We start from the raw sequence: 57,671 nt of genomic DNA, 5'->3' as shown, positions 1-57,671 counted from the left end.
CGGATTGCCCATAGAGTCGAACGGCATAGCGCCTTGAGCTCCGGCAAGGAAATGATAGGACAAACGTGCGTCCTTAGCAGAACCGAGCGGAGTTTGATCCGGTTCTTTATAGCTTGTCGTGCCCCTCAAGCATTTATTAATCGCATGCGAAACCAACTCGACATGGCCAAGCTCCTCTGCGGTTATGCTCATCACCAAGTCGTAGAAAGGTTTCAGCTTTTCTTTTGAACGGAAATTAAAAGATTGAAATAGGTAATTGTTTAGCGTAGACATTTCTCCGAACTTTCCGCCTAACAATTCTTGTATGGCGGCCGCAGCGTTTGCATCCGGCTTCTCGACATCCGGGATCTCGATCATAATTTCATCCATGCGTCTGAACATTATTTTCTCAACCTCCTAATTTATGAACTAGTCTTACCCTAGTAGGTTAAACTTAGCTGGACAAGGTTAAACATAAATCGGTTGTTAGCGGCATGCAGCACAAAAACTCTGGCGAAAAATGTAAAATTTCTGCAGTTAAAATGTCGAAGGCGTTCCATTCGGAGGCTTGTTTATGTTATTTTTAAAGGAATAATATTATTTCATATGGAGGAAGGAGCGATTCATATGTCGACGCAATCGAAAGAGTGGATTTTGCATTCGGTTATTTTTAGCTTGAAGCATGGGCAGGGATCGGAGGCGGAACGCCGGTTTTTGGAGGATGGAGAGCGCATTTTGACATCAATCCCAACCGTAACCAACTTTCAGGTCTATAAGCAGGTAAGCGGCAAAAATGAGTACAGCCACGGCTTTGCCATGGAATTTGCGAATCAAGCGGATTATGAGGCGTATAATGAGCATCCGCTTCATGTGCAGTTTGTTAACGAACGTTGGGTGACGGAAGTCGAAAAGTTTCTAGAAATCGATTATAAAAAGTAGAATTACGATTGATGATTTAATAGAAACGACATATAATGAGCGTTATAGAGGGAACATTTTCGAACAATAACGAACGAAATAGGAAGAGGGACTAGCAGATGAAAAAGCTTAAAGTGCTGCAGCAGCTTACGGATGCGGGCGTTGTAGCGGTATTGCGTGCAGACTCGCCAGAAGAAGTAGTGGAAATGTCACGCCGTGCGATTAAGGGCGGAATCAAAGCGATCGAAATTACGATGACGGTGCCTTTTGCGCTACGTGCAATCGAGCAGCTATCGAAGGAATATTCGAGCGACGTATCTCCTGAAGCGGACAACTTCGCCATTATCGGCGTTGGCACCGTGCTTGACCCGGAGACGGCGCGCGCTGCTATTCTAGCAGGGGCCGAATATGTGGTTTCGCCAGCGCTTAACCCGGATACAATCAAGCTTTGCAACAGATATTCGATTCCGATCTTGCCAGGCACGATGACCATTCACGAAATTCAAACCGCGCTTGAGCTCGGCGTAGATATCGTTAAGCTGTTCCCGGGCAATCTGTACTCTCCAAGTGTCATTCCTTCCATAAAAGGCCCGTTGCCGCAGGCTAACGTCATGCCGACCGGCGGCGTATCGCTCGACAATTTGAAGGACTGGATTAAAGCAGGCGCAGTAGCGGTCGGCATTGGTTCCGATCTGACGAAGGATGCTGTCAAAACCGGCGACTTCTCACTCATTGAGAAAAAAGCTGCCGCCTACATCGCAGCGTACCGCGAAGCGAAAGGGCTGTAACCTAAAACCCCTGATAGAGAGGAAACGCCTCTGTCAGGGGTTTTTCTCCATTTGTCTCCCAAGTTATTCAGCGAAACTAACTCTAGGAGGATATCCAGCCCATGATTTCTCGTGAACAAATCCGAATTCGTGATCCGTACATACTCGTGAGTGAACAGGAGCAATGTTATTACCTTTATGGAACGACAGACGATAACGTCTGGTCCGGCCCGGGAACAGGCTTTGATACGTACAAAAGCACGGATCTTGAGCAATGGGACGGGCCTTATCCAGCCTTTCGTCCGGCAGCGGGCTTTTGGGCGGATCATCATTTTTGGGCGCCTGAGGTATATTTTCACAAGGACAGCTATTATATGTTCGCTTCCTTCAAATCGGAGGATAAACGCAGAGCTACGCAAATTTTAAAAGCAGACAGCCCGCTTGGCCCGTTCGAGCCGATCAGCAGCACGCCGGTCACGCCGCCCGAGTGGGAGTGTTTGGACGGTACGCTGCACATTGACGAGAATGGATCGCCATGGATGGTATTTTGCCAGGAATGGGTGCAGGTGAAGGATGGGAAAATGTGCGCGATTCCTCTGACCGAGGATTTGAGCGAAGCAGCAGGAGAGCCCATTGCGCTATTCGCGGCTTCCGAGGCGCCTTGGACGGTTGCTGGCGGCGAGGAGAAGAACGTATACGTAACAGACGGCCCTTTCCTATTCAAAAATAAAGCAGGCGAGCTGCTGATGCTCTGGTCAAGCGGCTCGAGAAATGGCTACGCGATCGGCATTGCACGCTCGGAATCAGGCCTTATTGCAGGGCCATGGAAGCAGGATGAGGAAACGCTGTTCCCAGAGGATGGCGGGCACGGCATGCTGTTTCGTTCGCTTAATGGAAAGCTGATGCTAGCGATGCATACGCCAAACAATCAGCCCGACGAGCGGGCGGTATTCATAGAGGTAGAAGAAATGGACGGCACGATTCGCCGAAAACAATAAAAGCTGCATCGAACGGGGAAATGCGCGGAGGCGTTATTTTACAGCTCAACTAATGTTCGAATTCCTGTCAATTGTTTGGGCATCTTCCGATCGTTTTGAGCCGTATTGCTTGATTCTCGCCTAGATTAGCGTTATAACAGAAACAGGGTCATGAAGTGACAAACCAAATGGTTAAAGGAGTCGTTCAATTAATGGATTATCGGATTGAGAAGGACACGATGGGTGAAATTCAAGTTCCTGCGGACAAGCTTTGGGGAGCGCAAACACAACGCAGCCTGCAAAACTTTAAAATTAGCGGAGAGCGCATGCCGATTGAAGTCGTTTATGCGATGGCTTACATCAAAAAAGCAGCCGCACAAGCCAACGAGAAGCTCGGCGTTTTGGATGCGGCAAAATCGGCTATTATCGGTGAAGCGGTAGACGAAATCGTAGCAGGCAAATGGGATGACCATTTCCCGCTCGTTGTATGGCAAACAGGCAGCGGCACGCAAACAAACATGAACGTAAATGAAGTTATTGCTAACCGTGCGAACGGGCTTTTGGCAGAACGCGGCAGCGATGTGCGCATTCACCCGAACGATGACGTTAACCGCTCGCAAAGCTCGAACGATACTTTCCCTGCCGCTATGCATATCGCAGGCGTTATCGCGCTTGAGAACCGGTTGCTTCCATCACTTGATTTGCTTAATGGCACGCTTCGCGCGAAAGCGGAGAAGTTTAACGATATCGTAAAAATCGGCCGTACCCATCTTCAGGATGCTACGCCAATTACACTTGGCCAAGAAATTAGCGGCTGGTATTCGATGCTGGACAGAACGCGCGCTATGCTCGTGCAAAGCGTAGACACGATGCGCGATTTGGCGCTTGGCGGTACGGCTGTCGGCACAGGTCTTAACGCGCACCCGGATTTTGCGGTTGCGGTTGCGGCGGAAGTAACGGCTCTTACTGGCAAAACATTCGTGACAGCGGAGAACAAATTCCACTCGCTCACAAGCCACGATCAAATCGTATATACGCATGGCGCTGTTAAAGCACTTGCTGCTGATTTGATGAAAATCGCCAACGACGTAAGATGGCTCGCAAGCGGACCGCGCTGCGGCATCGGCGAAATCTCGATCCCTGAGAACGAGCCGGGCAGCTCCATCATGCCGGGTAAAGTAAACCCAACGCAAAGCGAAGCTTTGACGATGGCGGTATGCCAAGTTATCGGCAACGATACCGCGATTTCGATGGCAGCAAGCCAAGGCAACTTCGAGCTGAACGTGTTCAAGCCTGTCATTATTTATAACTTCTTGCAATCGGTAGCTTTGCTGGCTGACGGCATGGTTTCGTTCAATGACAATTGCGCAATCGGCATCGAGCCAAACGAAGCGGTAATCAAGCGCAATCTAGATCAATCGCTGATGCTCGTTACCGCGCTTAACCCGCATATCGGCTATGAGAACGCAGCTGCTATCGCGAAAAACGCGCACAAAAAAGGACTTACGCTTAAGGAATCGGCTATCGCAAGCGGCCTGCTTACTTCCGAGCAGTTCGACGAGTTTGTTCGTCCGGAGAACATGATCGGAAAACGTTAATAATAAAAAAGGGCCGGCGCACGTCATGTGATGACGATGCGCCGGCCCTTTTTCTGTTTTTATTTTAAATAGCTGTCTATGATGGCTCTGATTTGCTGTGCCGTTCGCTCAAGCGACAAATTCTCGATCACATGCTCGCAAGATTTGCGGTAGGTGACCTCCTCGGAATAATGGCGCAGGTAGCTGTCGATTATTTCGTACGGCGTACCTTTGCTCTCAAGCCGCTCGGATACTGTATTCTTGTCGACGTAGAGGAAAATACGAATGGCACGGTCACCGTAAAGCTTGCAAATCGTATCCGAGCCGTCGCGATTTAGAATGAGATAGACGCTATTTCCGGCTTGAAGCGCCATATCTAGATAACGTTTGCCGATTCCGTAGCGGTATTGGTCGATTTTGACTGATTCGGTAAAGAGGCCCTCGGCTTGCATTTGATCGAACTTCTCTTTGCTCACATAGCGATAGTCCAGGTCGGGACGCTCTTTGTCTCGCGGCGGCCGGTCCGTACAGGAGGGAATATGCGCGATGCCGGTTTCTTGCAGCGCTTTATGCGCCGCGGTTTTGCGGCCCGAGCCGCTAGTGCCTGTAAATATAAACAAGTAAGGCTTGCCCATGCGGAATCACTCCTTCCTCATACTACTTATATCGGCAAATGGGTCGTTCATTATGATTGCTTCCGAAAGCATGGGAAAAGGGGCTTGTAAGGCTGCTGCCAAGTGAAGAAATGACCTTTTTGTGGTATGATACGAGAGGCTGCTACCCGCAGCTATACTATTCGAAAAAGTAGGTTTGCCTTATGCATTTATTGTCTGTTGAACATATAACGAAGAGCTATGGCGAGAAGCTTTTGTTCGAAAATGTAACGTTTGGCGTAGAGGATGGCGATAAAGTCGGCATCATCGGCGTGAACGGTACAGGGAAGTCGACCTTTCTTAAAGTAATCGCGGGCCTCGATACGGCGGATTCCGGTACGGTGTCAATCGGCAACCGGGTAACGGTAAGAATGCTGGCACAGGACCCGGTGTTCGCTCCGAACGAAACGGCGCTGGAGCATGTGCTAGGCGGAGATTCGCCGCAGCTAAGAGCTGTTCAGGCGTATGCCGCGGCTATGGAAGCGATCGAGCTGAAACCGAGCGATGAAGCGCTGCAGGAGAAGCTGATCAAGGCGAATCAGCTCATGGATGAGTTTGATGCTTGGCAGCTCGAGAGCGATGCAAAGATGGCGCTGTCGAAGCTAGGCATCAACGATTTTGAAGCGAAGGTAGAGACGCTGTCCGGCGGTCAGCGCAAGCGTGTCGCTATGGCGGCCGCGCTATTGCTCCCGTCGGATGTGCTTATTCTTGACGAGCCTACGAACCATATCGATAATGATTCGGTTGCGTGGCTGGAAGGCATGCTGCAAAAGCGCAGAGGCGCGCTTCTCATGATTACGCATGATCGTTATTTCCTTGACCGTGTCAGCAATCGGGTCATTGAGTTGGACAAAGGCCAAGCTCACTTTTACCAAGCGAACTACAGCCGTTTTCTAGAGCTGAAGCTCGACCGTGAAGAACGCGAAGCGGCAACGGAATCGAAACGCCAGAACTTGCTGCGCAATGAGCTTGCTTGGATTAGACGCGGCGCCAAAGCGAGAACGACGAAGCAGAAGGCGCGTATCGATCGGTTTGAGGCGCTCAAAGCGGATGCGCCGAAGCAAGCCGGCGGCAAGATGGACGTATCCGTTGCTTCGACAAGGCTGGGCCGAAAAATCGTTGAAATCGAAGACGTTACGAAAGGCTTCGGCGATCGCACGCTTATTCGTGATTTTAGCTATATTGCCGTTCCTGAGGATCGTGTTGGCATCGTCGGGCGCAACGGAAGCGGGAAATCTACGCTGATGAAGCTCATTACCGGCCAATTAACGCCGGATGAAGGCACGGTCGAACTTGGCGCAACGGTTAAGCTGGGCTGGTTCTCGCAGGAGCATGAGGAAATGGATCAATCGCTGCGGGTGATTGAATATATTCGCGAGGGTGCAGAGCAGGTCAAAACCGGAGATGGCACAACGATTTCGGCAGCTCAAATGCTGGAGCGGTTCCTCTTCTCGCCAACGATGCAATGGACGCCGATCTCCAAGCTGTCCGGCGGCGAGAAACGCCGCTTGCAGCTGCTGCGCGTATTAATGAACGCGCCGAATGTGCTGTTGCTGGATGAGCCGACGAATGATTTGGATATATCGACATTAACGGTGCTTGAAGATTATTTGGATGATTTTCCGGGAGTCGTGTTTGTTGTCTCCCATGATCGTTATTTTCTAGACCGTACGGTGGATAAGATCATAGCATTCGAGGGTAACGGCGTTATTGCCCATCATACAGGCAACTACTCGGATTATCAGGCGTTTGTCGAAAAGCATGGCAATGTTGCGCCGGCGGATGCGGCTGCTCCTAAACTGGCAGCAGCCGTTGATTCCAGCAGCAAGGCTGCATCTGCGCCTATGCCTGCGAAACCGGCAGGCAAGTCGCTTAAAATGTCCTACAAGGATCAACGGGACTTTGAGCAAATCGACGGCTGGATTGAAGAGGCGGAAACCGCGCTCAGCAACATTGCTGTCCGCATGGAAGAAGCAAGCAGCGATTCCGCGCGATTGCAGGAGCTGATGTTGGAGCAGCAGCAGCTGGAAGAGAAGCTGGAGCAGCTTATGGACCGCTGGGCAGAGCTTAACGAATTGGCAGAGCAGATAGCTGCCCAGAAGTAAAAGCGCAAATATGGATTGCATAACACGAACAGGATAGAGAGGGGCATGATTCATGAGCACAAGTGGAATTCGCAACATTTATTGCATTGGCCGTAATTATAGACTTCACGCATTGGAGCTGGGCAATGAGGTGCCTGACGAGCCGCTCGTATTCACGAAGCCGTCTCACGCTGTTGTTCCGATGGCAGGCAATGTTGTCGAGCTGCCGGGAAATGTAGGCGAGGTGCATTTTGAGCTGGAAATCGTGCTGAGAATCGGGCGCGCTTACGAGACGGGTATCGATACCGAGCTTTGCATCGACGGCATGGCGCTTGGTCTGGACTTAACGCTTCGGGACGTACAATCCAAGCTGAAGGCGAAGGGTCAGCCTTGGCTTGCGGCCAAAGGCTTCAAAAGCTCAGCCCCGCTTGGCGAATGGCTGCCTTATCCGGGAGCAGCAGCGCTTGCGGAGAATGAATTTGTTCTGCTGCGCAACGGCGAAGAGGCACAGCGCGGCAAAGCAAGCGATATGCTGTTTGATGTTTCCGAGCTCATTAAGTATGTAGGCGAGAATTACGGGCTTGGCGTCGGCGATATCCTGTATACAGGAACGCCTGCTGGCGTAGCTGCTTTGCATGAGGGCGACCAGCTGCAAGCGCTATGGGCGGGATCGCCTGTTGGCAGCTGCAGTGTGAAGCTTGTTTAAGTTTTGATATAGTTTAGCGGGCAGTTCTTCCAACCGTTGTTGGAAGAGCTGTTTTTTTGTTATAGGGCTATCTTCATATGAACGAACGCAAACGAGGATGCCCCAGGAGCCGCTTATGCTCCTGAGACACCCTCGTCTTATGCTGTAGCAGCTTATTTACCGTTAAATGCGCTCAGCATCCATACATGCTTCTCAAGCGTAGTATGAATAGCAAGAAGCATATCGGCTGTCGTTTCGTCATCAGCTTTTTGAGCGGCTTCCATGCCTTCCTTCAGCTCGCCGATAACCGTCGTGAAATCCGTAATTAATTGATCAACCATCTGAGTGGCGTCCTCTTTGTTGGAAGCTTCCTCAATGCTTGAAGTTTTCAAATAATCCTTCATCGTTGCGATTGGCGTGCCTTTCACCGCTAGCAGACGCTCTGCAATCTCATCGACGTGAAGCGCAGCTTCCTCATAAAGCTCTTGGAACTTTGCATGCAAAGTGAAAAACTGGGAGCCCTTCACATACCAGTGGTAATTATGAAGCTTGATGTAAAGCACGCTCCAGTTGGCAATTTGGCGGTTCAAATGTTGTTGTACGGTTGTGTTGGTTTTCGTTGTTGTTGTCATTGTAATCATCCTTTCTGATGGTAGTCTGCGCTATTTGCAGTCTGTGAATACGAAAATGGTAATGTTGATTGTGATTGGGTCGACCAAATAACGATTTAGACTAACTCTTTGTTTATAATTATTACAAACTAGAAGAGGTTTGTCAATATTAATAAACCAATTTCTTCGAAATGAAACAGGGTGTTGATTTTTTCTGCAAAACCCGAGTAGAGGAGGGGGAGATAAATAGGCGTAGAAAACATGTCGAAAAACCGCCGTTAGCACGTATATGCGCTAACGGCGAAAGAGAAACCCTAGTGTGTGGCCTGTAAGCATCCATTTGTGCTTATCGAGCAGTCTCGTCGCAGAAACCACGCTTAAAAACGCTCTCAACACTCATATGCTAACTGTTTTCACGGTCTACGCTGCAGTTACTGCAATAGAAACCTCACAACAGACTGCGTTCCAATCGTTCTAGCGCAGCGATTATTCCTATGAGAATCAAGCGGTTACGTTCCTCGACAACCATGATGTCACACGTTTCCGTTACATCCAGTCGAACAATAAGCCTTATCATGCTGCTCTTGCCGCTTTGCTAACGTCACGCGGTACGCCAAATATTTATTACGGTACCGAGCAATATGTCTCCTCAGTGGATAGCAGTGACATTGCAGGCAGGCCGTTTATGCAGAAAGCGGCTGCTTTCGATGAGACGACAACCGCCTTTAAGGTCATTAAGGAGCTATCCGCCCTGCGCAAAACCAATGAAGCAGTCGCTTACGGCACCACTTCCATCCTGTACAGCACGGACAATGTGCTCGGCTATCAGCGCCAGTTCTACGACAAGCAAGTTATCGTCGCTATAAACAGGCAGCCTGACCTTTCCTATACCGTTCCTGCCATTAATACAACGTTGCCGACTGGAACATACAGCGATGTGCTGGGCGGCTTGCTGGGCGGCGCTTCAAATCCAGTAACAAGCGTATCGGGTCAAAATAAAATTTCCAGCTTCACGCTCTCTGGCGGCGAAGTGAATGTGTGGTCCTATAACCCTTCGCTTCGCACCACGGTTCCTAGAATTGGCGATGTTGTATCGACGTCCGGCCGTCCAGGCAACACCGTTAATATTTATGGAACGGGCTTAGGCGGATCGGCAACAGTGAAATTCGGAACGGTTGCCGCAACGGTCGTTTCCAACAATGATACGTTTATCGAGGCCGTTGTACCTGCTGTAGCGGCTGGCGCTAGCGGCATCACGGTTACAAAAGGCACGAATGTCAGCAACAGCTTCACTTACGAGGTGCTGTCAGGCGATCAAGTGCAGGCCATCTTTAAAGTGAATGCCACAACCGCAGTCGGTCAAAATATCCATATCGTCGGAAGCATTCCTGAGCTTGGCAGCTGGGATCCGGCAAAATCGACCGAAGCGATGCTCAATCCCAATTATCCGGTTTGGTTCCTGCCGGTCAGCGTACCGAAGGGGACGACCTTCGAGTTCAAATTCATTAAGAAGGACAGTCTTGGCAATGTAATCTGGGAGAGCGGAACCAATCGATCGTTTACCTCGCCATCCAGCTCTACGGGAACGGCGGACACATCCGTCTTTACTTGGTCATAATGTTTCGCTAAAAAAGCCTATAGCGCAGCAAAAAAAAGCCGACGGTGGATATCTACCGTCGGCTTTTATTGCTTGTTATTTTATTATACTTGAGCAGTCGCGCCAGTCTTATTCTCCGCTTCCGCAAGCATGAAGATCGTCAAGATAAACATCGCATGCGACCATGTTAGCGGGACAACCCAAGCCGTTTCGCCTGTGTTTTTGTCCACCTGCTCAGGGAGCAAGCCCGTCTCTGTACGGTGATCGAGCGCCCACTTCAGCAATTGCTTCGCTTCGCTTAGGCTGCCGGTTTCAATGCGATAATGAGCAAGCCATAGAGTAGTAAGAATCCATGGATTGCCGCCAATATAAATATCATCCTCATAACGCTTGATGCCGCCTACGCCCGGTACGGTCAATGCGGCTTCAACGGCATCGGACGTGCGGCGCATATGGTCATGGTCGGCAGCAACGGCGCCGAATGGAACCGCGATGCCGAGCAAGCTGACATCAATGATAGGATCGTGGTTGAGCGTATATTTTTGGTAGCCTTTTATGCCCTCTGATACAAATCCTGCAGCGCCGGAAGCGATCGCTTGCTCGTACTTGCCAGCTTGAACGGTAAGATTGACGCCGCGGTAGAACCTGCCGCCTTCTTCATTCCAGCATAGCTCCTTGATGGACGCTGAAATCCGCTCTGCCGCAGCCTTCCACTCCGCTGCAAGCTCAGAACGCCCGGCAAGCTCCGCAAAGCTGGCAGCAGCCGTCAAACCGCCGTAAACGGCAGCAGAGGAGTACGTATGTGATGCTTCGCGCTCTTCCCATAGGTCGATGCTCGGTTTAGGCAATCCGCTCTCCGGATCCAAGAAGTTAATGAGGAAGGAGGCGCCTTTCTCCACGGCCGGCCATACCTTCTCGGCAAACGCATGATCCTTCTGCTCCAAATGATGCTGCCACATCCCCCAAATGATCGACGAGCCTTCATCGATTTGAAGACCCCATGATGGAGCTAAGCTGCCATCATGATAATGACGCTGCTGCCAGGAGCCGTCAGGCGATTGCGCGGTAAGCGTCCAAGCGTAGAAGCTGTCGGATAACGAGCCGAGGCCTGCTTTATCAAGCGCGGTCGTAATGAATGCGGCATCTCGGCCCCAACAATAGGAATAACCGCCGCAGCGTACAAAGTTTTCATCAAATTCGGGAGCGGCAATGATGCTTCCGGTTTGCTCGTCAGACATCAGCTTAAACATAAGCAGGGAGCGGTCATACAAGTCGGAAATTTCGGCATCGTCTATCGGACATGGCGCTGCCTCTGCGAGGAAGTTGGTCCAGTAAGCCGTCGTCTCAGCGATCCATTCCGCGCTTGGCTTGCTTTTTGCAGTACGCATTTGTTGCAATACGCTTTCTTCATCGTGACCGGCGGTTAAATAGACGGGAATCGTCACGGATGCGCCGGCTGCCAGCTCGTCGATGCGCCATTTTAAGGCGCCGTCTGGCCTCATGTCGATGTTCTTTCCGTTTAGCTCGCCTTGCTGAACCATATCCCAAGCCAGTCCGGATTGGTAACCAGTGCATACGTTTGCACTTGAAAGCGCAAAATAGTACTTATGGCGAAAATGAACCAATGAATCGTTATCGACATTAAACATCGTCGTATTGTATAGCTGATTCTCGCTCACTAGGAAAGAGGAATGCACGATAAACGAGAAGGAGGCAGGCTGATTGCTGCTGTTCGTGAAGGTATATTCACGAACGATAATATCTTGACCCGGTACGGCAAGATGGAGGCTGTCTACTTGAATAGGCTGCTGCTCCGAGCGGGCGCTGACGCCCAAAATGTTTGTTTTGTCCGCGTATCTAGCTTCATGCTTCCAGCCATCCGCGTCTTCATCAAACCAAGATACGGGTGATTGATCCCATTGAATGCCTGTGCGAATCGCATCGACATGCTGCGGCAGGTCGATGTTCGGCCACCACAGGCGATACATTTTGCCTGTGCGGCCAAGCGATGCGAGAAACTTGGAATTGCCGATAATGGCATCCACTAAAAACGGTTTTTTATTTGACATGCTGTCAACTCCTTTTGGTTACGGTTTGAATCGAAGATTCGCGAACGATCAGCCTATGCGGAATAATCATGCGGTTTTGATGCACGCTCTCCTCTTGAATTAACCGGATTAACATTTGCGAAGCCGTATAGCCAAGCTGGTATGTTCCTATATCGATAGAGCTGATCGGCGGCGTGGCAAGCTCGGATAGGGCAATGTTATTAAAGCTTACGAGGCTGAGATCATCCGGCACTTTGTAGCCAAGTTCAGTCAAGCCGCGCAATACACCGAAGCCGACAACGTCGTCAATAACGACAAGGCCGCTAGGGCGTTCAGGCAGACTCATCATAAATGACATCGCACGATAGCCGCTTTGCTGTAAAAATTCGCCCTCAACGATCCATTCCGATTTGACGGGCAGCCCAGCCTCTTGCATCGCTCTGCGGTACCCTTTCATGCGGTCATGCGCAACGGTTAGAGATGGAGGTCCGCTCACGAAGCCGATTCTCTCATGGCCTTGGAGAATCAAATGCTGAGTCGCATCGTAGGCTGCTTGTTCATTATTATTATCGACAGATAGAATGTTAGGACGGTCTTCCGTGCGCCCAATCAATACAGTAGGGAAGTTATGTTTGTTCAATAGATCAATTAAGGGGTCATTTACCCTGGAGGATAATAGTATTACGCCGTCAACTCTGCGCCCAAACACAAGGCGGGAAATCGTTTCGGTCTCGTCGCTTGGCGAGGTGGCGGCAGTAAGCAGCATATCGTAGCCTGCGCGCGTTGATTGTGTCAGTATGCCGCGCAGCAGCTCGCCAAAGAAGAAATCCTGGAACAGCTCTTCCGCAGGACGTGGCAGCATGATCGCTAACGTCTGGGTTGTCTTTGATACGAGGCTCTTCGCCATCACATTCGGATGATAGCCCATATCCTCCATTATTCGTTTAACCTTCTGGGTAGTTGCCTTACTAATACGAGGGTGGTTGGACACAACCCTGGATACAGTAGAGGGCGATACACCGGCTGCTTTCGCAATATCTTTAATGGTTACCATATATAGTTGAGCCCCCATCGCGCAAATCGTTTGTGCTTGTGCTAATATGCTTCATCCTAATGCAACTGTTGTCTAAAAGTAAATATATATCTTAGGAAAGCGTTATACAAATGATAAAAAACTGAAGCAGAAAGAGAAAACAGGCGAAAATCAAAGCTAACATATTATTTTTCCGGAAAATTGAACTGTGCAAACGTTTTAACAAACCACATGCCCTGTTGTATGATGAAAACACGAATAGAACGCTTACAAGACAATTTTGCGGTCATAAAAAATTGTGAAACGGCTAATAAACCGATTTCGCAGCATTTTCTAGCGATTCTTGTACAAACGTTTGCGCTTGCTGTGTCCGTCGTTTAAAATGGCATAGCGGTTCTAATTATTACGCATATTGTTTGTACGAAATCGGCATTTTATGAAGATGGGCTCAAGGAATTGTTTGGAAGGCGCTAGTTCAAAAAAAGGCATGAAACACATTATGGAGGGGGATCACCTAGCATGAAAAAGTGGTTTGTAATGTCATTAATTGTAGTCTTGTTTATCGTTTCCGCATGCGGCGGATCAAACAAAGGCGGCAATACAGAAAAAGCTGGAAACGCAACTAATGCTCCAGCGAACAATACAGAAAACAACAAAACAGATGAAGGCGCAGCAGCAGAAGATATCGTTCCTGAAGAAGGCGCATCGCTTCTAGTATGGGAAAGTAAAGAAGAGCGTCCTTTCGTTGAAGCCATTGCGAAGGAGTTCACTGCAAAATACGGCATCGAAATTAAATTCGAGGAAATCGGCGCAGGCGATCAAGTTAACAAGCTTGTTACTGACGGTCCTGCAGGTCTTGGCGCAGACGTTGTTTTGTTCCCGCACGATAACCTTGGTAAAGCCGTTACAGCGGGCCTAGTATTGCCAAATGATTTCTACGAAGAGCAATCCAAAAGCGCGAACTCAGAAATCGCCGTAAACGCGGTTACTTACGACGGCGTACTTTACGGATACCCGCGTTCGGTAGAAACTTACGCGCTGTTTTATAACAAGGCTCTAATCAAAGAAGCTCCAAAAACGTTTGACGAGGTTGTAGCGTTCTCCAAAACGTTTAACGACACGAAAAACAACAAATACGGTTTGATGTGGGATGTAGGTAACTTCTACTTCAGCTATCCGTTCATCTCCACTGGCGGTTATGTATACGGCGATAACGGTCAGAACAAAGAAGATATCGGCCTTAACACGGAAGGCGCAATCGCTGGCCTGAAATACTACGGCTCGCTTAAAAACAGCATCTTGCCTTTGAATTCCGGCGATATCAACTACGATATTAAAAAAGGTTTGTTCATTGGCGGAACGCTGGCAATGGATATTAACGGTCCTTGGACAATTGGCGATTACAGAAACGCAGGAATTGATTTCGGCGTAGCTCCATTGCCTAGCATTAACGGCCAACCGGCTTCTTCCTTCTCTGGCATCAAAGCTTGGTATGTTAACTCATTCTCGAAATACCCGAACGCAGCTCGTCTATTCTCCTACTATGCTTCGACTAAAGAAGCACAGTTGAAAAACTTTGAGCTCACAGGTGCGATTCCTGCGAACATCGAAGCGGCAGCAGACGCTACCGTACAAGGAAACGAAGTTGTTAAAGGCTTCCTAGAGCAGTTCAACCAATCGACGCCAATGCCATCTATCCCTGAGATGGGTAACGTATGGAGCCCAATCGGCGCAGCTTTCGCTGACGTATGGAACTCCGGCAAGGATGCAAAAGAAGCGCTCGACAATGCGGTTCAACAAATCAAAGATGCAAACAATGGCGCAGCAACAGCAAAATAATATCATCTAATCGGGTTTACCCGCCGAAGCTGTTCGGCGGGTAAACCGATGTTTATAAGCCGCTTGCGTTAACAGCTGCGGCAGGATGTTTTTTTATATGAAAGGAAGGGAGCCAGGCGGGATGAATCGTCATCGCAGCACCGCGGCTATATTGTCGTTACTCGTAATGGGTCTTGGCCAATTGTATAACCGCCAAATCGTTAAAGGTTTAATTATGCTCGCTGTTGAAGCGGCAGCGCTTATGTATTTTGTTCCGAATTTAGGAAGAGCAATCTGGGGCGTAGTAACGCTCGGCGAGAAAACGCAAGGGCTTGAGAAAGTCGGTAAAATCAGTGTTCGAGTAGAAGGAGATCATTCGATCTTTCTATTAATAAGCGGATTAATTACGTTAATTATATTCATACTTTTTGTCGTTATCTATGTTATGAATATCCGCGATGCATATCGGAACGGAAAGCAAAGAGATGAAGGAGCCACGCCTGCAAGCTTCCGCCAAACGCTGGCACATTTGACGGATCGCAATTTTCCGCATTTGATGCTGACGCTGCCGGCGCTGGGCGTATTGTTTTTAACAATCATGCCGATTATCTTCATGGTCATGCTCGCGTTCACCAACTATGCATCGCCTGATCATATTCCTCCGGCTAAGCTGGTTGACTGGGTAGGCTTTCAAACATTCGCTAACTTGCTGACACTCAAGACATGGAGCCATACCTTCGTAGGCGTATTCACTTGGACGATTGTTTGGGCGGTTATCGCGACGGTAACGACCTATTTCGGCGGCTTGCTCGTAGCGCTTCTTATTGAACAAAAGGGCATTCGTTTCAAAAAGCTTTGGCGTACGCTGTTCATCATTCCGTATGCGATCCCTCAGCTTATTTCCTTGCTCGTGATGAAAAACTTGTTCAACGGACAATTTGGTCCGATCAATCAATACTTAGGCTACTTCGGCATGGGTAAGCTGCCGTGGCTCACTGATCCATTTTGGGCGAAGGTCACCGTTATTATCGTGAATATGTGGATCGGTATTCCGGTATCGATGGTTCTTATTCTCGGCGTATTGACGGCTATCCCTAAAGATTTGTACGAAGCGGCTGATGTAGACGGGGCGACTGGCGTCCAGAAATTCCGTATCATTACGCTTCCGTTTGTTTTGTTTTCTACCGCTCCGATTCTGATCACGCAGTTCGCAGGAAACATGAATAACTTTAACGTTATTTTCTTGCTGACGAACGGTGACCCGGTAAAAGGGGATTATCAATACGCGGGAAGCACGGATTTGCTCGTCACCTGGCTGTATAAGCTCACGCTGAACAATAGCCAATTCAATATGGCGTCTGCGATCGGCATCATTATCTTCATTATCGTGGCGTCGTTCTCTATTTATAACTATCGCCGTTCGCGGTCATTTAAAGAGGAGGATATGATTCAATGAAAATGGGCCGCAAAACCGCAAATATTGTGCGTCTGACGCTTAGCTATGTCATTTTAATCGGTATAGCGATCTGTGCAGTCTATCCTGCTCTTTGGGTGCTGCTATCCTCGCTTCGGCCGGGTACGGCTCTATTTAGCGAAAGTCTCATTCCGGATACGTTCACTTTGGTTCACTATAAAGAGCTGTTCACGAGCCCGAGCTTCCGTTACGGGGTTTGGTATATGAACACTTTGAAAATTGCGACGCTGACGATGATCTTCTCAACGATTCTAGTCACGCTCAGCATGTACGCGTTGTCGCGCTTCCGCTTCCGCGGGCGCAAAATGACGCTGACGGTTATGCTTGTACTCGGCATGTTCCCGGGATTCATGAGCATGATCGCGATCTTCATTTTCTTGCTGCAGCTTAACCTGCTTGATACGCATGCTGCTCTTATTATCGTATATTCAGCGGGCTCAGTGCTCGGAGGTTTCGTTGTCAAAGGGTTCTACGATACGATTCCGCGGAGCCTTGATGAAGCGGCTCGAATCGACGGTGCTTCGCACCTTCAAGTGTTTGTGAAAATCATGCTGCCATTGTCGCGTCCAATGCTGACCTATGTGGCGCTGACTTCATTTGCAGGCTCATGGGTTGACTTTATTTTTGCGAGATTGGTGCTTCGGAGCAAAGACAACTGGACGCTTGCCGTCGGCATGTGGGATCTCGTTAACTCTTACCAGAACAGTAACTTTACGCTGTTCGCAGCGGGAGCTGTATTGATTGCGATTCCGATCACCTTGCTGTTCGTCTTCTTGCAGCGTTTCCTCGTACAAGGGCTGATGTCTGGCGCTTCGAAAGGATAAAGGCATGGGAGTCAAACGGGTTCGTTATGCGGCAGCGATGCTGCTAGGCTTGGTTTTGCTGGCTATGCTCGCGGCTTGCTCCCAAGATGAAGGAAGCAATAGCGGGAAACCGGCCGCTGCGCAAGCGGATGAAGCCGCACAGCAAAGCGGAGAGCCAGTCGCTGCCTCTTATCAAGTAGATGAGCAGCCTGGCGGAGTCTACTATGAAATATTCGTCCGTTCGTTCTATGATACGAATGGTGATGGAGTCGGCGATTTGAATGGCGTAACCGCCAAGCTTGATTATTTGAAGGAGCTTGGCGTGAGCGGCATTTGGCTGATGCCGATTAACGCCTCGCCCAGCTACCATGGCTATGATACAACCGATTACTACGCGATTAATCCAGAGTACGGCACGCTGGAAGATTTGAAGAAGCTATTGGATGAAGCGCACAAGCGCGGCATTAAAGTCATTATGGATCTTGTCGTCAATCATACGGGCAAGGAGCATCCTTGGTTTAAGGAAGCGCTCGCGGATGAGAAAAGCCCTTATCGCAGCTGGTATACCTTTGCGAAGCAGGGCGAGCAGGTAAGGGCGGACGGCGCGGTAGGCGGCGACCCATGGCATAGCTATGGCAGCCTTAACTATTTGGGTGTCTTCTGGGAAGGCATGCCGGATTTGAATTTCGACGAGCCGAAGGTGCGCGAGGAAATGATCAAAATCGGCCAATACTGGCTTGAGCAGGGTCTGGACGGCTTCCGCCTTGATGCTGCCAAGCATATTTATGGCGATTTTGCTTCAACGGCGAGCACGCCTGAGGTTCAGGCGAAAAACAAGGTTTGGTGGCAGGAGTTCCGCAAGGGCATGAGCAAAGTGAAGCCGGATGCTTATTTGATCGGAGAAGTATGGGATTCGTTAACCGTTATCGCGCCTTATTTTGATCAAGCGCTGAACTCGGCCTTCCACTTTGATCTTGCTGGACGTTTGCTTAGTGCGGCGAGCTCGGAGCAGGATGCAGATCTGGCTTTCTCGTTAGGCCGCGCATATGGCGTATATGAGAAGTCTTCTGGCGGAACCTTTGTTGATGCTCCGTTCCTGAGCAACCATGACCAAAACCGTGCCATGACTGTACTGGCGGGCAATGTCAACCATGCGAAGATGGCCGCTGCTATGCTGCTCACGCTTCCGGGCACGCCATATCTTTATTATGGCGAAGAGCTTGGCATGAAGGGCGCTAAGCCGGATGAGTACATTCGCGAGCCGATGTTGTGGTATAGCGCAGCAAGCGGAGGCGAAGGGCAGACGACATGGGAGAAGTCGCGCTTTAATGCGGATGCTCCTTCGGTATCCGTCGAAGCACAATCGGCAGATGATCAGTCGATGCTGCATCATTATCGCGAGCTGATCAAGTGGCGCAACGAGGAGCCGGCTTTGCAGAGCGGAGGAATTGCGGAGTTTAAGCTGGAGCCTGCCAATCAGAAGCTGAGCGTGTACGTCCGCGTCATGGCGAGTGAACGGGTGCTCGTCGTGCATAATTTATCGGGCGAGCAGCAAACGACGGATTTGCAGCCGTCGCAGACGTTTGGCGAGTTCAAGGAGCTAGCTCGTGCGACTAACAGCGGAGCGAAGCTGGACGGAAGCAAGCTGTCGCTGCCGGCGTATAGTACCGTTATTTTGAAATAAAACGATTAGAGGGAATCGCACATCATGTGCGGTTCCCTCTTTTTGTTATATCTAACCGACTATCCTTTGCGCTTGGCGGCTCATTAAAGGGATAACCTTTAGTTGAACTCGCGTATGGACTTCATCCGGCTGTAGGCGAGGAGCCCAATGAAAAGCATCGCTGCGCCGCTAATGGCGATAATGACGGCTGGGCCGTAAATGTCGGAAAAGGTAGAGAATACAGCTAACCCAACTGGAGGAGCGACGCTGGTTAAAGCGCCGATTAGCCCGAACACTCTGCCTTGCATTGCGGGATCAATGGCGACCCGCAGCGCAATAAAGATGATCGTCGTGCTAAAGGAGAAGAGGAAGCCGACGAGCAGAATTAACGGGAGCGCGACGGCAGCCGAGGACAGCAGCGAAATCGCAATAAAGACTGGCCCCATCAGGATCATACTCCCAATGATCCATTTTCCTCTGCTTTTTAAACGTGTATCAAACCTCATGATCAATATAGACCCTATGACGTAACCGAGCGGAATGCAGGCCTCCATTAGTCCGAATACAAAGGGTTTTGCCTGCCATACCTGAACCGCCATTACTTGAATGAGCATAAATGTGGATAAAAAGAAGAACATCACGAGCGGCAGCAAAATAATGACGCCCTTGGCAAATGGATCATGCCAAACATAACGGAAGCCGGCTGTGAGATCCTCCTTAAAGGAGGTTTTTGACTTTGCGTCATCCCGGACGGCTGCATAAGGGAATTTGCCTGCAAGCAAGAGAAGAATGCCTGATAGGAGGAAGGTTGCGGCATCGATGGCAATCGCAAATGCCCCGCCAAAGGCTGCGACGGCAATGCCGCCTAGCGCGAAGCCGGATATTCGAATGATGTTATCGGAAATGCTGATCGCCCCAACGGCCTTCGTAAGCTGCTCTTTGCCAACGATCTCGATAAGGGAGGCTTGGAATGCGGGCGTTCGAAACACCCCTGCAAACGCTACAAGCCCGGTTAATAGGACGACATAAATAAAGGGCACATTCGGAAGAAAAATTAGAACGGCGATGGCGGCGACAAGAACAAAACGGACGATATCCGTCACCCACATTAAGGTGCGGCGGTCGGTGCGGTCGGCAATCGTTCCCGCGAAGGAACCGAATAACATGCTGATGACGAGGTGGGTAATGAGTACAACCGACATGAGCTTGGCGCTGCCTGTAGTTTGCAGCACCCATAAGTTTAATGCGATGCTGTGGAACGTATTGCCTAGCAGCGACAAGCTGTAGCTGGAGAAGACGAGCATAAACGAGCGGTTGCGCCAAATGGATGGGGCAGCGGAATTTTGCTGCTGAGCATGGGATGGATTGGCGTCCGCATTTTTGGCTAGTTCAAGCATAGGTTATTCCTCCTTAATGTGGGTGGAGCTTAACTTAAACGTTTAAGTTATTATAGAAAAAGGCAGAGATTACTCTGCGCTTGGACTTGCTTCGACTTCAATATATTTATGCTCAGGACCAGCCCTTGGATCGTCTAGAAGGGTCATCATCAGTTGAAAAGCTTCATCTGTCTTGCGATTGTCGTACTGGACACGCGTCACTGCTGCCGGCAGGATTTCTGGGCAATCAGCGGTGCAAATAACGGCGAGCTTCGCCGGATTGGCATACTTTGCTGTGATCGCCCCGATGAATTCGTTGAGTATAACTCCGCTTTTATCCGCATGTTGATCAAGAAATCGCTGCAGCTGATCTTCATCCTCCATCATATGAATGAGCTTTGGATCAATGCCGCTGCTGTTAATTATGGACTGGGTAAGCTCGGCATTATTCAAGCTGTCCATAACGATATAGCTGGGATGGAGGAGCGATGAGGCACTTGCTTTGGCAAAAGCGTCGCTATAATCAAAATTCACTTTATAAAAAAGCGGGTCATCAATGATGCTGTCGATGACGATGAGCGGCACGCCTTCGGAGAAGTGGCTGGATATGAGATGGAAATTTTCGCTTTTTACGTCTACGACAAACACGCCGTCTAATTTTCGCTCCGATATTACATCGAGCTTTGGATTCAAGGCCTCAAGCGATGATAAGACGACATGGTAGCCTCGATCCGTTAACAGACGCTCAAGCCGATTAATGAATGAAGCGTAACGAAGCTGCTTCCAAATCCCCTCGTTGTTCGCCCGGTTGATGAGGATGCCGATTAAGCCTGACTTTTGCTTCACCAGTGAGCGCGCGGCTAGGTTTGGAACGTAGTTCAATTGCTTTGCGGCATCCAGCACCCGGCATTTGGTCTCATCGGGGATCGTCTGGTTGGTAACGTTGTTGAGCACATAGCTTACTGTAGCGACGGAAACTTGGGCGGCTTTCGCAATATCCTTAAGCGTAGCTTTTTTGATGGGTATGCAGCTCCTTGCTCGTATGAAAACTAACAACTTAATCGTTTAAGTTATTATGGCATGAATCATACGCGATTGTCTAGCGGCACTTGCAACATAGGGATAAAATGTAAATTGTCACCTAATTTCACGACGGCGAATATTTTAATATGAAATGAGGGACTCGTATGGCGTACAACCGTGATAACCCGGGCAAAGGCGCAAGAAGCGGTAGAACGAGAGACAATATTATTTTTGATAATGGGGATAATCTTCCGGATCTCATCCAGTTTATTGGGCAGTTGCTAGTTACGGCTGGGGATATTATTACAGTTGCGGGGCAGGCTCTAGCACTGGAGCAAGAACAGAAGGCACAAATTCAATCGCAAAAGGACCAGCAGGACAAACAGCGTGAGCAGCAGCAAGTGCAGCTACAGATAGAGCAGATGCAGAAACAAATCGCTCAATTGCAAAAACAAATTAAAAATAAGTCATCTTAATATTCAGGGGCATAAAAAAATATTGGGAGCAGCACGTATAGGTGCTTATAGAGTGAAGTTGGCGTGTGGCAAAAGGGGATCGTACGCTGCCGCACCTTACTGACTCGTTCAGCAAAGCGCAAAGAGGCAGTCCATCGGATGGACCGCCTCTTTGTCTATGCCTTTACTTCGAGCAACTACAGCTAACCATTAAACGTCAGCTTTGGCTTGCTCCAAAATCACAAAGCCATAAGCTGGCAGCGTAAGCTTCAGCTTGCCCGCGGCATTGCTTGCTACGCTAGAGCTTTCAGCGATTTCGATAACGCTTGACAACAAAACGGACCAAGTCGAATCGTTATTGCTCTTCACGACAGCGGCAGCAGCATCGGTCAAGTCGTTCCCTTGAACAGCAGCAACGTCCATTTCCTCAGCAGCCTCAGCTGTGACGGTATTAACTTCAGCTTTCAAAGCTTCAGCTGGCGCTGCATTCTCAGCGGCAGCCACCTCTTTGCTAGCGAAGCCAGTGAAAGCTACAGCGTGAGGAGCTGCATCTTGCCCAGCGGACGCAGCCGAATCAATCGTGAAGCTAACGTCGGCAGCTTTGCCGCGCGCATTCAGCGCAACGAGCAGACGCTGGTCGCCATCACGGCGTTCGTACACCAAGGTGCCGTCTTCTGCGCCGACATGCACGAAGCGGATGTCCGTGCTGCGAAGCGCGCTATAACGGTGGCGAAGGCCAATTGCTGCCTTGTAAAATTGCAGCAACTCGCCATTTTGCTCAGCCTCGTCCCATACCATGCATTTGCGGCAGCCAGGGTCGCCTGCACCGTTTATGCCTACCTCATCCCCGTAATAAATGCATGGGGTTCCAGGGTAAGTCAGCTGGAACAAGGAGGAGAGCTTCATCGCTTCCGTATTGTCCTCGCAGATCGTGAGCAGCCTTGGCGTGTCGTGGCTATCAAGCAAATTAAATGCCGCTTCCGTTACTTGCTGCGGATAGGCAGCAAGCTGCGTGCCGATCGCATGGGCGAAGGAAGTCGCGTCGATTGTTTGATAGGCGAAGAAATCGAGCACCGCGTTCGTGAACGGATAGTTCATGACCGCATCGAATTGATCGCCCTGCAGCCACATCATCGAATCATGCCAAATTTCACCCAAAATGTACGCTTCCGGATTGACGTCTTTTACCGTCTTGCGGAATTCACGCCAAAACTGATGGTCAACCTCATTAGCTACGTCAAGGCGCCAGCCATCGATGCCGATCTCCTCGATCCAGTAACGCGCAACCTCGAATAAGTATTGCTTTACTTCCGGGTGCTCGGTGTTCAGCTTAGGCATGAGCGGTTCAAAGGCGAAGGTCTCGTAAGAAGGGACGCCATCAACGACCTGCAGCGGCCACTCCCGAACATAGAACCAATCCGCATACTTCGACTGCTGGCCGTTCTTTTGCGCATCGACGAATGGCGGGAACGTTTTGCCGGAATGATTGAATACGGCGTCAAGCAGCACGCGAATGCCGCGGGCATGGCAGGCATCAACCAATTCCTTGAGCTTCTCGTTTGTGCCAAAATGCGGATCAACCTTCATATAATCCTGCGTATCGTATTTATGGTTAGTCGTCGCTTCGAATAGCGGCGTGAAGTAGACCGCATTTATGCCAAGCTCGGATATATGATCCAAATGATCGATTACACCTTGCAGATCGCCGCCAAAAAAGTTCTGAGGAGTCGGCTCGCCGCCCCAAGGCAGTACGTTTTTCGGACTCAGCGACGGGTCGCCGTTCGCAAACCGCTCCGGGAAGATTTGATAGAACACAGCATCCTTCACCCAAGCCGGCGGCGCGAACACGTCGATCGGATTAATATAAGGGAAGTCGAAAAATGAATTGGAGTTGTCGGGAAGCGTAAGCTCAACGCCCTTGTCCGAGAAAATAATCGACTCAGCGCCGCTAGTTAAACGGAACGCATAACGCAGCCGGCGGAAGGGCGGAATGACGGCCGTCTCCCAATAATCAAACAAAGCATCGGATGAGAAAATGCGCATCGGGACCGTTGTAAGGGTTTGGTCCCACGCATACTTGTCACCAACAATGGCTTCTACTGTTGCGACATCGTCTTTTTTGGTGCGCAAGCGGAGGTGCAGCGTTTTACCGTCGTAGGCGTAAGCCCAGTTTTGTTTTGGCCTGTGATATACAGCTTCTAATAACATCATAATCGCTCCTTATAAATGGTATAAAAAGAGTGTGGAAAACAGCTTATAAACGCGAAAAAAGGTACAATCTCTGCTCATAAAAGCCGAGGTTGTACCTTTTCCCATAATACGTTCAGGCGCTGCTCACGCGAAGCATATTGCGAACAAATGGTTGCGGTAGCATTGCCTTTCTATTGTATCTCTCAACAATTTTATTATACATAATTTGCACGTATTGTACTAGTCGGTTCGCAAAAAAAAGTTTACGCATGAACCTCTTCATGTGCCTGTGATTCCAAGAAACGCTCGCAATCAAGAGCAGCCATACAGCCGCTTCCCGCAGCGGTAATCGCTTGGCGGTAATTGCGGTCTTGAACGTCGCCGCAGGCGTATACGCCTGGGATGTTCGTCTCTGTGGTGCCCGGCTTCACGATAATGTAGCCTTGATCGTCCGTATCGATTTGGCCGCCAAGGAAGCCGGTATTAGGCGTGTGTCCGATGGTAACAAATACGCCATCCGTCTCAAGAAGCTCTTCCTCGCCCGTTTCATTATTGCGCACCTTCAACCCTTGCAAGCCCATGCCTGTAGCAGCGACTTCAAGCGGCGTGCGGTTTAAGCTCCAAACGATCTTGTCGTTGGCGCGAGCGCGGTCCTGCATAATTTTTGATGCGCGCAAATCGTCGCGACGGTGCACGAGTCTTACTTCGGATGCGAAGCGAGTAAGGAACACCGCTTCCTCCATTGCGGAGTCGCCGCCGCCGACTACGATAATTTTTTTGCCGCGGAAGAAGAAGCCGTCGCATGTAGCGCAAGTGCTGACTCCGCGTCCGATATTTTCTTGCTCGCCTGGAATGCCAAGGTATTTAGCCGAAGCGCCTGTCGAAATAATGATCGATTCCGCCTTCAGCTCGCCAATGCCTTCCACGTCAAGCGTATAAGGACGTTTGCTGAAATCCACGCTTTTTACGGAGCCCGTCTTGAATGTAGCGCCGAAGCGCTGCGCTTGCTTGCGCATATTGGACATCAGCTCACTGCCGAGGATGCCGTCAGGGAAACCCGGGAAATTCTCGACCTCCGTTGTTGTTGTAAGTTGGCCGCCTGGCTGCCAGCCTTCAATAACAAGCGGCTCCATGTTCGCGCGAGCCAAGTAAATAGCAGATGTTAGTCCGGCAGGACCTGTACCGATAATAATCGTTTTATAAGTCATCTATATTCGCCTCCAGTTAAAAATGCTCTGAGATAATAAATACTACTTTAAAATTATTACAATCTAGCATCAAAGTCAATATCGTTCATGTAACGTTCATGTTCGTATTGTATGCTGATTGCGTCGACTACATAAGCAGGTCTGGAGGACACACAAGATGCCGAAAATCGTCGTTGCGGATGATGATCCGAACATTAGAGAGCTGGTTGGCCTATTTTTGAAAAGAGAAGGTTATCAGGTCATTGAAGCGATAGATGGAGTAGATGCACTAGAGAAGCTTGAGGCGGTTCGCGCTGATCTCGCGATTATCGATGTGATGATGCCGCGTATGGATGGCTGGGCGCTTTGCGCGGCTATGCGATCAAGCTATGATATCCCGCTGCTCATGCTGACTGCCAAAGGGGAAACCTCCCAGAAGGTAAGAGGCTTTGAGCTTGGAGCGGATGATTATATGGTTAAGCCGTTTGATCCGCCGGAGCTGGTTGCGAGGGTCAAGGCGCTGCTCAAGAGATACCGGATAACCGCATCCCAGACCGTCGAATTTGGCGATGTCACCATGAACCAAACCGACTTCCATATGTCTGCGAGCGGAGAGAAGTTTACATTGCCGCCCAAAGAGTTCGAGCTGCTGTTCAAGCTGGCAAGCTATCCGGGCAAAACCTTCGCGCGGGATCAGCTTATTGAACAAATATGGGGGATGGATTACGAGGGCGACGAGCGAACGGTGGATGTACATATCAAAAGGCTGCGTGACCGCTTTCCCGAGGAGCAGTACCGCTTTCGTATCGTCACGATCCGCGGCCTTGGGTATCGGCTGGAGGAATGGGCATGATTCATAGCTTATACGTGCGGATAACCGCCACTTTTCTCATTATCGTATTGATCAGCATTGGCGTTGCTTTTCTATTTACGAATCAAATGTTCAAGCGGGATGCAAGGGGGCAGCTACCGCAATTAATGGAGAAGTCGATTGATCGGATCGAGCAGCTGTATGCCGTGTCCAAGCCTACTTCGATAAAGGTTTTTTTGGATGAAATGTCTGCTCTGCAGGGGCAATCGATTATCGCGGTCAGCATTAACAATCGGGTCGTAACAACCGGAGAGCGAAGCGAGCTGATGCTCAGAAGTCTCACATATGAGCAGCTGCTCAGCGCATTCCGGGGCAGCACGGTTCGGCTGAACATATTCAGCGAGGTAGGGGAACCGCCATTGCCGCCGGCTTTTGGCAAGCTGGCGCAGTTCGGCAGCGAGAGGTGGGCGTTATTCGTTCAGCCGGATCGTTTTCCGCAAAATAGCAACTTTATCTGGACGGCAGTAACGCTGCTCGTCACGCTGCTCTTAGTCGGCAGCGTGCTGATCTTGGTAGCGGCGCGTTATTTGGTGATGCCGTTAAAAATGATGACGAACGCCGCAACGCGCATGTCAGAAGGTGATTTTAGCGTCCGCTTGCCTGCAAGGCGCGGCGATGAGCTTGGCGAGCTGGCCGAGGGCATGAACAAAATGGCGCTCAGCTTGTCGCAGCTCGAAATGATGAGGCAGGATTTCGTATCGAACGTATCGCATGAAATCCAGTCGCCGCTCACCTCGATTGGCGGCTTCGCCGAAGCGCTGCGCAGCGAGGAAGTAACGGAAGCGGAGCGGGAGCGTTACATTAGCATCATTAAGCAAGAGAGTATGCGCCTTTCGCGTTTGAGCGAGAATCTGCTCAACTTGGCATCGCTGGATTCGCAGCATCATCCTTTCCATCCCGAGTCGTATCGGCTGGATCGACAGCTGCGCGATGTCGTACTGGCATGCGAGCCGCATTGGATTGCGAAGAGGCAGACGGTTGAGCTGCTAATGGAGGAGACCACCATTACCGCAGATCGCGATCAGCTTAATCAGGTTTGGATGAACCTGCTTTCCAACAGCATGAAATTCACCCCTGAGGATGGCAAAATATCTTGCTTCCTAACGGAACAGGACGGCTTCGCTGTCGTACGCATTACGGATACGGGAATTGGCATCAGCGAGGAGGATCGGGAGCGCGTGTTCGAGCGATTTTATAAAGGCGATGCATCTAGGGACAGAAGCCAAGGGGGCAGCGGTCTCGGACTATCGATTGCCCACAAGATCGCGAGAATTCACGGCGGGAATATTACGCTCGATCCGGGTGCGGACCAGTTTGCCGGAGCAAGCTTCATGATTCGGCTTCCGCTCGCTCCGCCCAGCAGCTCATAACGCGCTAAAGCATGGATAAATAAGGGGATAACCGTTATGATGAAGGGAGTATATTTTGCGTGTAATGTAACGATTTGGGGGAGAAGCTACAATGGAGAAGCGGATACGGAAAGCGATCATACCTGCCGGAGGGCTAGGCACCAGGTTTTTGCCCGCCACGAAGGCGCAGCCGAAGGAAATGCTGCCAATCATCGATAAGCCTGCTATTCAATATATAGTAGAAGAAGCCGTTCAATCCGGGATCGAGAGCATCGTTATTGTCAGCGGTCGCAACAAGCGGGCAATCGAGGATCATTTTGACAAATCGGCTGAGCTTGAAATGGAGCTGGAGGCTCGCCATAACGAGGAAATGCTGGAGATGGTTCGCAAAATATCGCAGCTGGCTGATATTTATTACGTTCGCCAGAAAGAGCCGCTTGGACTTGGTCATGCTGTCTTATGCGCGCGCCGCTTTATTGCGGACGAGCCCTTCGCCGTATTGCTTGGCGATGATATTTTGAAGTCGGATCCCCCTTGCTTGCGCCAAATGATGGATGTGTACGAGCAGCAGCATTCGTCGGTCGTAGCCGTCATGGAAGTGCCTTGGGATCAGACGCATAAGTATGGCATCGTTGATATCGAACGCGGCAAGCAGGTTGCGCGCGTCCGCGATATTATCGAGAAGCCGGCGCAAGGACAGGCTCCCTCGAACTATGCGGTTGTCGGCCGTTATGTCCTCGACCCTGTTATTTTCGATCTGCTGGAGAAAGCAACGCCAGGCAAGGCTGGGGAAATTCAGCTCACGGACAGCTTGCAGCAGCTAAACCGAATAGCCTCGTTATCCGCCTACCGCTTCGATGGCCGCAGGCATGATGTCGGCGATAAGCTGGGCTTCGTGCAGGCTACGATCGATTTTGCATTAGAGCGTGCAGATCTGGGCGCTGAGGTCAGGAAGTATTTGCTGGATAGGCTGAAAGAGACGAACGCTTAACGCTATCATTTGAAGGGCCGCCGCTGGGCGGCTTTTCTTGTTTTATAGAGCTGTCGCTTGCGGCGACAAGATCATGTACGTACAAGTTAAGCTTATGCTATACTACTAGGCATACAACTAACGGAGCTGAGGTGTGAAGTGAAGGAACAGCAAACGCCCAAATATATGCAATTAAAGCAGCAAATTTTATCCTGGATCGTCACGGCGCAGTTTAAGCCGCATGATAAGCTGCCATCGGAGAATGAGATCGGCAAGCAGTTTGAAATGAGCCGGCAAACCGTCCGTCAGGCGCTCGGTGATCTGGAGCAAGAGGGTTGGCTCTACCGCGCCCAAGGAAAAGGAACGTTCGTATCCGACCAGTCGGCGCCGGAGCGGAAAAACGCTTCGCAAGGAATGACGATCGGCATGATTACGACACATATATCGGATTATATTTTCCCGACGATCGTTAGAGGCGTTGAATCCAGCCTGCGCGCGGTAGGCGCAAGATTGCTGCTGGCAAGCACCGATAACGAGAAGGAGAAAGAGAAGGACAGCTTAGAGTCGATGCTTCGCGAGCCGCTGACCGGGCTTATTATCGAGCCGACGAAGAGTGCCGAGGGGAACCCGAACTTCAACTATTTTTTGGCGCTGGATGCGCTCAAAATTCCTTATATTATGCTGAATGAACGCTACAGCGACGTGGATGCGCCTTGCCTTCGGGTCGACGATGAGCTTGGGGGCCACCGCGCGGCGGAGCATCTCATTAAGCTTGGGCATGCGCGGATCGCCGGCTTTTTCAAAACCGATGACTTTCAGGGCGTACACCGGATGCGCGGCTTTCTAAGAGCCCACCGGGAGCAGGGCTTAACCGTTCCGCCGGATTATTTGCTGCGCTACTCTACGGAAGAGAAGCAGGACAAGCCGGCGCAGGCGCTATTCGATTTGCTTCAACGCGAACCGGAGCAGCGCCCGACCGCTATCATTTGTTACAACGACGAGCTTGCGGTAAAAATGCTTGATATCGTGCGGCAGATCGGGCTTTCCGTACCGGAGGATCTATCGATCGTTGGTTTCGATGATGCTAACTTGGCAACTGCTACGGAGGTGAAGCTGACGACAGTCGCCCACCCGAAAACCGAAATGGGCGCTGATGCTGTCGTCATGCTGCTCGGTATGGTGGAGAAGCAGCAGCGGCGCCAAACGCTGGACAAGGTATATGATCCTGAGCTCGTGATCCGTGAATCCACGCAGCCGCCCAAAAGCTAGCCAGCCGTTGATCGCTTCATGCTTGGTTGAAACGCGGCAAAAAAAAACGTGACACACTTGTACGTACAACTTATAATAAAAACAGAGCTATTCGATGGTAATGTCCGTATAAGTGGATAGGGACAAGCACATGAATGCAAGTTTGAAGGGAGCGTACAATTCTCATGTTGGAGGCGCTAAAGCATGCGGTTTGGGAAGCGAATATGGATCTTCCGAAATACGGATTAGTCACATTTACTTGGGGTAACGTCAGCGGCATTGATAGGGAGTCCGGCTATGCGGTCATTAAGCCGAGCGGCGTTCCTTATGAAGAGTTGAAAGCGGAGCAAATGGTTGTTGTGGATTTGGAAGGCAACGTTGTTGAAGGCAGCCTGCGTCCATCCTCCGATACGGCAACGCATGTGTTATTGTATAAAGCATTTCCAACGATCGGCGGAATCGTCCATACGCACTCGCCTTGGGCAACCAGTTGGGCACAGGCGGGACGCGCAATCCCGTCGCTTGGCACGACGCATGGCGACTATTTCTACGGCGAGGTGCCATGTACGCGCGCGATGACGGAAGCAGAAATCAAAGGCGCTTACGAGCTGGAGACGGGCAACGTGATCGTCGAAACGTTCGAGAAAAACAAGATCGACCCGAATCAAGTGCCTTCGGTGCTTGTTAACAGCCATGCGCCATTTTGCTGGGGCAAGGACCCGCATAATGCGGTTCATAATGCAGTCGTGCTTGAGGAAGTGGCAAAAATGGCGCTTCATACGTTCCAGCTTAATCCGAACGTACAGCCAATGGACCAAGACTTGTTAGACCGTCACTATTTGCGGAAGCATGGAGCAAACGCCTACTACGGCCAAAAATAAGGAGGACTCGGATAATGAGCAAAAAATATGCAATTGGCGTGGACTACGGCACACAATCGGGACGCGCCGTTCTTGTTGATCTATCTAACGGTGCTGAAGTGGCGGAGCACGTAACGCCTTATACTCACCACGTTATCGACGAGAAGCTGCCGGTCTCCGGCATAAAGCTTGAGTATGACTGGGCGCTGCAGCATCCGCTTGATTATATTGAAGTGCTGGAATTGTCCGTTCCTGCCGTGATGAAGGAATCCGGTATCGATCCTGCCGACGTGATTGGCCTAGGCATCGATTTTACGGCATGCACCATGCTTCCTATTGATGAAAAAGGCGAGCCGCTCTGCACGCAGGATGCCTACAAGGACAATCCGCATAGCTGGGTGAAGCTGTGGAAGCATCATGCGGCCCAAGACGAGGCTAACCTCATCAATGAGATGGCTGCGCAGCGCGGAGAGAAATGGGTGCCGCGTTATGGCGGCAAGATTTCTTCCGAATGGATGATGGCCAAAGCTTGGCAAATTTTGAACGAAGCGCCTGAGATCTATGAAACGGCAGATAAATTCGTTGAAGCGACGGACTGGGTTATCGGCCAATTGACAGGCAATATCGTGCGCAATAGCTGTACCGCCGGCTACAAGGGCATGTGGCATAAGCAAGAGGGTTATCCAAGCAAGGATTTTTTCAAAGCGCTTGATCCGCGCCTGGAGAACTTGACGGAGACGAAGCTGCGCGGCGAGGTTGTTCCACTGGGCTCGAAAGCCGGCGAATTGCTTCCTGCTCTCGCTGCCCGTATCGGCCTTGCGCCAGGCACGGCAATCGCAGTTGGCAACGTGGACGCGCATGCGGCTGTGCCGGGTGTTGGCGTCGTAACGCCGGGCAAGCTGGTAATGGCGATGGGAACATCGATCTGCCATATGCTGCTTGGCACGGAGGAGAAGGAAGTGGAAGGCATGTGCGGCGTCGTTGAGGACGGCATCATTCCGGGCTACTTCGGTTATGAAGCGGGGCAATCGGCGGTAGGCGATATTTTTGAATGGTTCGTTGAGGAATCGGTTCCTGCCTACGTGCTTCAAGAGGCGGAGCAAGCTGGCGAAAACGTGCATGTTTATCTTACTCGCAAAGCAAGCGAGCTGAACGTTGGCGAATCGGGCCTGCTTGCGCTGGACTGGTGGAACGGCAACCGTTCGGTGCTGGTCGATACAGACTTGACGGGTACGATTGTAGGCTTGACCTTGCTGACGAAGCCTTGGGAAATTTATCGTTCCCTGCTTGAAGCAACGGCGTTTGGCACGCGCAAAATCGTTGACGCTTTCCATAACAACGGCGTCGAAGTAAATGAGCTGTACGCATGCGGCGGATTGCCGCAGAAAAACGCGCTGCTCATGCAAATTTATGCAGACGTTACGAATCGTGAAATCAAGGTGGCGGCATCCAAGCAGACGCCGGCGCTTGGCGCGGCGATGTTCGGAGCGGTAGCGGCCGGCGCGGCGAAAGGCGGCTTCGACAGCATCGTAGATGCGGCTCAGAAGATGGCTCGCGTCCGCGAGGAATCCTTCAAGCCGATCCCGGCGAATGTAGCGGTCTATGAGAAGCTGTATGCGGAATACAATCTGCTCCATGATTACTACGGCCGCGGCTCAAACGACGTGATGAAACGCCTTAAAGCGATTAAAGAAGAGCAAGCCTAAGCCGTATACCGGACTTATTCCAAACCAATCGATTAGCATACTAAACCCAAACGACTCTTGCAGCTATAAAAAGCGGCGGAGTCGTTTTTTTCTGTCTGCTTTGTGGAATGCAGAACATTCGACAAGGTTTGTTTGAGAACGCCGCGCATTCTGTCGAACTTGTACAGAAATTGTACAGTTATGACTAGTAATATAGTAGTAGACCTAAAGTATGACAAAGAGGAAGGGGTTAGGTGTTTTGGACTTACCCGAAAAAAGAAGCACGGAAGGGAGATTGCACATTTTGGAGTCAAGAAGTGTAAGAATGAAAAGCCGTAAGCGGAACCGCTTATGGGGAAAAAAGATGATCGCCTTATTTATGGCGGTAACCTTGTTGCTGGCACAGCTTCTTCCGGTTCCTTATGCTGTGAATGCCGCAGGAACGGATACAACAGGAGCCACTTACTTCACCGGCACGGACAACTGGAAGGGCGGCGCAGCCGACAGTACGGCTGACAATGATATGGACAAGCTTGTCGGCAACGAAGGTGCTGAGAGCGCCAATGTCTATCCGATCGAATTTAAGATTAACGATGTTAAGGCAAAGCCTACAAAAAGCGCCTATATGCTTATTCGGGCTTATGATGTAGACGAGTATGATGAAGCGAACAAGAACGGTACAGGCGAATGGGACCGCGTCTATTTTTCATCCAAGCCTGAGGATATCGCATTGGCTGCGCCGACAACACCTTGGCGGGCATCAGGGTTCGGCACTGCTACATACAAGAAGGAGTTTCCGCAAGCGTTTTACTTGGGAGCCCTATCAGGAAAAAACAACTCATGGAATACGACCGTAATTGAAATAAAAGAAGATCAGTGGAGCCGAATCGCGGCTAATCAAGATCATTTCGTAGGCATTTCCGTTCATCATTATTTTGATCATCCGAACAACAAGAGCGACTGGGTAACCAACGTCGATTGGGGCCAGCTTGTCATTGATGGCGGCATAAGGCAAACCGGTGAAATTACGGGTGCAACGGTAGCAGTCGGAACTAATAAGGTAACGATTGATACGGGCTTTCTGCCAAAAGCGGGCGGAGACTTCTATATGGAAGTCAACGTCATTCAGAAAACGCAAATCGGCACGGAAATCGTCGATCAAAACGTGGATCTGAAGGAGAAAAGCTTCTTAAACGCCAAACAAGGTGAGCCGAGCACATGGGGCAATATTGATCTTGCCGTTCCAGGCGCCGATCCAAATAAGGAGTATACAGTGAACATCATGCTGTTCGACAAGCAGGCAGACAAAGATCAGCCGGGCACCGCACAGCATATTTATTCCTTATCCACCTTTGATCCTGCAGTAAAGGATATTGCGAAAACGGGCCTTCAATATGAGCCAACGACATTCGCATTGACGGATTTTAGCAGCAAGTACTATCGCGTAACCGGACAAGCGCAGCCGGCTAAGCTTGAAAAGGTGAAGATTGTCTCGCTGCCGAGCGGAGGCACGCTTAAGCTTCAGAATGTGAATGTGGGACTCGGCGATGAGATTGCTAAGGCGGATCTTGCTAACCTGAGCTTTGTTCCGGCAGTTGGGGGCTTCACGGGAACAACGTCATTTGAATGGAACGGCTATGATGGCAACAAGTATGCTGCCATTGATGCTAAAGCAACCATTACGGCAAATGTCGCTCCTGTAGTGGCTAATATCGCCAAAAAGATTAACCAAGGCGAGACATTGGCTTTTGGAGCAATCGATTTCACGAGCCAGTATACAGATGCAACTACGCCAAGCGAGAGCTTGAGCAAGGTGAAAATCAGTTCTTTGCCTGATCCGGCGCTAGGCAAGCTGTGGTTCAAAAATGGCAGTAATCCAGCCGTTGCGGTAACAGCCGGCAACGAAATTAGCGCAGCTGATTTGGGCAAGCTGAGCTTTGTTCCGGCAAGCGGTGCCGCAGGCGCAGCTTCGTTCCAGTGGAACGGCTCGGACGGCAAGCAATATGCGAAGGATACGAAGACGGTAACGATCACCATTAATGCTGCGCCGATTGTAAGCGATATCTCTTTCGCGGCTATAGCGGGCACAACGGTATCTTTGAAAGCAACGGACTTCGCTAACCCTAATGCATATGTCGATGAGGAAAATGACGCGCTAACGAAGGTGCGCATTACGCTGCCAGCGAACTTTAGGACTAGCGGCAAGCTTCTCTATACGTTAGCGGGAAATGAGACTCAGGTTACATCCGGAACAGAAATTGCGATAACGGATTTGAACAGCCTGCGCTTCGTCCCAGCTATGAATCTGGCAGAAGAAAGCACGGTTGTATTTGATTGGGAAGGGTATGACGGCAATCAGTACTCTTTAGCGTCAGCTAAAGCCAGCATTACCTATACAAATGATCCTGTTGTCAGCAATATTGCAAAAACAGGACTTCAATACGATCCAACCGGCTTTACGGCAGATGAGTTCAAAAGCCATTACTCGAAGGCTAACGGCGCTTCCGATGCGAATGGCCTTAAGGCAGTAAAGATTGTTACGCTGCCTGCAGCAGAGCAAGGTGAACTATTGTTAAACGGCGAAGCCGTTGCAGCCGGTGACGAAATCGCCATCGGAGACATTGCTAAACTATCCTTCGCTCCTGTATCAAGCGGCTTCACGGGTACAGCTGCTTTTGATTGGAATGGCGAAAATGGCCAGAAATACGCGGTGCTTGCAGCCACAGTAACCATTACGGCTAATGCCGCGCCGACGGTTGATCCAATTGAAAAATCGATTTTGAAAGGTGAAACGGTACCGTTTAAGCAAGCAGACTTTACAGCTGCATACAGCGACCAGGATCACGAGAGCTTGGATAAAGTGAAGCTTGTATCGCTTCCTGAGCCAGCCAAAGGCCAGTTAATGCTGCAGCTTGGAGATGGACCGGCAATCCCGATAACGACTCCGGACTTTGAGATCAAAGCGGGAGAGCTGAATGGATTAACCTTCGTGCCTGCTTCTAACGCTACAGGCTCGGTAACCTTCGACTGGAGCGGCTCGGATGGCAAGCAATACACGAAGGACAACAAACAGATTACAATTAAGATCAATACGCCGCCAGTTGTTGGCGATATGATCAAGGCTGGCCTATCGGGCAGAGTCATTGATTTTAACGCGATTGATTTTACAGATTCGCCTCGGTTTACAGATGCGGATGGTGATCTATTAAGTGCCGTTATTATTACCCTTCCTGCACAATTTGGAGAGAGCGGAACGCTTTGGTATACCTCTTCAGTAGGGGAATCCGTATATTTGGAGCAGGGCAGCTCGGCTCCGATTGCAAAAAGCTTGCTGGCAAGCTTGAAATTCCAGCCTTCAGCTCATTTGGCGGAAGGCAGCACGGTTGAATTCGTTTGGAGCGCAAGCGACGGTAAGCAATATGCCGAAGCACCGGCTAAGGTGTCGATTGCTTACAACGGCAAGCCTGTTGCCGAGCCTATCACGGCAAACGTGGAAGAAGGCACAACGGAAATCATCATTACGTTTAAAGGGACGGACATGGAGACGGTAACGACGCTCGTGTACGGCTTGGAGAGCAATCCAGGCAAAGGCTCGCTTAGACCCGCAGATGATGATGTATCAGGCGACACATGGATCTATACGCCAAATGACGATTTTATTTCGGGACAAGACAGCTTCACGTACAGCGTAACAGATTATGACAACCAGACTTCTGCACCGGCAACCGTAACGATTAATATCCATCGGGCGCTGGACGGCTGGGCAGGCGACAAGGCTCAAGGCGATCCTAACGTTTTAAAAATCATTCCCGGCGAGCAGCTCACGCTGCGTGCAGTTAGCTCTTGGCTCGCGGAGAAGGTATATGCGAATGTGAACGGTATTTCTGTACCTCTTATATTAGTCAATCAGGACAGCTTTGCGCTCGACGGCTATAAGAAGTGGGAGAAAACAACGTATTTGCTGCCTGCGGTAACCGCAGCGAACAAATATGATGTTGCTTTTACGGCATTTGACGTAGAGGGTGCCCCATTAGCTTCTGAGACAAGATTGCTTGATAACGGCTTTGAAGTGCTGAAAGCAGATCTAAATCTTACGGCAAGCCCGGAGAAAATTTTGGGCGATGGCAAATCAACAACCGAGCTTACGGCCGTGCTGACAAATGCTGACGGATCACCAATAGAAGGCGTAACCGTTATTTTCACGGCTCCTGTTCATAAAGGTGAATTCGTAGGCGGCAATACTGCGGTAACGGATGAGCAAGGAATAGCGAAAGCAACGTATAAATCGGCGAAAATTACAGGTGTCGACGAGCAAATCGTTCCTGTTCGGGCGAACGTGTACGATAAGGCACGTGGCTTGAAGTCGCAGGACGAAGTGAGCATTACGTTCCAGCCTGCCGCAGTGAAGGGCTTCATTACGAAAGGCAGCTCGAACACGCCTGTGGCGGGAGCCAGCGTTCGCGTGACGCTTGATCTTGATGGGGACGGCATTATTACGGCCGGAGTGGATTTTGATCAAACGGTCGTTACCGATGCAAGCGGAGCTTACTACGTCGTTGTGCCGAAGGGTGACGTCATTTACGATTTGGATGTGACGCAATCGGTATATGTAGGCGGAGTTGCTACGCCTGTTACGTACAAACAAACGGCTCAGGTTGGCGAAGTTACAGGCTCGGGGAAAGAAAATTTCGACTCTGAGAAAACGGTAACCGGCATCGTGCTGCTTAAGCAGCCAGACGGCAAATCCTCCATGTTCGGCGGCGAGCTGCTTGCCAAGACGACGATTTATTTGAAGCAGGCGGACGGCAGCTATGTTTCGGAAGGCGGAGCTCCGAAAGCTTTTGCGCTGAATGGACAGGGTGTATTTAATGCGGATGGCCTCGCTATCGGCGAATACGAGCTTGAAATTAGATATGAGGTGGAGCCGGGCAAGGCGATTGCATTTAGCCGGACTGCGGTAAGCGTAACGGCTTCCGGCGAGATGAATATTTCCGAAGCGTTGGTTGATCCATACGGTACGATTACAGATTCAGTAACGAAGGCTGTTATTGAAGGGGCAACCGTCGTGCTGCATTATGCAGACACTGCTCGCAATAAAGGGAAAGGCATTACGCCGGGAGCAACTGTGACCTTGCCAGCACTCGTTGGGTTTGCACCGAATGACAATGCAAGTCCTGAGCAGCTAAGCGATGCTTTTGGATTCTACGCGTATATGGTCTATCCAGAAACCGATTATTATCTTGTTGTATCGAAGAACGGATACCAAAGCTACGTAAGCCCCGTTCTCTCTGTAGAATGGGAAATTGTCAGACATGATTTGGAGCTGATTCCGGTTCCGGCAGGTGTGCCAGCCGCACCGGCTGCTGATCCGACGCTAACCCTTTCCGTGGATAAAAACAAGGTAAAGGAAGGCGCAAAATCGACGGTTTCCGTTGATTACAAAAATGCTTCCGGCGGCGCGATTGCAACGGGCGAGATTAAAGTTACGGTTCCGGCAGGAGCTGTTATTGTAGACGCAGCTGGCGGAACGGTTAACGGAAACTTGGTCGTATGGAAGGTTGCCAATGTGCTTGCAGGACAAACGGGAGGCTTTAAGCTGATTATCGAATGGCCGCTTATGAAAGCAGCGGATACGGCATTTGATATTCCAGGCGAGCTTCTGGCTAACGGCGCAACGGTAAAATCATCTGTGAAAATCAATGTATACTCCGAGCGTTTTGGCGACCTTGCGCATTATCGTTATATTTTGGGATATCCCGACAAGGAGTTCAAGCCGGAAGGCTCGTTGACTCGCGCAGAGCTTGCAGCTATTGTCGCAAGGCTTACAGAAAACGAGGATGTAAACTATCCATTGGCTTATAATGATATTCGCAAAGGCCACTGGGCAACGAACTACATTGAGATCGCAACAAAAAACAACTATTTCAGCGGCTACGAAGACGGTTCCTTCCGTCCGGATGCGCCTGTTACGAGAGGAGAGCTTGCATCCGTAATGGCAAGGTTCCTGAAGCTTGAAGTGAGCGCACCTGCGACAACACACTTTAAGGACACAACAGGACACTGGGCGGCAGATACTATCGAAGCGTTGTACAACGGCAAATTCCTTACCGGTTACCCGGATGGCAGCTTCAAGCCGACAAAAAATATCGTTCGTGTCGAGGCTGTTACGATGATTAACCGCATGCTTTACAGAGGTCCGTTGCAGGGCCTTGCTCAACAATTCCCTGACATGCCGCAAAGCCACTGGGGCTTTGGCGACGTGCAGGAAGCAACCATTTCCCATAACGCCAAGCGTAATGAAGATGGAAGCGAGACTTGGACCTCAAATTTTAGTGACGATGTCAAATAAACAATCTTAATAAAGGCAGCTTCTCTGGTCTCTGACCACGGGAAGCTGTCTTTATTTGCCTAACTAAATTTTCCACTAAATTAAATGGAGATTACCTACTAATTCATATAGAATAGATAGATGTAAATAGAGAGAATCATGGGCTGGGAGTTGAACGGAAGTGTATTGCTATCATTGCGGAAAAAAGCGGACTGACGATGCGGTCTATTGCAGTCAGTGCGGAAGACTGCTCGCTATGGACGGGGAAACGACTACGGCTGCTATTGATAACCAAACTGTCGTCTTATCGGAGACAGCCGTTGCTATAGAGACTAATTATGAGAGAGAATTAGCTTTGCAACCGAGCGTGCCTAGCATTGTGCGGAGAAGGAGCGCAAAACGCTCAGTGAGGACGTGGTTGATGCCGATTATCCTTGCGCTTATTACGGCGGGTTCGGTATTTAGCTACTATATCTATCAATCGGGGATCAATGATAAAGTACTCAAACTGCAAACCGAGGCCAAAGCGCAGGCGCTTGCAGGAAAATATGCGGAAGCGGCAGCGCTTCTTAAGGAAGCAAGCATGGCTCGTCCGGGCTTTGCAGCAGTGCAGAAGGATGCCGAGGTTGTAGATCATGTCATCCAGCTGTCTCAATCAGCAGCAGCCGCTGGCAAGCAGCTCGAGGAGCAGAGCCTTACGGAAGCAGAGGAGACGCTCGATCAGCTTAAAAATGAGCTGAGAGGCCATACGGAGCCGATCTATGCCAAGGTGAAGGATCAGCTTCGCGGTTACAGGGCGCAGCTCGAGCTGATGAAGCTGACGGATGAGCTGTCGGATTTGAATACGGTAGATGAGCTTGAAGCTAAGCTTAAGGTTGCGAATCACTTAGAAGGCGACGAAGCATCGGCGCTGCGGGAACAGATTTTGGCGAAAATCGTAGCGATTAGCTTAAAGGATGCGGAAGCTCTTCTGAAAACCAAAAATTACTCGGAAGCGTTAGAGATAACGTCCAAAGGACTTGAGATCGCAAGCGGCAATGGGCAGTTGGCAGCGCTTGAGAAGAAAATTAATAAAGCTCAAACCGATTACGAGAAAACCGAGCAGCAGCGTCTGGAGCATGTCATGCAGCAAGCGGCGGCAGAGGATTTGAAAAACCAAACGGCAGCCGTCGAGGTTGTGAAAATCGATTCGAAGCTCGATGAGGCTGGCAATCTAACGATAACAGGGGAGCTGAAAAATGCCGCAACGCGACCTATTTATTCGATTTCTGTGCAGTTCATCGTGCATGATGCCGCTGGCAAAGAAGTAGGCAAAGGCACGGCTGTAGCATCGCCGGATTATGTGGATCCGGGCGGGAAATTGAGCTTTACGAGCACCTTGGATGGTGTACATGTTGAAAATACGACCGTAGTCGTTGATCATGCGACTTGGTATTTGGATTAAAAGGGGGGCGATGAGATGAGTAAACGAGCATGGATCAGCGCCATCGCGTCAACCCTGATTTTATGCGGCGGCATGGCTGCGGTTTGGGGCATTCATTCCAAAGTGCCTAGTCAGCTTACAGGCAAGCCGCTGCTTGCAGTTGCGGGAGAGAAAAAGGCAAAGACGCTTAAGGACATTATTTTCGAGACGCAGAAGCTCGTCGTGATGATCGAGACGGAGGACGGCGATCAAGGCTCCGGTTTTCTTTATAATTTGGAGGGTGATCTGATCACGAATGCCCATGTCGTGGCTGGCTCCCATAAGGTGAAAATTAAAACCGCGGATGCCCGCGAGCTGGATGGCGAGGTTATCGGCATTAGTACGGAGACCGATATTGCCGTCGTACGCGTAACCGATTTGGCCGGGACGGAGCCGCTGCAGGTCGTGCGCGATGAGAAAGCGGAGGTTGGCGATGAGGTGCTCGCTGTAGGCAGTCCGCTAGGTTTTCAAAATACGGTTACGACCGGCATTATAAGCGGCCTTGGCAGAAGCTTTGAGATCGAGCCGTATTTGTACTCGGATTTATACCAAATCTCTGCGCCGATTGCGCCAGGCAACAGCGGAGGGCCTCTCGTTGACCAGAAGACGGGGGCGGTGCTTGGCATTAACTCGGCGGGTTATGAGCAGGGATCGATCGGCTTCAGCATTCCGATATCGAATGTAATCGAGATTGCGGAGGGCTGGTCCAAGGAGCCGATGACGGAGCTTCCTGAGGTAGAGCAGCCCGAGGAGCAGGATGATTTGAAGGATAGTGCTTCGATAGATGAGTTTGCTGGCTATCTCGTCACGCATTTCTATGACAGCTTGAACAATGCGGATTACGTGTATGCGTACTCGTTGCTTGGCGGCAACTGGAAAGAAGGCACCAGCTACGAGAAGTTCAGGGAAGGTTATCTCGGGACACTAAACGTCGTAATCGATAATATGCACGTGAATAACAGCAGAAACGATAAGGCGACGGTCATCGCGATCATTTCGGTTGACGAGCGGGTTAACGGCAAAAATGTGCTTAGCAAATATCAGGTGACGTACGAGGTAGGCTACGAAAACGATCAACTGAAGCTTCTGAGCGGCAAAGGGAAAGCGATCAAATAAGGGGCTATAGAGAAAGAGCTAGAAAAAACCGTCCGGGGGAGACTGTTTTCTCTAGCTCTTTGCTTGTTGGAAAATTTGTTTTAGATCTCTTCTGACGGGATGGATTCATCGCTCTGGTCGGGCCATTCAGCTTCGTTATCTTCCTCGCGCAGCAGCCCGTTGTAAACGAGCTCCAAAGCGATAGAATCATTGCGCTGAACAGGGAAGCTAAGCAGCGTCGCAGGAATAATGCGGCCATTCAATAGCAGGCGGTAGCTAATATTGCCGCTGATCGGAATGCCGCTAACCGATACGATCTGCCCGTTAAAATTAAAACGGACGACGCCGGTTTCAGCTAGCGCTTGGTAAATTGACAAGCCCGGACGGAATGGCACCCGGTAAGCCTGCGTAACGTTCGGGAACGCTCTTCCTCCGTTGATGACGACCGTTACCGACGCGTGCGGCCCGGGATTGAACGGGAACGGCACCGGAAATGGAATCGGGAACGGGAAAGGTCCCGGCGGGAAAGGCCCCGGCCCCGGCGGGAAAGGCCCCGGCCCTGGCGGGAAAGGCCCCGGCCCCGGCGGGAAAGGCCCCGGCCCTGGCGGGAAAGGCCCCGGCCCCGGCGGGAAATGCCCCGGCCCTGGCGGGAAAGGCCCCGGCCCCGGCGGGAAGCCGCCCGGAGCACCCGGTCCGAAGCCGCCTTGCGAAGGCGTCGGCATAATCATGCGCGTTCCGCCGCAGCCGCAGCCGCGGCTGCCGGCTCGAGCTGATTGTCGCGGAGCTGCGAGAGGTTGTTGCCCGTTAGCATAAGTATAGTTCATGCAAGCACTCAGTCTCCTTCACGTAACAGTATAGGCATTTATCCTTCTGTATCGTATGCGGCAAACGCCTATGCGGTGTTCGGGAGTTTTGACCGTTAGTGATGCTGAAAAACGCCATTCTATCTGATCAGAACAATAAGCAAAAGAAAACAAGCCTATAGAATCGCTTCTATGGCTCGCTAGACGCAATGGGTGTCACCCGAGTATCATGTTTTCGCCAACGCCAACGCCAATCACACTAATTTACTGGTCCTCGCATAGGCTAAGGGAGCCTAATATAGTCTTATATGAAGCAACTACCCTTGCGAGCTTACCCACCATTGCTGCTAAACAGAATTAACAGGAAAAGCTCCATCTAATTTCCCGCCGTGAACGGCAGTTTCATCATTTAACTGGAAAATGTCCTGTTAATCGGCGCGCTTTCCACTCCAATCGGGCGAAAAGTTAAAAATTAACGGGAGATTTTCCTGCTAAAGCTAATTTTCGGCTGATATCGCTTCAATTAGCGGGAGTTTTTCCCGTTAATCTTGCAACTGCCGCAGCATCTGCCGCTCGAAGCAGCATCAACCGCCCAAAGGCAGAGTGTGCTGCTCATTAGCATTCATTGCGAGGTCTACTGCTACTTTTACCGGACACAAAAAAACGAGCCGCTAGAATCACTTCTAGGGCTCGTTTCGCATGAGGCAGCGCCTCACTGGAAAAACAATATTATTTTACAGCTGCATCGTAACGTTTGCTAACTTCATCCCAGTTAACTACGTTCCAGAACGCCGCGATGTAGTCAGGACGTTTGTTTTGGTAGTTCAGGTAGTAAGCGTGCTCCCAAACATCAAGACCAAGGATTGGCGTTTCGCCTTCCATGATCGGGCTGTCTTGGTTCGGCAAGCTGTATACTTTCAATTTGCCGTTAGCTACTGCCAGGAATGCCCAGCCGCTGCCGAAACGAGTTGTAGCTGCTTTAGCGAAGTCTGCTTTGAACGTATCAAAGCCGCCAAGCTCGCTTTCGATTGCTGCTGCAAGAGCGCCAGTTGGGGCTCCGCCAGCGTTTGGTCCGATTGTTTCCCAGAACAAGCTGTGGTTAGCATGTCCGCCGCCGTTGTTGCGAACAGCCGTGCGGATTGCTTCAGGAACGCTAGCAAGATCGGAGATCAAATCTTCGATTGATTTGCTTTGCAATTCTGGAGCGGACTCCAAAGCAGCGTTAAGGTTAGTCACGTATGCGTTATGGTGACGGCCGTGGTGAATTTCCATTGTAGTCGCATCGATATGCGGCTCAAGTGCGTTGTGCGCGTACGGCAAAGCAGGTAGTTGATGTGCCATTTTTTACAGCCTCCTAATTATATGTAGTTATCCAAGTCCATTATCCCTTATCCGATTGAATAAATCAACATTATTGTTTCAAAAGTCGGAAGAGGGAGGGGCGGCAAACATACCTGCAATAGGGTAACACGGAGCCGAGCAAATTATTCGAAATAGTCGCATAGAACCGTATCAGTTTACAAAAAAAACGATTAAATTGATGAAAGCGCTTAATATTAAGCGTTTTCAGGAGATAATCGATGATTTGTTTAATTTTTTTAAGGAATATTAAAGATACAAGCAGGATTTCGTTAAAATTTGTCGTAATATATTCTAAATGCAGTACTATGACATGGTATAGAAGGTGTAATTTAAATGAATGTTCGTTCCTTCCAGTTGTCCGATTACCGATCAATTACAGCACTACTCGAAGATGTTCTATCAGAAGAGTGCTACGAACAAACGATGGAGGCTTTTGCCCGCCAGTTGTCATGGGATAGTGATTTAGTTCTAGTCGCTGTCGAAAATTCCGAAATTGTGGGCATGATTATCGGTACGATTGATAATAACAAAGGTTATTATTATCGAATTGCCGTCTCTCCTCTCCACCAAAGGAAAGGAATCGGTAGAACGCTTATCCAGGCATTGCGCCAGCGTTTCGAACAGCGCCATGTCACAAAGATACTAATAACCGCGGACGAGCATAATGAACCGGTTCTGCCGCTGTATGAGTCAATGGGCTACGTAGCCAACGATTTTATCAGATCTTTTCAGAAACTGAGCATTGTTGCGGGTTAACGCGAACTTTACTGCATGTTAGATTGTACGCAGGGCATATCTGCATCGCCATTGCTTTTGGCGGTGAGATATGCTTTTCTTATTACTATACACTTAAACAAGGAGAACGGGATGGAACCATATCGGCACTGTGTCATCAAAAGCTTCAAGCATAACGGTCACATTCACCGTACATGGCAGCAGAATTGGCTCGTTCCGGATGAGCTGCGCGCTGATGAGCATAAGGCGGAGTCTATGTTCGTACTCATAAACCGCCAAACGCCGATTCAAGAGTCTGATGGCAAAGTGTGGATCAGCCGCGTTCCTGCAGTCTCCTTTTTTATACCTGGGCAATGGTATAACATCGTCGCTTTGCTCGAGGAGGGGGGCGTCCGCTATTATTGCAACATCGCCTCGCCGCCTTATTTGCAAGGGGATGTGCTCACTTATATCGACTATGATTTGGATGTTATCCGTACGGTAGACGGCGGAAGGTTCGTTGTCGACCAAGATGAATACGAGATGCATAAAGCGGCTTACCACTATCCGAAAATGGTCGACGATAAGGTGCAGGAGGGGCTTGAAGCTCTTCTGCGACGCATCGACCTCGGACAGCCCCCTTTTCAAGACCAACGCGTGACTCTTTATTATGAGGAATGGCGCAGACGAATGGATGAGGTGGAGCAATGAGCCGGATCAATCAGGATCATGAGGCGCGGGAGAACGATGCCGATATCGCTGCTAGCAATGGTTCTTCATGGCTGGCAGAGCTGCTGGATTGGACGAAAACATTAGTTTTTGCTTTTGCAGTCGTGATGCTTCTGCATTTTTTTGTATTCAATCTCTCCAAAGTCGAGGGGCATTCGATGGAACCGACATTAACGGCCCATGAGTGGCTCTTTGTTAATAAAATCGTTTTTTTGGTCGGCAAGCCGAAGGTCGGGGACGTCGTTATTTTGAAGGAGCCGAATACAGGCGCAAAAGAAGAGAAGTATCTCGTGAAAAGGGTAGTAGGCGTTCCCGGTGACCGTATCGAGGTTCACAATGAGCGTTTATATCGCAACGGCGAGCTGGTGGACGAGCCTTACACGGATTCTTTAATCGAAGATATGAGCTATGGGCCAGAAGTTATCGGCGAAGGGCATTATTTTGTCATGGGAGATAATCGCCATGCTAGAGCTAGCCTAGACAGCAGGACGTTTCATGCTGTGCCGGAAGAGCTGATTCGGGGCAGAGCCGATTATATTTTATGGCCATATAAAGAAATAAGAGGATTATAGCAGGTATATGCTTACGAAGTAGGTTTGCATCCGCAAACCTTTAAGGAGGGATCGACAATGAAGGACGTTACCATCTACACAGACGGAGCATGCTCCGGCAACCCGGGTCCGGGCGGCTGGGGAGCGGTGCTGTTTTTTGGCGTTCATCAGAAGGAGATTTCGGGCGGCGAGAAACATTCGACGAATAACCGCATGGAAATTCAGGCGGTGATCGAGGGTTTGAAGCTGCTGAAGGAGCCCTGTCAGGTGAAGGTGTATAGCGATTCGGCGTATGTCGTGAATTGCTTCCAGAAGGGCTGGATCAAAGGCTGGCTGCGCAACGGATGGAAGAACAGCAAGAAGGAGCCTGTTGAGAACCAAGAGCTTTGGAAAGCGCTTTGGGAGCTTATGCAGAGGCATAAAGTAGAATACGTAAAGGTAAAAGGCCATAGCGACAACGAATGGAATAATCGCTGTGACGAGCTCGCTCGCGCAGCGATTAAACGGTTGTAGCTCATGAATGATAGATGGGCAAAGTTGAAGGAAGAAATGGTGGAGGCTGCTCCAAGCCTAGGCATCGACAAAATAGGAATCGCGTCCGCTGATCCTTTCGTTTCATTAAAACAAATTTTGATTCGGCATCGCGAGCTGGGAAGAGAATCCGGCTTTGAGGAGCCTGATATTGAGAAGCGAACGAATCCCGCGCTGCTTTTTGACAATCCGCAGTCTATTATAGCGATTGCAATCGCCTATCCCTCCAAGCTGAAGAATCCTCCCAAGTCGGAGCCGGGAGCAAGGCGGGGCATTATGGCTCGCTCGGCATGGGGAGACGACTATCATAAAGTGCTGCGGGACCGGCTCGCGAAGCTGGAGGCTTGGCTGAGGGAGCGGGTGCCGGACCTTCGCGCAGAGAGCATGGTTGATACGGGAGCCTTGTCCGATCGCGCGGTCGCAGAGCGTGCGGGCATTGGCTTTAGTGCAAAAAACTGCGCAATTATATCACCTGAGCTTGGCTCATGGATTTATCTGGGCGAGATGATTACGAATATACCGTTCGCGCCGGATGAGCCGATTACGGAAAACTGCGGCTCCTGCACAAAATGCATTGACGCATGCCCGACGGACGCTCTAGTTGGACCAGGCCAATTAAATTCCAGCAGGTGCATCTCCTTCGTGACGCAAACAAAGGGTATGGTATCCGACGAATTCATGCGCAAAATCGGAAATCGGCTGTATGGCTGCGATACTTGCCAAACCGTCTGTCCGATAAACCGGGGCAAAAACTGGACGCACCAGCCGGAGTTGCAGCCCGACAACGAGCTTGCAAAGCCGCTGCTAATTCCTTTGCTTACAATAGGAAACAAAGAATTTCAAGCCAGATACGGAAGCACGTCTTCGGCATGGCGCGGCAAGAAGCCGATCCAGCGCAATGCGGTGATCGCGCTGGGCAACTTTAAAGATGCAAGCGCGGTGCCCGATTTGATTCGCGTGCTGGAGCAAGATCCGCGCCCCGTGCTGCGCGGTACGGCCGCTTGGTCGCTCGCCCGAATTGGCGGTGAGCAGGCGGAGGCGGCTTTGCTCGCAGCTTCAGGCAAAGAAAGCGATGAGGAAGCGCAGCAAGCGATAGCGAATGCGCTTGATCAAATCAACAAAGAGGCCGAGAAGAAGACGGAAGCAGGTGTCGCGAATGACTGAGCGGCTATACGCAGCCGAGTTGGATTCACCTATCGGGGTGATGACATTGACGGCAACGGACAAAGGCATTTGCCATTTGGATTTTTCCTCCTATGAGGCTGCCTTGGATAGGCTTCAACCGTGGGCGGTACGCCACTTAGGGCCGCATGCCGCTGACATTACGCTGGTGGATGCATCGTCGCATCCGCTGCTGATGGAAGCGGAGAAGCAGCTGAAGCTTTATTTTGCCGGGCAATTGCAGCAGTTTGATCTGCCTATTGAGATGTATGGTACGCCTTTTCAGCAGAAGGTATGGGCAGCCTTGCAGCAAATCCCTTATGGCGAGACGTGCACATACAAAGACATTGCAGTGATGCTGGGACAGCCGGGCGCGATGCGTGCCGTTGGCGGCGCGAATAATCGCAATCCGGTATCGATCATTGTGCCTTGCCATCGCGTGATTGGGGCAAGCGGGCAACTGGTCGGTTATGGCGGAGGGCTGCCGATTAAGATAGCGCTGCTTGATCTTGAGACCAGAGCCTAATACAAGCCGATTAGCTGTTTCAAAATGGTTGCAATTAGCGTTATGTTGTTCATTGCGAACACAAGGTGAACATGCTATCATGGGAACATTATACACAGCAGGAGATTTAGAAAGGGTCGGGTGGAACGTATGTCTTGGGTTAATATTGTAGTGCCGATTGTAACTTTAATTGCAGGAGCTGTAGGGGGCTTTTTTGTAGGCGTATTCTATCTGCGGAAGCAGCTTGAGAAGATGCAAAACGATCCGGAAATGATTCAGAAGATGGCTAAGCAAATGGGCTACAACTTGAATAAGCAGCAAATGCAAAAAGCACAGCACATGATGAAAAATCAAAAAATGCCTCGCAGATAAATAGAAGCGTGCGAGGACCGGAAGGAGTGTACAGAAATGGCGGGAAGGAAAGATTACGTCAATTCGAATGTGACGAGCAACCGGGAGCAGATTGAACATCATATAAGAGAAATTTTGAAGCTGGTTGGCGAAAATGTGGAGCGTGAAGGCTTGCTGGAAACGCCCGCTCGCGTAACTCGGATGTATGAGGAAATTTTTGCTGGTTATGAGGTTGATCCGCGCGAGGTGCTTGGCGTCACATTTGATGAGCAGCACGAGGAGCTCGTCATCGTAAAGGACATCGTGTATTACAGTCAGTGCGAGCATCATATGGCGCCGTTTTTCGGAAAGGCACATATCGGTTACATCCCTAGCGGCAAAATCGCAGGGCTTAGCAAGCTAGCTCGCCTTGTCGAGGCGGTAACTCGCCGCTTGCAGGTGCAAGAGCGCATCACGTCGCAAATTGCGGATATTCTCGCTGAGGAGCTGCAGCCAAATGGCGTGATGGTCGTCGTGGAAGGCGAGCATCTGTGCATGTGCGCGCGCGGCGTGAAGAAGCCGGGCAGCAAGACGGTAACATCCGCAGTAAGAGGCGAATTCCGCAGCAATGCGGCGCTTCGCTCGGAGTTCCTTACTTTGCTCAAGCAATAAATAGCGCAATAGAAAGCCCGTTAGGAATCTCTCCTGACGGGCTTTTTTTGATTTGCGCTTGTCAGAACGGCACCCAAACGAGCTTCCTCGCCTCTTCGAACCTTTCATTCACGTAAGACCAATGAACGACGTTCCACCAGTCCTGCACGTAGTCGGGTCGTTTATTTTGATGCTTCAAATAGTACGCATGCTCCCATACGTCTAAAGGGAGCAATGGGATGACATCCCATTGTGATTGGTTTTGATGCTTCTCTGCCGCCAAAATTTCTAGCCGCCTGCTGCGCGGGCTCCATACTAGAACAGCCCAGCCGCTGCCCTCGACCTTCGCAGCCGCTTCGCTGAACTGCTTCTTAAAGGCTGCAAAGCTGCCGAAATCATTTCGCAGCTGATTGCTGAGCGAGCCCATCGCCTCACCTTCGCCGTACGGTGACATGACGTACCAGAAGAGGGTGTGCAAATAATGGCCGGCACCATGAAAGGCGAGCTCGCGCTCCCAATGCTTTACGAGATCGAAATTACCGGTATTGCGCGCTGTCTGCAGCTGAAGCTCCGCGTTATTCAAGCCATCCACATAGGACTGGTGGTGGATGCGGTGATGGAGCTGCATCGTGTGCTCATCGATATAAGGCTCAAGCGCATCATAGGCATAAGGCAAGGGTGGCAGCGTATGGCCGCCAATCGGCACAACCTGCAGGAGCGGAGCGCGCTGCCGGCTGTTGCCGGGGCTATTCACAGCTTGCCGGTAGGCGCTCATTAAGCCGATGTAATAGTTTGATTCTCGGATCGAATGGGAAATGACTGTTTTGCTTAAAGTTGTCGATACAGCGGCTATGCGCTCAGTCAGTTGAGCGAGCTGATCGACATAGGTTCGTGATTGCTCAAGCGCAGCGTCAACAAGCGCATCAACGGTCTGTTCGATATGTGAGGGTAAGCGTGTCGGGTAGGGCACCCAATCATCCAGCCATTGATTCGTATAATGCGCAGTTTGCGAGAAGATGGGATCCCAGGACTCGAGAAGCTCTACATACTGGCTCTCCAGCTCAGGAGTTGCCTGTAAAATAACGGCGGCATGCTCTTTCTCCTGCAGCTTCCAATGCCGAACTAATTCCATCACGCGAACGGGCATGAGCGTTCCATAAACAAAAAGCACGACCATCGCCTCCTTTGTCGCAACAAGTGCATCTATGTTAGATGTATTCGTTGCGAAACGGGCTTATGTCGTGCTTGTTTGTTTTATCCTTTTTCTGCTTGCAGCTGCTGATCGACTTGGCTTAAAAATAGGGCTGCTCTCTGAATATATTCGCTCGGATGCACTTGAAACAGCAGCTCATGCTTGCCATCTTGCACGATCCATGAGCGGGAGAGAACGTTGCCTTGGGTTTCGGCAATAGCTTCAGCGGTGGTGAATGGCGCCTTGACGTCATTCGTGCCATGAATGATGAAAAGCGGTATATCATAGACATTCGAGATAACCTCGCTTGCCGGAATAGAACCGAAGCTTGTTCCCGTCCAAAGGGGAATCATCGACTCGATAAGCGGCAGGGAGAAGCGCGGCAGCGAGACAAATTGATTCAGGTTATCAAATAACGCCTCTGGGCTTGGGATAAATAAGCTGTCGAGTATCATCGCATCGATGTCATCGGTCTGGAGCGCAGCTTGCAGGGCGGTTCCCGCACCCATGGAGAAGCCCCAGACGACGATATCCTCAGCGCCGCGGGATTTGACGTAATCTACGGCTGCAAGCAGCTGCTGCGACTCCTCGAGGCCGCCGGTGGCCGGTGCCTTGTACTCCTTCGAGGCGTAGCCGTAATCAAACAACAATATATTATAGTTCAAACCGTGCAGCAGCTTCGAGAGCTCATACATCGGTACCCAGGATTCTTCACGATTAGCGCCATAGCCATGGCTGAAAACGACTGTGCGCGCCGAGGGCGCAGCTTCACTCGCATCAGCTTCCGCCGGAATAAACCAGCCGCTGACCGTCGTATCTCCGCTTTTGCTAGGGAATACGACATCCTCATAGTTTAGGCCGATAGCCGCTTGCGGATTGGAGGATAGCGGTGCGACAAAAGGATAAGCTAGCATCCAAGCGACATAGCCATGAAAGATAATAACGGCAAGCAGGATCATAGCCGTGAGTGAAGCGATGGAGGCGACGAGCAGGTGCTTGCCGCGGCTTCTTGTTTTGCGAAGCTGGAACAGGTTGTCGGAATCTCCCAAAGGGAAGGGCTGAAGGTTCTGCGGAAATCCGCCTTCTAGTGGCAATGGTGTCATGATGGTCGTGCTCATGTCGTCGTCCTCCCTCTGCTAGCTGCTCTCTTGGATCTTTTGGCTCAGCGCTGAAAGCGCTTTTCTTTTCTAGTACTTTAATCGTAGTCCGGTCCTAGGAGCCTGTCAATTGATGTCGAGGTAATGTTAATCATTTGTAATATTGCTGTAATGTAAAGATCTTTTCTTTACGATGATGGAAGCGATGAGTTATACTGAATTTGAATCGGTTTCATTGGATGAAACTTTTGAGGAAGAGGTGCGGCTGCATGGAAGATGGAAAATCGACGGTTCGAGCAGTGGATCGAGCGCTTGATATATTGCTATGCTTTACTACGAAGACGGACTGGGCGATGACGGAAATTGCCGAACATGTCGGCCTGCACAAAAGCACGGTTCACCGGATGCTCGCTACACTCGAGGAGAAGGGCTTTATCGAGCGTGACCGCTCGACTGACCGTTATCATTTAGGTTTAAAAATGTGGGAGCTGTCCGCCAATTTGTCGCGTTCAGACGATCAAGCCACCATATGGCTGCCAGAGATGGAGCGGCTGCGCGACCAGCTGGGTGAAACAGTTAGCATATATGTAAGAGACGGCTCCGAGAGGATTCGCATGCAAGCGGTGCAGAGCAATCAGCCCGTGCGCAGAGTGGCGCCGGTAGGCGCAAGGCTGCCGCTGTATGCCGGTGCGTCCAGCAAGGTGCTCATTGCCTATTCCGACCCGCTTGTTCAGGAAAGCATCTTTGGAGACCCGGCATGGCTTTACTCCATCGATCTGGACCATTACAAGCAGCAGCTCGAAGAGGTTTGCTTGCAGGGCTATGCAACTAGCTTCGAGGAGCGCGAGACGGGGGCTGCAGCCTTGTCCGCACCCATATTTAACCGGACAGGGAAGCTGACAGCCGCGTTGTCCGTATCCGGTCCTGCAAGCAGGCTGACGATGGAGACGATGAGGGAATATGCGCCGGTTATGATGGAATCCGCCAAACGGATGGGGACTATGATTTTATAGCCAATAATAAACGGCAGATCCGAAGCATAAAGGCATACTTCGGGTCTGCTGTTTTTTGTTCCTTAAACGTAAAAAAGAGCATTGCCGTCAGGACGGCAATGCTCTTCTCTTTTTGTACTTTTTCAGCAATTAAGCTGTTGTGTTCATGTTTGCGATCATTTGGCGAAGCACCGTTTGAAGGATACCGCCGTTGCGGTAGTAATCGACGTCAACCATCGAATCTAGGCGCACGATTGCAGGGAAGTCGAATGTTGTGCCGTCTTCGCGTGTTGCCGTAACGGTAACTTGCGCACCAGGCGTAACGTCATTGGACAAGCCAACGATGTCGAATGTCTCGCGACCCGTAATGTTAAGCGTCTTCCAGCCTTGGCCTTCTGGGAATTGGAGTGGCAATACGCCCATACCAACCAGATTGGAGCGGTGGATACGCTCGAAGCTTTCCGCGATAACAGCTTTAACGCCAAGCAGGTAAGTGCCTTTTGCCGCCCAGTCACGGGAGCTTCCTGTACCGTACTCTTTACCAGCAAGAACGACAAGGTTTTTACCGGTTTTTTGATATTTCATCGAAGCATCGTAGATCGACATCACTTCATCCGTAGGCAGGTAAGTCGTAACGCCGCCTTCCGTTCCTGGAGCCACTTGGTTACGAATACGAATGTTCGCGAACGTACCGCGCATCATAACTTCGTGGTTACCACGGCGTGAACCGTAGGAGTTGAAGTCTTCGCGTTTAACGCCATTTTCGATCAAGTATTGGCCGCCTGGGCTGTTAACCGTAATGTTACCAGCAGGTGAGATGTGGTCAGTCGTTACGGAATCGCCCATAAGCGCAAGCACGCTTGCGGAATGAATATCTTCGATATCCGTTAGGTCAGGACCAAGGTTTTCGAAGAACGGCGGGTTTTGGATGTACGTCGATTTTGCATCCCACTCGTAGCTTTCGCCTTTAGGAACCGAGATCGCGTTCCAACGCTCATTTTGCGTAAATACGTTCTCGTATTTGTCGCGGAACATTTGCGGGTTAAGCGCAGCAGTCATCGCATCATTGATTTCTTGGGACGTAGGCCAGATATCTTTCAAATATACAGGCTTGTTGTCTTCCGTAAATCCGATTGGATCTGTAGTCAAATCGATGTTAGTTGTTCCAGCAAGCGCGTAAGCGATAACTAGCGGCGGTGAAGCCAGGTAGTTCGCTTTAACTTGCGCGTGAACGCGGCCTTCAAAGTTACGGTTACCGGAAAGAACGGCGGATACCGTCATATCGTTGTCTGCGATCGCTTTGCTTACTTCGTCTGGAAGCGGACCGGAGTTACCGATACATGTCGCGCAGCCATAACCTGCAACGTGGAAGCCTAGCGCTTCAAGCGGCTCAAGCAGGTTTGCTTTTGTCAAATATTCCGTTACGACAAGCGAACCTGGCGTCAAGGAGCTTTTTACGTAAGCAGGCTTCTTAAGTCCAAGTGCTACTGCTTTTTTAGCAACGAGGCCGGCACCGACCATAACGCTTGGGTTAGAAGTGTTCGTGCAGCTTGTAATTGCGGCAATTACGACTGCGCCAGTGCCCATTTTGCTCACTTGGCCGTCATTATGCTTAACCGTTACAACCTGATCGATTTTATCGTCAGTCAATCCGTATCCGCCTTTGTCGATCGGCGTGCGGATGATGCTGTTGAACGATTCTTTCATTGCAGTAAGTTCTACGCGGTCTTGTGGACGCTTCGGACCTGCAAGTGAAGGAACGATTGTGGAAAGATCAAGCTCAACGATGTCAGAGAATACAGGATCTGGCGTCTCGTCAGTACGGAACATGTCTTGTGCTTTATAGTACGAGCCAACAAGCTCGATAAGATCTTCCGAACGGCCTGTTTGGCGCATGTAGCTAAGCGTCTCTGTATCGACAGGGAAGAAGCCGATTGTTGCGCCGTATTCAGGTGCCATGTTGGCAACCGTTGCACGGTCAGCAAGGCTGATGTTAGACAAACCAGGGCCGAAGAACTCGACGAATTTACCAACAACGCCTTTTTTACGCAAAATTTGAGTAACGGTAAGCGCAAGGTCAGTTGCTGTTGAGCCTTCTGCCAGCTTGCCAGTCAATTTGAAGCCGATAACTTCAGGCATTACGAAGTATAGCGGTTGACCAAGCATACCAGCCTCAGCCTCGATACCGCCAACGCCCCAGCCGACAACGCCAAGACCATTGATCATTGTAGTGTGGGAATCCGTACCTACAAGAGAGTCTGGGTATACAACAGTTTCGCCGTCGATTGTTTTTGTAGCTGCAACGGATGCCAAGTACTCAAGGTTAACTTGGTGAACGATACCTGTGCCCGGTGGAACCGCGCGGAAGTTATCGAACGCCGTTTGTGCCCAGCGAAGGAAACGGTAACGCTCTTCATTACGCTCAAACTCAACTTTCGTGTTGTACTCAAGCGCTTCAGGCGTACCGAATGCGTCAACCATTACCGAGTGGTCGATTACGAGATCGACCGGTACGAGCGGGTTGATTTTTTTCGGGTCTCCGCCAGCTTTTTTCACGGTATCGCGCATTGCCGCGAGGTCAACGACAACCGGTACGCCGGTGAAATCCTGCAATACGATACGAGCAGGGATGAAAGGAATTTCTTTATCTTCGCGTCCGTCAGCCCATGTAGCAAGCTGCTTTACATGTTCTGGCGTAATGGCGCGGCCGTCAAATTGACGAACAGCAGCCTCAAGCAATACTTTGATGGAAAAAGGCAGTTTCGAAATGTCGCCTAGTCCTTGCTCTTCAAGTCCGCCCAGACGGTAGTAAGCGTATGTTTTGCCACCTGCGTCCAGCGTTGTGCGAACCGAATAATGATTTTGTGTAGACATCGTCATTCTCCTCTTTGAATGTAGTTCGTGTTTCATTCTGTGAAACACAATTTCAAAATCGCTATATCTATAGTATATCGTTAAAATAGTCCTTCCGTAAAGTCCAATTATGTCCTTATGGGCCTGTAAATTGTGTGGAATCCATGAAGATGAATGTTACATGAAACGGAAGCTGGCTTCATATAATGAAGCAGTTAATCAGCGTTAGGCTAAAGCAGCTAGTTCTGCCAGAGGCTGGCTGCAGCCGTTTACGCATTGCATGCACGACAAGGTTAAGGAGGGATTGCTATGTCGCGTACGGGTAACGGGGGACAGGGTCCTCAAGGTCAAAAGCGCAGCTCAGCGCCGTCCAAGCCAGCAGCGCCACAGCGTAAGCCGCAGCAAAAAGTTGCGACACATGCTCTGCAAAAGCAGCCATCGCCTTTCGGCTTGCAAGCGGAACGGCAAGCCGATGGCGCCGATCAAGCGCTGCAAAGCCTAGAGAAAGCGATGCAAGAGGCAAAACCAATCAAGCAGCAAACGTCTAAGCTGAATTCGCTTTTGCGTTCATCGGATTACGATCCATACTCGCAGCAAGGGAAGCTGCAAGGCTGGAAATCTGCCGTTCATCGCTATGTGAGCTTATACAATCAGGCAGAAGCGAATCAGCATGCCACCGTGCTGACCGATTATGTGACCGATGCCGATCACTGCGACCGGCTAAGATGTAGGCTCGAGCGTCTGCGTGAGCGTGATCTGCTTAGAGGCGCATTGCCGGCAGGCAGCGAGACTAAAGCAGAGATTATCCGTTTTAATGAATCATCCAGCGAAGTTTCAGTGCTCATTCGGCTTCACATCAAAAGAAGGATGGAGCAGTCTGGACGATTTTACATGGAGGAAAGATCCGAATTCGAACGTCTATGGCTAGGATCCTCGGGCAATGCCTGGGAAGTCCTGCGCGTAGAACCGATCATAGCGGAGCGCAGGCCGCGTTTTGGCACTGCTTCAGACAACTGGATGACCGTCGATGAGCATTCGGAGCTATTTGGCGATCTATCGTCACCGTCAACACCATACTTAAATTATGACCTATTACAGCAATTCAAACACCGACCAGCCGGCATTCGTTACAGGAGAGATTTGGTTGCTGCATATGCGGACCGTTGGTGGAATGAAGGCAACCCGTCGTATGAGCTTTTTGAGGTAAATTGTACACATTACGTGTCGCAGTGCATCTTTGCAGGCAATGCTCCGATGAACTATACTGGTAAGAGGGAAACGGGCTGGTGGTATAAAGGACGTAACAAAGGCAGCGAATGGTGGAGCTATAGCTGGGCGGTATCGAATGCTATAACGAATTATTTGACTGCTTCGAGGTCTTCTGGCCTGCGCGCGGAGGTTGTACAATCGGCCGATGAGCTGCAGCTTGGCGATGTCATCACGTATGACTGGAATGGCGATCATCGTTTTCAGCACAGCACAATCGTAACGGCCTTTGACTCGTTCGGCATGCCGCTAGTGAATGCCAACACGGTTTCCAGCAGGCATCGTTATTGGGATTATCGTGATTCCTATGCATGGACGGAACAAACGAAATATCGTTTTTTTCATATTGCAGACCTATTATAAATAATTGTACCGGAGGATATGCCATGGGGAGCAAGGTTCGAGTAGGTTTAGTTTACGGGGGGAAATCGGGAGAGCATGAGGTCTCTTTGCAAACGGCTTACGCAGTAATGGGTGAATTTGACTATAACAAATACGAAATCAAACCTTTTTATATTACAAAACAAGGCGAATGGAAAACGGGCGACTCGCTCCATGCCCGCCCAAGCAGCGTAGAGGAGCTCCGTTTTGGCGGGAGCGAGGCGAAGCAATCAGGCTTTGCGCTCGCCCCTTTGTTTGCGGGCTTAAAAAAAGAAGCGTCTGCAGAGAACGAGACGCGTATTGACGTTATTTTCCCGCTGCTGCATGGTACGTTCGGGGAAGACGGCACGATTCAAGGCTTGTTCGAAATGGCGAACATCCCTTACGTTGGAGCGGGCGTTCTCGCTTCTGCCGTTGGGATGGACAAGATTCTGATGAAAAAAGTATTCGCCCAAGAAGGCTTGCCGCAATGCGTATTCCGCTACTTCAACCGGACACAATGGGAAAGGGATGCTTCCTTCTTCATTATGGAATGCGAGGTTTCGCTCGGCTATCCTTGCTTCATTAAACCAGCCAATCTGGGATCAAGCGTCGGCGTATCGAAAGCGAAAAACCGCGAAGAATTAGTTGCCGCCGTTAACTATGCCTTCCGCTTCGACCGTAAAGTAATCGTGGAAGAGTTCGTGGATGCCCGCGAAATCGAAGTAAGCGTACTGGGCAACGACGATGCGAGAGCTTCAGTGCCAGGTGAAATTGCGCCATCCAATGAGTTCTACGACTACAAAGCCAAATATATTGACGGTAAGTCGACTATGCAAATTCCGGCTATCCTGTCGCCAGAAATTACGGAGTCCATTCGAGAAATGGCTGTTCGCGCCTTCCAGTCGATCGACGGCTCAGGTTTATCGCGCGTAGACTTTTTCCTTCGGAAAAACGATAACCAGATTTTCATTAACGAAGTCAACACCTTGCCAGGCTTCACCCCATTCAGCATGTACCCGCTCATGTGGAAGGAAACCGGCATTCCATATAAAGAGTTGTTAGACACATTAATTTCGCTAGCCCTTGCTCGCCACGCCGAGAAGCAACGCATCGATTTTACAGGCGACGCTACTTAGCAGGATAAAGGACTTATAACCATTCATAAATAGTGCGAGGAAAAAATCTTTTATTTATTGTTTTGGGATGATGGAACGTTGCTATGTGGCGGGTTAGCCCATAAAACGTAACGCTGAGCCAAAATAGATACATAAAGGAGTTTTTTCTTTCTTGTCCTTTGGACAAGCTGTTTGTAGACCTATTCGTCGCTGTTTATTTCGAGCTCGCTCAAGTCGGCGGATGGACCAGCAGCAATTAACGGGAAAAGCTCCAGCTAATTTCTTTAAAAAGAGGCTGAAATCCAATTTAACCGGAATTTCTCCAGCTAAATATGTAGTTTCTCATCTCTATGAGGCACTTTTCGCCAAATTAGATGGAGGAATTCCCGCTAATCCATGGTACGATCCTATATTTGAGAATTTAACGGGAGTATTTCCCGCTAAATGGATATTCGATTGATTATCTGCTGTTTAAAGGTGCGATGGTGGAAGCGTGTCTCATACGATAGAAAGTATGGAAAGTGCAGCAACGAATGGTGTTAAAGGTGTTTAATGCTCTTAAAAGTAATATAGAAGCACAAACGTAAAGCGTGTCCCGTAGGGACGAAAGCGATCCACCGCCAATGGAAGCTGCCGAGCGCCGCACAAGCTCTAACGTTAGTCCAGTTGC

General features: G+C 50.3%; 47 protein-coding genes and 1 pseudogene (1 of these 48 running past the window's edge). 34 read left to right on the top strand and 14 right to left on the bottom strand.

Translation table 11 applies throughout. The features are described from left to right. On the bottom strand, positions 1–381 hold the 5' portion of the coding sequence (locus ADU23_RS05155; protein WP_053372764.1) for a manganese catalase family protein. The gene continues 522 nt to the left of window position 1, outside the view; only the first 381 of its 903 coding nucleotides appear in the window; the start codon lies at positions 379–381; the stop codon falls past the left edge of the window. 225 nt (positions 382–606) lie between these two features. Between ADU23_RS05155 and ADU23_RS05150 the strand changes: the two genes are divergently transcribed. From ADU23_RS05150 to fumC, 4 genes are all read left to right on the top strand, one after another. Further along, positions 607–918, top strand: a complete 312-nt coding sequence (locus ADU23_RS05150) for a Dabb family protein (RefSeq protein ID WP_053372763.1) — start codon at positions 607–609, stop codon at positions 916–918. Between the two features lie 98 nt (positions 919–1,016). Continuing rightward, positions 1,017–1,685 (top strand): bifunctional 2-keto-4-hydroxyglutarate aldolase/2-keto-3-deoxy-6-phosphogluconate aldolase, encoded by a 669-nt coding sequence (locus ADU23_RS05145; protein ID WP_053372762.1) that lies wholly within the window; start codon positions 1,017–1,019, stop codon positions 1,683–1,685. A 101-nt stretch (positions 1,686–1,786) separates the two neighbouring features. Then, entirely contained in the window at positions 1,787–2,662 is an 876-nt protein-coding gene (locus tag ADU23_RS05140; protein WP_053372761.1) for a glycoside hydrolase family 43 protein, read from the top strand. Between the two features lie 191 nt (positions 2,663–2,853). Then, positions 2,854–4,239: a class II fumarate hydratase gene (gene fumC, locus ADU23_RS05135; RefSeq protein ID WP_053372760.1), complete on the top strand. Its 1,386-nt coding sequence runs from the start codon at positions 2,854–2,856 to the stop codon at positions 4,237–4,239. Positions 4,240–4,298: 59 nt separating this feature from the next. On the opposite strand, the gene ADU23_RS05130 is transcribed toward fumC, so the two are convergent. Then, positions 4,299–4,853 (bottom strand): guanylate kinase, encoded by a 555-nt coding sequence (locus tag ADU23_RS05130; protein WP_053372759.1) that lies wholly within the window; start codon positions 4,851–4,853, stop codon positions 4,299–4,301. A gap of 182 nt (positions 4,854–5,035) precedes the next feature. On the opposite strand from ADU23_RS05130, the gene ADU23_RS05125 reads away from it, so the two are divergent. Next, the gene (locus ADU23_RS05125; protein ID WP_053372758.1) at positions 5,036–6,976 is read left to right on the top strand and encodes an ABC-F family ATP-binding cassette domain-containing protein; all 1,941 of its coding nucleotides are present in this window, start codon (positions 5,036–5,038) and stop codon (positions 6,974–6,976) included. Positions 6,977–7,028: 52 nt separating this feature from the next. After that, positions 7,029–7,661 (top strand): fumarylacetoacetate hydrolase family protein, encoded by a 633-nt coding sequence (locus ADU23_RS05120; protein WP_053372757.1) that lies wholly within the window; start codon positions 7,029–7,031, stop codon positions 7,659–7,661. Positions 7,662–7,813: 152 nt separating this feature from the next. Here ADU23_RS05120 and ADU23_RS05115 read toward each other — a convergent pair whose 3' ends face one another. Then, positions 7,814–8,272 (bottom strand): Dps family protein, encoded by a 459-nt coding sequence (locus tag ADU23_RS05115; RefSeq protein WP_053372756.1) that lies wholly within the window; start codon positions 8,270–8,272, stop codon positions 7,814–7,816. 493 nt (positions 8,273–8,765) lie between these two features. On the opposite strand from ADU23_RS05115, the pseudogene ADU23_RS33925 reads away from it, so the two are divergent. Continuing rightward, positions 8,766–8,891 (top strand): annotated as a pseudogene (locus tag ADU23_RS33925) (alpha-amylase family glycosyl hydrolase); the annotation flags it as partial. Between the two features lie 45 nt (positions 8,892–8,936). After that, complete coding sequence (locus ADU23_RS05110) at positions 8,937–9,869, top strand: carbohydrate-binding module family 20 domain-containing protein (protein ID WP_231637316.1); 933 nt, start codon at positions 8,937–8,939, stop codon at positions 9,867–9,869. An 83-nt stretch (positions 9,870–9,952) separates the two neighbouring features. On the opposite strand, the gene ADU23_RS05105 is transcribed toward ADU23_RS05110, so the two are convergent. Beyond that, entirely contained in the window at positions 9,953–11,917 is a 1,965-nt protein-coding gene (locus ADU23_RS05105) for a glycoside hydrolase family 15 protein (protein ID WP_053372755.1), read from the bottom strand. Positions 11,918–11,921: 4 nt separating this feature from the next. Then, on the bottom strand, positions 11,922–12,950 hold the full coding sequence (locus ADU23_RS05100) for a LacI family DNA-binding transcriptional regulator (protein WP_053372754.1): 1,029 nt from the start codon (positions 12,948–12,950) through the stop codon (positions 11,922–11,924). Between the two features lie 498 nt (positions 12,951–13,448). Between ADU23_RS05100 and ADU23_RS05095 the strand changes: the two genes are divergently transcribed. The 4 genes from ADU23_RS05095 (at position 13,449) to ADU23_RS05080 (ending at position 18,708) form a co-directional block, all read left to right on the top strand. Beyond that, the gene (locus ADU23_RS05095) at positions 13,449–14,768 is read left to right on the top strand and encodes a sugar ABC transporter substrate-binding protein (protein ID WP_053372753.1); all 1,320 of its coding nucleotides are present in this window, start codon (positions 13,449–13,451) and stop codon (positions 14,766–14,768) included. A 121-nt stretch (positions 14,769–14,889) separates the two neighbouring features. Next, positions 14,890–16,203, top strand: a complete 1,314-nt coding sequence (locus ADU23_RS05090) for a carbohydrate ABC transporter permease (RefSeq protein WP_053377474.1) — start codon at positions 14,890–14,892, stop codon at positions 16,201–16,203. A gap of 2 nt (positions 16,204–16,205) precedes the next feature. Continuing rightward, positions 16,206–17,045, top strand: a complete 840-nt coding sequence (locus ADU23_RS05085; RefSeq protein WP_053377473.1) for a sugar ABC transporter permease — start codon at positions 16,206–16,208, stop codon at positions 17,043–17,045. A gap of 4 nt (positions 17,046–17,049) precedes the next feature. After that, positions 17,050–18,708, top strand: coding sequence for an alpha-amylase family glycosyl hydrolase (locus ADU23_RS05080; RefSeq protein ID WP_053372752.1), 1,659 nt, complete (start codon positions 17,050–17,052; stop codon positions 18,706–18,708). A 98-nt stretch (positions 18,709–18,806) separates the two neighbouring features. On the opposite strand, the gene ADU23_RS05075 is transcribed toward ADU23_RS05080, so the two are convergent. Continuing rightward, positions 18,807–20,084 (bottom strand): MFS transporter, encoded by a 1,278-nt coding sequence (locus ADU23_RS05075; protein WP_053372751.1) that lies wholly within the window; start codon positions 20,082–20,084, stop codon positions 18,807–18,809. A gap of 69 nt (positions 20,085–20,153) precedes the next feature. Next, on the bottom strand, positions 20,154–21,119 hold the full coding sequence (locus ADU23_RS05070; RefSeq protein WP_197286039.1) for a LacI family DNA-binding transcriptional regulator: 966 nt from the start codon (positions 21,117–21,119) through the stop codon (positions 20,154–20,156). 131 nt (positions 21,120–21,250) lie between these two features. Here ADU23_RS05070 and ADU23_RS05065 point away from each other — a divergent pair, with 131 nt between their 5' ends. Continuing rightward, the gene (locus ADU23_RS05065; protein WP_053372749.1) at positions 21,251–21,562 is read left to right on the top strand and encodes a hypothetical protein; all 312 of its coding nucleotides are present in this window, start codon (positions 21,251–21,253) and stop codon (positions 21,560–21,562) included. Positions 21,563–21,751: 189 nt separating this feature from the next. Here the strand turns inward: ADU23_RS05065 and ADU23_RS05060 are convergent, their stop codons facing one another. Then, a complete protein-coding gene (locus ADU23_RS05060; protein WP_082311005.1) occupies positions 21,752–23,749 on the bottom strand; it encodes a glycoside hydrolase family 13 protein in 1,998 nt (665 codons plus the stop codon). Positions 23,750–23,994: 245 nt separating this feature from the next. Then, on the bottom strand, positions 23,995–24,939 hold the full coding sequence (gene trxB / locus ADU23_RS05055) for a thioredoxin-disulfide reductase (RefSeq protein ID WP_053372748.1): 945 nt from the start codon (positions 24,937–24,939) through the stop codon (positions 23,995–23,997). Between the two features lie 157 nt (positions 24,940–25,096). On the opposite strand from trxB, the gene ADU23_RS05050 reads away from it, so the two are divergent. The 9 genes from ADU23_RS05050 to ADU23_RS05010 all read left to right on the top strand — a co-directional run bounded on the left by ADU23_RS05050 (position 25,097) and on the right by ADU23_RS05010 (position 40,807). After that, a complete protein-coding gene (locus tag ADU23_RS05050) occupies positions 25,097–25,771 on the top strand; it encodes a response regulator transcription factor (protein WP_053372747.1) in 675 nt (224 codons plus the stop codon). Continuing rightward, positions 25,768–27,159, top strand: a complete 1,392-nt coding sequence (locus ADU23_RS05045) for a sensor histidine kinase (RefSeq protein WP_053372746.1) — start codon at positions 25,768–25,770, stop codon at positions 27,157–27,159. The genes ADU23_RS05050 and ADU23_RS05045 overlap by 4 nt, the downstream gene beginning before the upstream one ends. Before the next feature lie 91 nt (positions 27,160–27,250). Next, entirely contained in the window at positions 27,251–28,129 is an 879-nt protein-coding gene (gene galU / locus ADU23_RS05040) for a UTP--glucose-1-phosphate uridylyltransferase GalU (protein WP_053372745.1), read from the top strand. A 138-nt stretch (positions 28,130–28,267) separates the two neighbouring features. After that, on the top strand, positions 28,268–29,377 hold the full coding sequence (locus ADU23_RS05035) for a GntR family transcriptional regulator (RefSeq protein ID WP_053372744.1): 1,110 nt from the start codon (positions 28,268–28,270) through the stop codon (positions 29,375–29,377). Positions 29,378–29,541: 164 nt separating this feature from the next. Beyond that, complete coding sequence (araD, locus tag ADU23_RS05030) at positions 29,542–30,237, top strand: L-ribulose-5-phosphate 4-epimerase (RefSeq protein ID WP_053372743.1); 696 nt, start codon at positions 29,542–29,544, stop codon at positions 30,235–30,237. A gap of 14 nt (positions 30,238–30,251) precedes the next feature. Beyond that, a complete protein-coding gene (locus tag ADU23_RS05025) occupies positions 30,252–31,922 on the top strand; it encodes a ribulokinase (protein WP_053372742.1) in 1,671 nt (556 codons plus the stop codon). Between the two features lie 304 nt (positions 31,923–32,226). After that, positions 32,227–38,250, top strand: coding sequence for an S-layer homology domain-containing protein (locus ADU23_RS05020; RefSeq protein WP_053372741.1), 6,024 nt, complete (start codon positions 32,227–32,229; stop codon positions 38,248–38,250). A gap of 160 nt (positions 38,251–38,410) precedes the next feature. Then, complete coding sequence (locus ADU23_RS05015) at positions 38,411–39,673, top strand: FxLYD domain-containing protein (RefSeq protein ID WP_157265618.1); 1,263 nt, start codon at positions 38,411–38,413, stop codon at positions 39,671–39,673. Between the two features lie 15 nt (positions 39,674–39,688). Beyond that, the gene (locus tag ADU23_RS05010) at positions 39,689–40,807 is read left to right on the top strand and encodes a S1C family serine protease (RefSeq protein WP_053372739.1); all 1,119 of its coding nucleotides are present in this window, start codon (positions 39,689–39,691) and stop codon (positions 40,805–40,807) included. An 80-nt stretch (positions 40,808–40,887) separates the two neighbouring features. Here ADU23_RS05010 and ADU23_RS32665 read toward each other — a convergent pair whose 3' ends face one another. Next, positions 40,888–41,610, bottom strand: coding sequence for a hypothetical protein (locus tag ADU23_RS32665; protein WP_157265615.1), 723 nt, complete (start codon positions 41,608–41,610; stop codon positions 40,888–40,890). A 708-nt stretch (positions 41,611–42,318) separates the two neighbouring features. Further along, on the bottom strand, positions 42,319–42,930 hold the full coding sequence (locus ADU23_RS05000) for a superoxide dismutase (RefSeq protein ID WP_053372738.1): 612 nt from the start codon (positions 42,928–42,930) through the stop codon (positions 42,319–42,321). A 354-nt stretch (positions 42,931–43,284) separates the two neighbouring features. Here ADU23_RS05000 and ADU23_RS04995 point away from each other — a divergent pair, with 354 nt between their 5' ends. From ADU23_RS04995 to folE, 8 genes are all read left to right on the top strand, one after another. Beyond that, on the top strand, positions 43,285–43,707 hold the full coding sequence (locus ADU23_RS04995) for a GNAT family N-acetyltransferase (RefSeq protein ID WP_053372737.1): 423 nt from the start codon (positions 43,285–43,287) through the stop codon (positions 43,705–43,707). Positions 43,708–43,818: 111 nt separating this feature from the next. Continuing rightward, positions 43,819–44,376, top strand: a complete 558-nt coding sequence (locus ADU23_RS04990) for a DUF402 domain-containing protein (RefSeq protein WP_053372736.1) — start codon at positions 43,819–43,821, stop codon at positions 44,374–44,376. Continuing rightward, positions 44,373–44,966: a signal peptidase I gene (lepB, locus tag ADU23_RS04985; RefSeq protein ID WP_063845943.1), complete on the top strand. Its 594-nt coding sequence runs from the start codon at positions 44,373–44,375 to the stop codon at positions 44,964–44,966. The genes ADU23_RS04990 and lepB overlap by 4 nt, the downstream gene beginning before the upstream one ends. Positions 44,967–45,023: 57 nt before the next feature. Further along, entirely contained in the window at positions 45,024–45,458 is a 435-nt protein-coding gene (gene rnhA, locus ADU23_RS04980; RefSeq protein ID WP_053372735.1) for a ribonuclease HI, read from the top strand. A gap of 3 nt (positions 45,459–45,461) precedes the next feature. After that, positions 45,462–46,640 carry a tRNA epoxyqueuosine(34) reductase QueG gene (gene queG / locus ADU23_RS04975; RefSeq protein ID WP_053372734.1) on the top strand — a complete coding sequence of 393 codons (1,179 nt, stop codon included), beginning with the start codon at positions 45,462–45,464 and terminating at the stop codon, positions 46,638–46,640. Continuing rightward, entirely contained in the window at positions 46,633–47,163 is a 531-nt protein-coding gene (locus ADU23_RS04970) for a methylated-DNA--[protein]-cysteine S-methyltransferase (protein ID WP_053372733.1), read from the top strand. The genes queG and ADU23_RS04970 overlap by 8 nt, the downstream gene beginning before the upstream one ends. Before the next feature lie 129 nt (positions 47,164–47,292). Continuing rightward, positions 47,293–47,514: a YneF family protein gene (locus tag ADU23_RS04965; RefSeq protein WP_053372732.1), complete on the top strand. Its 222-nt coding sequence runs from the start codon at positions 47,293–47,295 to the stop codon at positions 47,512–47,514. Between the two features lie 36 nt (positions 47,515–47,550). Next, positions 47,551–48,144 carry a GTP cyclohydrolase I FolE gene (folE, locus tag ADU23_RS04960; RefSeq protein WP_053372731.1) on the top strand — a complete coding sequence of 198 codons (594 nt, stop codon included), beginning with the start codon at positions 47,551–47,553 and terminating at the stop codon, positions 48,142–48,144. A gap of 61 nt (positions 48,145–48,205) precedes the next feature. Here the strand turns inward: folE and ADU23_RS04955 are convergent, their stop codons facing one another. Both ADU23_RS04955 and ADU23_RS04950 read right to left on the bottom strand, forming a co-directional pair. Further along, complete coding sequence (locus ADU23_RS04955) at positions 48,206–49,300, bottom strand: Fe-Mn family superoxide dismutase (RefSeq protein WP_331459222.1); 1,095 nt, start codon at positions 49,298–49,300, stop codon at positions 48,206–48,208. A 77-nt stretch (positions 49,301–49,377) separates the two neighbouring features. After that, entirely contained in the window at positions 49,378–50,433 is a 1,056-nt protein-coding gene (locus tag ADU23_RS04950; protein ID WP_053372730.1) for an alpha/beta hydrolase, read from the bottom strand. 248 nt (positions 50,434–50,681) lie between these two features. Here ADU23_RS04950 and ADU23_RS04945 point away from each other — a divergent pair, with 248 nt between their 5' ends. Then, entirely contained in the window at positions 50,682–51,425 is a 744-nt protein-coding gene (locus ADU23_RS04945; protein ID WP_053372729.1) for an IclR family transcriptional regulator, read from the top strand. A 129-nt stretch (positions 51,426–51,554) separates the two neighbouring features. On the opposite strand, the gene acnA is transcribed toward ADU23_RS04945, so the two are convergent. Further along, positions 51,555–54,278 carry an aconitate hydratase AcnA gene (gene acnA, locus ADU23_RS04940; protein WP_053372728.1) on the bottom strand — a complete coding sequence of 908 codons (2,724 nt, stop codon included), beginning with the start codon at positions 54,276–54,278 and terminating at the stop codon, positions 51,555–51,557. 288 nt (positions 54,279–54,566) lie between these two features. On the opposite strand from acnA, the gene ADU23_RS04935 reads away from it, so the two are divergent. The 3 genes from ADU23_RS04935 to ADU23_RS32660 all read left to right on the top strand — a co-directional run bounded on the left by ADU23_RS04935 (position 54,567) and on the right by ADU23_RS32660 (position 57,461). After that, complete coding sequence (locus ADU23_RS04935) at positions 54,567–55,886, top strand: amidase domain-containing protein (protein WP_331459221.1); 1,320 nt, start codon at positions 54,567–54,569, stop codon at positions 55,884–55,886. A gap of 23 nt (positions 55,887–55,909) precedes the next feature. Next, the gene (locus ADU23_RS04930) at positions 55,910–57,022 is read left to right on the top strand and encodes a D-alanine--D-alanine ligase (protein WP_053372727.1); all 1,113 of its coding nucleotides are present in this window, start codon (positions 55,910–55,912) and stop codon (positions 57,020–57,022) included. 151 nt (positions 57,023–57,173) lie between these two features. Next, positions 57,174–57,461, top strand: a complete 288-nt coding sequence (locus ADU23_RS32660) for a hypothetical protein (RefSeq protein ID WP_157265612.1) — start codon at positions 57,174–57,176, stop codon at positions 57,459–57,461. The last annotated feature ends 210 nt before the right edge of the window (positions 57,462–57,671 follow it).

This window comes from Paenibacillus sp. FJAT-27812, from assembly GCF_001273905.1.
Taxonomy (GTDB): Bacteria; Bacillota; Bacilli; order Paenibacillales; family Paenibacillaceae; genus Pristimantibacillus.
Note: the sequence above shows the minus strand (reverse complement) of the source record. Positions and strands in the feature narration are given on the sequence as shown.

Excerpts from the sequence above, each read along its gene's own strand:
- rnhA (WP_053372735.1), top strand. The coding sequence starts at position 45,024 with ATGAAGGACGTTACCATCTACACAGACGGAGCATGCTCCGGCAACCCG.
- ADU23_RS32665 (WP_157265615.1), bottom strand. The coding sequence starts at position 41,610 with ATGAACTATACTTATGCTAACGGGCAACAACCTCTCGCAGCTCCGCGA.
- ADU23_RS04955 (WP_331459222.1), bottom strand. The coding sequence starts at position 49,300 with ATGGTCGTGCTTTTTGTTTATGGAACGCTCATGCCCGTTCGCGTGATG.
- ADU23_RS05110 (WP_231637316.1), top strand. The coding sequence starts at position 8,937 with ATGCAGAAAGCGGCTGCTTTCGATGAGACGACAACCGCCTTTAAGGTC.
- ADU23_RS05090 (WP_053377474.1), top strand. The coding sequence starts at position 14,890 with ATGAATCGTCATCGCAGCACCGCGGCTATATTGTCGTTACTCGTAATG.
- ADU23_RS05080 (WP_053372752.1), top strand. The coding sequence starts at position 17,050 with ATGGGAGTCAAACGGGTTCGTTATGCGGCAGCGATGCTGCTAGGCTTG.
- ADU23_RS04945 (WP_053372729.1), top strand. The coding sequence starts at position 50,682 with ATGGAAGATGGAAAATCGACGGTTCGAGCAGTGGATCGAGCGCTTGAT.
- ADU23_RS05150 (WP_053372763.1), top strand. The coding sequence starts at position 607 with ATGTCGACGCAATCGAAAGAGTGGATTTTGCATTCGGTTATTTTTAGC.
- ADU23_RS04995 (WP_053372737.1), top strand. The coding sequence starts at position 43,285 with ATGAATGTTCGTTCCTTCCAGTTGTCCGATTACCGATCAATTACAGCA.
- ADU23_RS05085 (WP_053377473.1), top strand. The coding sequence starts at position 16,206 with ATGGGCCGCAAAACCGCAAATATTGTGCGTCTGACGCTTAGCTATGTC.
- ADU23_RS05105 (WP_053372755.1), bottom strand. The coding sequence starts at position 11,917 with ATGTCAAATAAAAAACCGTTTTTAGTGGATGCCATTATCGGCAATTCC.
- ADU23_RS05025 (WP_053372742.1), top strand. The coding sequence starts at position 30,252 with ATGAGCAAAAAATATGCAATTGGCGTGGACTACGGCACACAATCGGGA.
- ADU23_RS05130 (WP_053372759.1), bottom strand. The coding sequence starts at position 4,853 with ATGGGCAAGCCTTACTTGTTTATATTTACAGGCACTAGCGGCTCGGGC.
- ADU23_RS04950 (WP_053372730.1), bottom strand. The coding sequence starts at position 50,433 with ATGAGCACGACCATCATGACACCATTGCCACTAGAAGGCGGATTTCCG.
- ADU23_RS05125 (WP_053372758.1), top strand. The coding sequence starts at position 5,036 with ATGCATTTATTGTCTGTTGAACATATAACGAAGAGCTATGGCGAGAAG.
- ADU23_RS05050 (WP_053372747.1), top strand. The coding sequence starts at position 25,097 with ATGCCGAAAATCGTCGTTGCGGATGATGATCCGAACATTAGAGAGCTG.
- ADU23_RS05000 (WP_053372738.1), bottom strand. The coding sequence starts at position 42,930 with ATGGCACATCAACTACCTGCTTTGCCGTACGCGCACAACGCACTTGAG.
- trxB (WP_053372748.1), bottom strand. The coding sequence starts at position 24,939 with ATGACTTATAAAACGATTATTATCGGTACAGGTCCTGCCGGACTAACA.
- ADU23_RS05100 (WP_053372754.1), bottom strand. The coding sequence starts at position 12,950 with ATGGTAACCATTAAAGATATTGCGAAAGCAGCCGGTGTATCGCCCTCT.
- ADU23_RS04935 (WP_331459221.1), top strand. The coding sequence starts at position 54,567 with ATGTCGCGTACGGGTAACGGGGGACAGGGTCCTCAAGGTCAAAAGCGC.
- ADU23_RS05020 (WP_053372741.1), top strand. The coding sequence starts at position 32,227 with ATGAAAAGCCGTAAGCGGAACCGCTTATGGGGAAAAAAGATGATCGCC.
- ADU23_RS04965 (WP_053372732.1), top strand. The coding sequence starts at position 47,293 with ATGTCTTGGGTTAATATTGTAGTGCCGATTGTAACTTTAATTGCAGGA.
- queG (WP_053372734.1), top strand. The coding sequence starts at position 45,462 with ATGAATGATAGATGGGCAAAGTTGAAGGAAGAAATGGTGGAGGCTGCT.
- araD (WP_053372743.1), top strand. The coding sequence starts at position 29,542 with ATGTTGGAGGCGCTAAAGCATGCGGTTTGGGAAGCGAATATGGATCTT.
- ADU23_RS05010 (WP_053372739.1), top strand. The coding sequence starts at position 39,689 with ATGAGTAAACGAGCATGGATCAGCGCCATCGCGTCAACCCTGATTTTA.
- ADU23_RS05045 (WP_053372746.1), top strand. The coding sequence starts at position 25,768 with ATGATTCATAGCTTATACGTGCGGATAACCGCCACTTTTCTCATTATC.
- fumC (WP_053372760.1), top strand. The coding sequence starts at position 2,854 with ATGGATTATCGGATTGAGAAGGACACGATGGGTGAAATTCAAGTTCCT.
- ADU23_RS05065 (WP_053372749.1), top strand. The coding sequence starts at position 21,251 with ATGGCGTACAACCGTGATAACCCGGGCAAAGGCGCAAGAAGCGGTAGA.
- ADU23_RS04970 (WP_053372733.1), top strand. The coding sequence starts at position 46,633 with ATGACTGAGCGGCTATACGCAGCCGAGTTGGATTCACCTATCGGGGTG.
- ADU23_RS04930 (WP_053372727.1), top strand. The coding sequence starts at position 55,910 with ATGGGGAGCAAGGTTCGAGTAGGTTTAGTTTACGGGGGGAAATCGGGA.
- ADU23_RS05060 (WP_082311005.1), bottom strand. The coding sequence starts at position 23,749 with ATGTTATTAGAAGCTGTATATCACAGGCCAAAACAAAACTGGGCTTAC.
- ADU23_RS05115 (WP_053372756.1), bottom strand. The coding sequence starts at position 8,272 with ATGACAACAACAACGAAAACCAACACAACCGTACAACAACATTTGAAC.
- ADU23_RS05075 (WP_053372751.1), bottom strand. The coding sequence starts at position 20,084 with ATGCTTGAACTAGCCAAAAATGCGGACGCCAATCCATCCCATGCTCAG.
- ADU23_RS05120 (WP_053372757.1), top strand. The coding sequence starts at position 7,029 with ATGAGCACAAGTGGAATTCGCAACATTTATTGCATTGGCCGTAATTAT.
- folE (WP_053372731.1), top strand. The coding sequence starts at position 47,551 with ATGGCGGGAAGGAAAGATTACGTCAATTCGAATGTGACGAGCAACCGG.
- ADU23_RS05140 (WP_053372761.1), top strand. The coding sequence starts at position 1,787 with ATGATTTCTCGTGAACAAATCCGAATTCGTGATCCGTACATACTCGTG.
- ADU23_RS04990 (WP_053372736.1), top strand. The coding sequence starts at position 43,819 with ATGGAACCATATCGGCACTGTGTCATCAAAAGCTTCAAGCATAACGGT.
- ADU23_RS05145 (WP_053372762.1), top strand. The coding sequence starts at position 1,017 with ATGAAAAAGCTTAAAGTGCTGCAGCAGCTTACGGATGCGGGCGTTGTA.
- acnA (WP_053372728.1), bottom strand. The coding sequence starts at position 54,278 with ATGTCTACACAAAATCATTATTCGGTTCGCACAACGCTGGACGCAGGT.
- ADU23_RS05095 (WP_053372753.1), top strand. The coding sequence starts at position 13,449 with ATGAAAAAGTGGTTTGTAATGTCATTAATTGTAGTCTTGTTTATCGTT.
- lepB (WP_063845943.1), top strand. The coding sequence starts at position 44,373 with ATGAGCCGGATCAATCAGGATCATGAGGCGCGGGAGAACGATGCCGAT.
- galU (WP_053372745.1), top strand. The coding sequence starts at position 27,251 with ATGGAGAAGCGGATACGGAAAGCGATCATACCTGCCGGAGGGCTAGGC.